The organism is Glutamicibacter sp. MOO4, from assembly GCF_056934395.1.
Genome location: NZ_CM167800.1, coordinates 3,442,695 through 3,500,365 on the forward strand (window position 1 = coordinate 3,442,695; position 57,671 = coordinate 3,500,365).

The window sequence follows — 57,671 nt, forward strand, 5'->3', positions numbered from 1 at the left end:
GTCAGTATGTTCGGTCGAAGTAAAAGTGTTGAGCATATTGAGTAGTTAAGCGCTTAGATAGTCAAGAAATGTCTAAAGTGGTGTGTATCACCTTTGAACGTATTTGTCTCACTATGTGGACATGGCCATAGTTTGTTACTTGCAAGTTGACAATGTTACGAGGAAACTAGAGGTGTGAGTACGGCGCAGAACAGCAAAAAGCATCCCGACGGACAGTCGTGGTTTGCCGATGCAACTTGTAATCGAATGCTCGGCGTCGGCGGCTAAAAGATGAATTTACGGCTCGTTCGTAAATAGAAATCGGAAAGTCGCTGACGGGAAACCCAACTGCTGAACGTGGACGAAGGCCATGAACGGCGCAAGCAAAACCCGAAGCACGAGCGCCAGACCACTTGGCCTTCGCACTAAAAGAGGAAAACATTATGTCGGCTGGATCCGGATACGTCCACGTTTCAATTCGCAACGCGCAGAACCGCGCAGCTGCTGCACAGCGTCAGGCTGCTGGCAACTATGCACCAGCGGGATATCGTCCCCTGCGCGCAGTTTCTAACACCCCAGAAACTCGTGAACCATCCCATCAGCCGACCACCACTGCCGTGCAGTCCACCGGTCAGGCCACCGCCGACACTTCGGCTCGCGGCTTTGTACTGTACGTAGGACTTGATGAAGCGGCAGCTCAGGCGCAGGGTACTTCGCTGGGCAAGCTGGCAACTCAGGTTCGCGCCTTCCTCGCCACCCTTTCTCCTCAGGCTCAGACCCACGCCGCCGTGGCACTGGCTCCAACCAGCGCGCAGGGTGAGCCAATTGACGTTGTACGTCAGGCGCTGGGAGACCCAACCGTCTCACGCCGTCCACGTGCCGAAGCTCGTCCAAGCACCCCACGCCCATCGGGTGTACTGATCGACCTTTCGCGTCGCGAAGTCTACCTAGACGGCGAAACCTTGAATCTGACTTTCAAGGAATTTGAACTGCTCAACTTCCTAGTTGAAAACGGCACCCGCACTGTGGGACGCGAAGAACTGCTGGAAAACCTATGGCGCAATGCCGAAGAGGTACCCAACGAACGCACCATCGACGTACACATCCGTCGCCTGCGCTCCAAGCTAGGTCGCCTAGCTAATACCGTGCGCACCGTGCGCGGTCAGGGGTACCGCTTCTACGAGCACCCAGAAGTTGTTGTTTGGGCAGCGCCTGAATACTCCATCTAATTGCACCACCTGGCAACGGCGGGCAAACCGTATTCGGTTTGCCCGCCGTTGCTGTCTTAAGCTGGGAAGATGAACACCATGCAATCGCGCAAGCTCATCCTCATGCGTCACGCCAAAGCCGACTACCCGCTGGGTCTGAGCGATCATGAGCGACCGCTGGCATCGCGCGGGCATCGTGAAGCTCCAGCGGCCGGTGCCTGGCTAGTAGAGAACAATCTGGTGCCGGACTATATCCTGTGCTCTGATGCGCTGCGAGCTCGATCCACCTGTGCATGGGTGCTCTCAGAGCTTGGTGAAAAGGGGCCCACGCCCTACGTGGACTCGCGGATTTATGGTGCCGGTGTTGCGAAGCTGTGCTCCATTATCAATGAGGTGCCCGATACGGTCAGCACACTCTTGGTGATTGGCCACCAGCCGGTGCTTCAGGACCTTGCCCTTCGACTTGCCTCGGTGGACTCCGACGAGGAGGCCGTGTACGAGCTGGCCATGGACTATCCAACGCTGGGAACAACGGTGCTTGAAACCAGCCATTCGTACTCGCAGTTGGACTCTCGCGATGCAAGTATTACCCATTTCATCGCACCACGACCTGCATGAGAGTACTCTCACCAAGTTTTTCTTATCGCCTAGTCACCGGCTAATTATCCGATGATCTGCGGTTATGAGAGGCAGATGAAAGCCGTCTCATCGGATGTAGGTGAACCCACCAGCGGGAGTTCATCTTGGGTTAACCATTACTCGATTCACTGAGAACTGTTGGCGAAAGCGCCAATGCCGGAACACGTTGAACGTGGACCGGAACTCGGGTGAAAAGGAAATGGGATCATGGCCGCCATCGCACAATCGCTTCCGCTGCAGAGCACCGAAGCTCGCAATGAACTACAGCAGCCCATCGACGCACAGCGCGCGAGCCGTATTCGTGCTGCCTACACCACGCGGTTTGTTGCCGCGCAGCTACAACGCAACCCGCAAGACTTCCAGATCGTGCGCCGTGCAAATATGGTCCCCAGCGCCGGGGACGTGGTGATCGCCAAGGTCACCGAGCTGGGCAAACACCTGCGTTTGCAATCTCCGACCTCGCGCCGACAGCTCATGTTTGTCGGTCAAGAAATCATGGTGGCGTACGGGCACCGCTACGCACCGGATCAGTTCCTGGCTCATGTTCCAAACAACCTTGGACCGTGCCAGTTGGTGGCCGGCGGGGGCGTGGCCAGCGAAGTGATCGAACAGCACGCCTCCATCGATAAGGCCACAGCTCTTGAACCGGTGGGGCTGTTGCTGCGGCACGGCCAGGTAGTGAACCTGCGAGACTTTGCTCCGCTGGATATCCATAATGAATCGGCACAGGCCGCGCAGGTTGGAGCCAAGCGACCTCCGGTCATCGCTGTGCTGGGAACGTCGATGAACTCCGGAAAATCCACCACTTTGGGGTGCCTGGTCAACGGGTTGGTCAACGCTGGGCTGAACATCGCGGCCGGTAAAGCTACCGGAACCGGTGCGGGCAATGACCCGGATTTGTTCACCGACGCAGGGGCCTTTAGCGTCTGCGACTTCACCGACTTTGGATTCCCAACCACCTACAAACTGGATTACGAAACGGTTCGCTCGCTGCTGGTGGCGATGATCCGTGAGCAAAGCGCTACCGGTGCCGATGCGGTCATCATCGAGATCGCTGACGGGCTTTTCCAGGGTGAGACCTCGCGATTGTTGGCCGATCCGATCTTCGCCGAGCATATCGACAGGGTAGTTTTCAGTGCCCAAGATGCCTTGGGAGCCCAAGCGGGAGAGCGCATCTTATTGGAGGTCGGGCTTGATGTTGCTGCCGTCTCCGGAGTGGTGACCGCCTCCCCGCTGGCCGCCCAAGAGGCGCAGAATCAGCTATCCACCGCGGTGATCGGCACCTACGATCTATGCCAAGCCGAGGTAGCCACCAGCTTGCTGCCTACACGTTAGGTGGCGAAGTTGAGCAAAATGCAGGTGGCGCTGCCGCCATTACTCGCAGGGAAACGCCGAATACTGCTGGCCGGGCTGCTGAGTCTGGGGATCATTGCCGGCCTGATATCCATCATCATTTCTTGGCTGATCGGACAGCTCACCACCACAGTGAGCAGCACAATGCTTGGGGCGGTAGTGGGGTTGATCCTCGGATTTTTTGCCGCCACATATGCGCAGCGGGTACTGGCCGAGAAGCTGGGGCAACACTATGTGGCGCAGCTGCGCCGCGGGTTGATCTCTCACGCTTTGCGCAGTGCACGGGGGCCTTCGGCGGGTATCACCATCGCCCGATCCACGAATGATCTCTCATCTATCCGTAACTGGATTGTGCAGGGAATGGTGCCGCTGGTGGCAGGAGTGCCGTTGCTGGTTCTCAGCGGGGTTGGGCTGTGGATGTTGCACCCATTGTTGGCCGGGAGCCTAGGGGTGACACTGGTGTTGGAGGTCGTCTTTTTGCTGGCCTTGGCACCGGGGACTTTTGGCAGTGCTCGGAGGTTGCGGAAAAACCGTGGTTATTTGGCAGCCCGAATTTCCGACACGGTTGCTGCGCGGACTGCCATTAGCGCTGGGGGAGGCATCGACCGCGAGGTCAGTCGGGTGCAGGACTCTTCACAGAAAGTGATCGATTCCTCGGTGCAGCGCGCCCGATTTGCTGGGGCCTTACGTGCAAGTGCGCTGGCGGTACCGCTGCTGGGGACTGCCTTGATGGTCGGTGCTGCGTCGTTGCTTGGGCTGGAAAGCTCTGCCGTGGCCACGGCGCTGACCCTGATTGGGATCTGCGCCGGGGCGCTGGGGGAATGGGGCAAAGCGGTGGAGTACCGGCAGAACTACAAGGCCGGCCGGCGCATCATTGCTCCCTTGCTACAGCAGGAGGAACAGTGGCGAAAAGCTGATGAACAATCGTTGAGCACTCGTGATGCCAAGGAGCTGCTGGGGCAGCGCGCCGTGGTGCGGATTCAGTTGCCTTACCATACTGACGCCCTTGGTCTGCCACCTTACCCAGTTTTGCGTGCCCAGCCCGGTGAACGCATCGCGCTACAGGGCAACAACTGGCAGCGGGCCGCGTTACTTGAATCAATTGCCACCGGCAACCTTGATCAGTGTGGCGACCCGAATGCTGGAGTGTGGATTGCCGAAGGACGCAGCGAAGATTTGCCCCCAAGCCAGCGACGCAAACTGGTGGGCTCAGCCCTCGAAGCGATGGTGCCCGAACGTGGCACCCTGGCGCGGGCCTTGCGTTACCGTCATCCCGGGGCCTCACTAACTAAAGCACTGAAATTGGCGGAGGAGTGTGGGCTTGACCTGACGCAGTTACCAGAGCGGGATCAAACCCGACTTCGTCGTGGCGGAAAGCCACTGGAGCGAAGTCAGCAGGCAGCCCTTTTGGTGGCTCGTGCCTTATTGCGCGAACCGCCGGTGCTGGTGATCGATGAGTTGCTGACCCGTCTACCGCATAGCGCATACCCGGGCGTGGTGCAGCGGGTCAACAACTATCCGGGCGTGGTGATTTATGCCGGAGACTTGCCGGGAATTAATCCGACTAGTTCTTGGCAGGCGGCGCAGTTGCCAGCAAGCCATCAACGATGAGCAGTACTGAGCGCACCATCTGATCGCGCCCCAGTTCATCGCTGCGCGTCGTGCTCATGCGTGCGTTGAAAAGTGTCGCACCAAAAATGGTGGTGGCTACTGGCAGCTTTTCTGCTTTGGGCAGTTTCACCAAGCGCTCGAGGACTTCGATGAGCAAGGTGGTGACCTGAGAGTGCAACGAGGTGGCTGGGAAGTCGCTGGCGGTGTCGGCGCTGAGCTGCTCTTGCATCCACAGTTGAACAAATGCCGGGTAGCTGGCCACGAAGTCCATGGAGAATTCCAGCATTTTCTTGAACGCTTGATAGGGATCAGCGCAGGCGGCTGCCTGACTGAGCCCATCAAGGAGTTTCTGCGCACCAAAGTTCAGGATCTGGCTGACCAGTTCGTCCTTGGAGCCATAGTTGTAATACACGGTTCCTTTAGACACTCCGGCTGCCGAAGCGATTTCATCGACCGACACCGCGTCGGGGGAACGGGTGCCCAGCAGTTTCATGGCAGCTTCAAAAAGCCGTTCCTTGGAACTGGTGGCGCGCACCCGTTGGCGCTGGGCTGGGATGGCTGTCAATCTTTCAACTCCGGTTGCAGGGTCTTCAAGGTCCAAGTTTTGTTCTTGCGCACGGCCAGCATGCTTAGCAGTAATCCTAGGGCGGTGTAGGCGAGCAAGGATCCGATGATGCCCGAGAGCACGCCCAGATCGGCACCGTAGACCAGGTGACGCAAGCCCAGTACCACGTTGCCCATGGGCAAGATTTGGTGCAGGAATTGCAACGGTTCTGGCAAGGTCTGCCATGGGAAGGTACCACCGGCGGTGATCAGCTGCAGCACCATGAGCACCAATACGAGGAACTTACCCGCGGTGCCTAGCAACGCGAAGAATCCTTGGATCAGGGCACTGAAGCATAGGGCCGCGAGGACCAGTAGCAGCCAAGCCATCCATGGGTGCGCCGTGTTCAGGCCCAGACCGAAGTGCACCGCAGCGTAGAGCATGCTGGTCTGCACCACGGCAATGGCTGCAAAGGGAAGCCAGCCGCCGATCGAAATCTTCCAGTTACTACCGTTGGATAGTAGCGCGCGCTTGGTGATCGGGCGCATCACCTGGGTCAGGACCAAAACACCCATGTAGGTTGCCAAGGTCATGAAGAATGGGGCCAAACCGGCACCGTAGGACTGGGCCTCGGCCTGTTTGACGTTATCAAGCGCTACCGGCGAACCGATGACATCGGCGAGCTTATCGCTGGTCTTTTGATCCGGGTTGGGTACCTGCTTTGCACCATCATCAAGACCGCTGGCGAGATCGGAGGAACCGTCTTCAAGCTTGTTAGCGCCCTTGGACAGATCACCAACTCCGTCAGAAAGTTTCACGAGCCCACCGTGCAGTTGATCGGTACCGTCAACGAGGGAAGCGGCTCCGGTATCAAGGGTTTTGGCGCCGTCGGCAGCCTTGGCGGTGCCCTCTAGCGCGGAGGCTTGACCGTCGGCCAGTTTCTGAGCTCCGTCGTTGGCACTGTGCGCGCCGGTGGCCAGCTTGGCCGAACCATCGGCGGCGGTGGAAATACCGTCGACCAGAGATGGTACTGCGGCGTCCAGTTTTTGGGTACCGGCAGCCAAAGTACCCAGTCCGGTGGCAAGCTGCTTGTTGCCGTCGGCTACCTTCTCGGAGCCATCGGAGAGTGTATGCAGCTTCTGTTGCATGCTGGTCAGTCCGGAGTTGACCTCGTTCACCTTGGAATCCAGGGTGCTGGGCACAGTGGAATTCTCAACACTTTGGGTGACCGTGGATTCAACGGTTGTGGCTTGCTCTTCGGTCAAGGTGCCGTCGGCGACGAGCTTGTCCAGCTGTGCCTGAGTGTCGGTTTTGACGTTGTCCAGCTTTTTATCTGCGTCCGTTTGCAGCTGATCAATTACCGAGATGGCATCATCGGCGGTGGTAGCCAGTTGCTTGTTGCCGTCGGCGACCTGACGGGAGCCGGTGGCGAGCTGATCGGCCGCGCTCTTGGCGCTCTGCGCACCGTCGTTAAGCTGGTCCACCGAGCTTGGCAGCGCCTTGGTTTTGGATTCCATGGTGTTTAGCCCGGAGCTGAGCTTGTCCGCACCAGCGGCTAGTTCACTGGTGCCGTCGGCCAAATCGTTGGTGCCGTTGCTCAGCTTTTTCTGTCCGGCCAGTAGTTCCTGTAGACCGCCCGAGAGCTGGGCGGTGCCGCCCTTGAGCTTAACGCTGCCGTCGGACAGTTCGCTGCTGCCGTCAACTAATTTGGTGGTGCCATCGGCCAGGGTGAGAACACCGTCGCCGAGGCTCATCGTACCGTCGTAGAGTTTTTCGGCGCCGTCCGCGGCTTCGCCCATGGAATCGTGGATGTCCACAAAACCGGCAATCATCGCTGAGGCAGTTTCGGTTCCCACCTCTTCAGAGACGGAGGTGCGCACTTCGCCGGCGAGCGTGCGGGCGAAGTTGGAAACCATGAAGTTATTGGCGTCGTTGGTCAGCAGCTCAAGGTCTGCCTGGTCGGCGTCCTTAAAGTCGCCCGGGGAAACGAGGGCAGCGCTGAAGTTATCCGGCAGAACGAGTGCAAAGGCGTATTCGCCGCTGGCCACCGCGTCCTCGGCGTCTTTACGGGAGTCGAGGTGGGCCCAGCTGAAGGTGCCGTCCTCTTCGAGGTTGTCGACGACGCTATCACCAACGCGGGTGAACTCGCCGTCCTTTTTTGCGCCGTCATCGAGGTTGACCACAGCTGCGGTGACCTTGTCCAAGTTTCCCTGAGGATTCCAGTTGGCGTAGAGGTATAGGGCACCGTAAAGCAACGGGACACAGGTCAAAGCGATCAGCGCCAGTTTAGGCAGGGTGCCACGGGTCATGCGCTTAAGTTCAGAGAGCGCAAGTTGCAAAGTCGTCATTAGTTTTCCTTCGCTTCGCTGGTCTCAGTGGCGATTGGTTCGTCTTCACTGACCGGATCCTCATCGAGAGGAGCTTCTCTGGCTGATTCATCAGCAAGCGGTACCTGGTTCGTGGGTTCGGGAAGATCTAGGTCCAGTTCTTCTTGCACAAATTCTTCGCCGGAGAACTCTTCGTGCATTGGTTCGACCGCCGGAAGGGTCAGCTCAATGGGCTGCGCCGAGAGAGATCCGAGGTAACTCACCGGGCCATCCCAGCCGTAGGGAACATTGCTCACGATGGCCACCACAGCAAATTCGCGTGAGCTGGAAGCAAAATCGGCCAGCAGATCCATCCAGAGTTCGTCTTGCATATCGTGACGGTCTGGTGCATCGAGAACTAGCAGTTCCAACTTGGGGTTCTCAGCAGCCAGAAGTAGCTGTAGTTCCATGCGTTGTGCTGGGTCGATTGCGTCGGCCCATTCGCTGGCAACATCGCTGAAACCGTGCTCTTCCATCCACTTTTTGGGCCGAGGCTTGCGCCAAATGGGACCGGGAACCAATGCAAGGTCTTCGCCGACTAGGTCACGGACCTTTAGGTGTGCTTCGGGCTCGTTGACTTCAGGGGAGTCGAGCAATGCGCTGTGCTGTCGCAGGGTTTTCAGTGAGTCTGAATGTCCCCAGGCCACCGTTCCGGTGGTTGGCTGCATCCGTCCGCTGAGCGCGAGGGCCAACGCGGTACGCGAAATCTGCGGGTCGGCAACAACTAAGAGAACTTCACCGCGGTCCACACGTAAAGAGGTGGGCGGCACTAGTTCTTCATGGCGGCCTTTGACGGTGACTGAATCTGCGATAAGCACAAAACCAGACTAATTGAACTGACCGGTCAGTTCAATTAGTGACTATATTCTTTTAATCACCTCTAGACGTAAACCGCTTGATGCCTTTGGATGGTTCTTGGGGTGGTCTCGCTAATGCAGGACAAAGTTCACCGGTGGTTCACCGAACTTTGATTACCTCGAGACCATAGCCATGGTTGCGATTACCTCGCCGCCTACGATCATCATCAGCTAAGGGAAAACATGAGCAAGAGGTCAACAACTCGCATTGCTGCAGTGTTCTTGGGAGGTGCCCTAGCGCTCTCATGCGTTTCGGTTGCCCAAGCGGACACTGTTGAAATTACCCCCATCGAACAGGTGCAAGGTACTGGAGCTAACTCGCCGATGGTAGGCAAGGACGCGACAGTGCGCGGTGTTGTCACTGGCGCCTATGCCGAGGGCGGGATTCGCGGATTTTATGTTCAGACCCCCGGCACCGGAGGCCAGTTGCCCACAGAAGGCAGCCCAGCGATCTTCGTCTATGCGCCTGATGAGGTTTCTTCGGTCCAGGTTGGGGACTACATTCAGGTCGCCGGAAGCGTCGGTGAATATTACGGGCTGACCCAGATCAAGGCCCAAGAAGTCACGCGGTTGAGCGAACCGGCCGAGAGCGTGAAGCCGTTGGCGGTGCCACTGCCTAATGGCGACGCGGCACGTGAACAGATCGAATCAATGCTCGTGGATCCGCAGGGAGATTTTACTGTCTCGGATAACTACTCGCTGAACCAGTACGGTGAGCTGAGCCTTGCGCAAGGAACCAGCTCAATCTTGCCCGGCGAAAAACTACTGCGTCAGCCTACCGATGTTTTTGCTCCCAATAGCGCAGACGCCAAAGCCTTGGCCGATGAAAATGAGCGGCGAGCCATTGTGGTTGATGATGGTGCCACCTTGAATTTCAGCACCGCCAAAAACACCTCCGTGGCTTTGCCATACATCGATGCCAAGCAGCGCGTGACCGTTGGCGCAAAAGCCACGTTCACCTCGGCGATGATCCTGGATTACCGCTACGACCTGTGGCGGCTGCAGCCGCAGGGACAAGTGATTGGTTCCAATGATGCTGATATCGCGCTGAACTTCGAGCAGATCAACAATGAAGCTCCCGAAGAGGTCGGCGGGAACGTGAGCGTCGGTAGCTTTAACGTGTTGAACTACTTCACTACTACCGGTGACCAGCTCGAAGGGTGCACCTACTACCGTGACCGTGAGGGCAACCCGCTCACCGTTCGTCAGGGCTGTGATGCTCGTGGCGCCGCCAACGCGGAAAACTTCAACCGGCAGCAGTCCAAGATTGTTTCGGCGTTGAGCAAGTTCACCGCGGACGTAGTGGTTCTGGAAGAAATTGAGAACTCAGCGCGCTTCGGCGAAGATCGTGACGCGTCTCTGGCTCATCTTGTTGATCAGTTGAACGTGGCTGCTGGTAGCAAGGTATGGAACTTTGTTCCAAGCCCGGCAACTGTGCCAGCTGATGAGGACGTGATCCGCACTGCGATTATTTACCGTGCTCAGGCAGTGAAACCAATCGAGGAATCTGTGATCCTGCAGGATCCTGCGTTTGATAATGCACGTGATCCGCTAGGCCAAGCCTTCCAAAAGGTTGGTGGAAATCAGAACACCCGCTTTGTGGTGGTCGCAAACCACTTCAAGTCCAAGGGCTCCGGACCAAATGATGGTTCGGGCAACGTGGACTCTGGCGATGGCCAGGGTGCCTGGAACGCGGACCGTGTTGAGCAGGCCAAGGCCTTGGTGAAATTCACCGAGGATCTTAAGATCTCCCGCAATACCAAGAAGGTGCTGCTTGCAGGAGACTTCAACTCCTATGCCGCTGAGGATCCAATCCGGGTTCTCAAGGATGCTGGCTTCACCGATTTGGGAGCTGCAGCTGACTCGCAGAGCTATGTTTATGACGGATTGAGTGGTTCGTTGGACCACATTTTGGCTTCTCCGGAATTGGCTTCCAAGGTGACCGGTCAGGACATCTGGAACATCAACGCCATCGAATCTGTGGGCTACGAGTACAGCCGTCACAACTACAACATCACCGACTTGTTCACCGCAAATCAGTACCGCTCATCGGATCATGATCCGGTGTTGGTGGGACTTGAATTGAACAAGTAAGGCTAGTTTCTAGCAAACCGGAACGGCCAGGTGAACCTGCCAGCAAGGGGCACCTGGCCGTACTCGGTTTAAATTTGGGGTTGACAGAAAAATCGCTTCGTGGAGAATTGATGAAGACGTCTTGTGAGAGCGCTCACAAAACGAAAAGCGGAGCTGCTTTCATAACCATGGCAAGCAGGGTTCAGGGATGAACCCTATTCTTTTTGCCGTATTTTGAGAGCGCTCTCAAAATATTGAAGTACCCCACACTCGCACGAACCGAACTTGAATGGAGTCACCGTGAAGTCTTCACGAACATCTCGCCTTGCCAAGGTTGTCGCACTGACCTCAAGCATCGCCTTGCTCGCAGCAGGTTGCTCATCGGGCGAAAGCAAAGATGCCGCCCAGCCAGCTTCGGCGGATAATCCCGTCACCCTGACCGTCACCACCTTCGGCACTCAGGGCCTTGACCCGCTGTACAAGAAATACGAAAAAGAAAATCCTGGCGTCACCATCGAAGCCACCAACATCGACACCGGCGGCAACGCATTGACGGACTGGAAGACCAAGCAGGCTGCCGGCGCAGGTCTGCCAGATGTCCAGGCCGTGGAAGAAGGCTGGCTGGGTCAGGTCATGACCGTCTCCGAGAGCTTCACCGATCTCAACGAGTATGGTGCCAAGGACATCTCAGCTGATTGGGTGGACTGGAAAGTTAAGCAGGCTACCGATGAGCAAGGACGACTCATTGGTTACGGCACCGACATCGGGCCGATGGGCCTGTGCTACAACTCCAAGCTCTTCAAAGCGGCAGGACTTCCGAGCGACCGTGAAAAGGTGGCTGAACTCTTCGGCGGCGAAGATGCCACCTGGGATGACTTCTTCAGCGTCGGCGAAGACTACGTCAAGAAAACCGACAAGGCCTTCTACGACCAGTCCGGCTTTGTCTGGAACGCAATGGCCAACCAACTCGATGAGGGCTACTACAAGGCCGATGGAACCTTGAACATCGAGGGAAATACGCAGCTGCGCGAACAATGGGACAAGCTCTCAGCGGCAGCAAAGAAGGGACTGTCATCCGGGCAGACCCAGTGGGACTGGGGTAAAGGACAGGCATTCATTGACGGTTCCTTTGCGGTTATGCCTTGCCCAGGCTGGATGCTCGGAAACGTCAAAGGCCAGGTTGAAGGAGCTGGCGGGGATTCCTCAGCTGGATGGGACTTTGCTGATGTCTTCCCCGGAGGCGCAGCTAACTGGGGTGGCGCATTCCTGACCGTACCTACCACCTCAAAGCACCCTGCCGAGGCGGCCAAGCTGGCCCAGTACCTGACCAACGCCACTTCGCAGGCTACCTCCTTCGAAACTGCCGGAGCGTTCCCGAGCAACGTTGAAGCACAGAAGTCCAAGGCCGTGACCGGTGAGAACGACCTAACGAAGTTCTTCAATGGAGCACCGATTGGTGAAATGTTGGGCCACCGAGCCGACGGAGTCAAAGCACAGTTCAAGGGCGCCGATGACTCGGTGATCCAGGAACAGGTCTTCGGGCCAGCAACCATCGCCATTGATAAGGGCACCGACGGAGAATCCGCGTGGAACAGTGCGCTGTCAACGCTGAAGGAACTGGAAATCAAGTAACTAAGTACCCTTCACCGCTCTGCGCGAGGGCGAAACCAACCACGGATTTCTTCCCTCGCGCAGAGGCACTGCAGCAGAAAAGACAACACAGATGAGTACCACGACACCAATGTCACGGCCCCACCTCAACACCGAACTACCGCGTGTAAGCACCGGTGAGAAGCTGGATGAAACTAAAGCGGAGCGAAGCATCAGACGGCGCCACTTCCGCGGACGGTTGGACTACAAATACTCCCCATATCTTTACATCTCGCCCTTCTTTATCCTCTTCGGTTTGGTCGGCCTCTTCCCGCTGGTTTACACCTTCGTGGTGTCGATTAATGACTGGGATCTGCTAGGCGGCGCCGGAGAATGGGTGGGACTGGCCAACTACAAGGCGGAACTAACTTCTCCACTGTTCTGGAATTCGCTGTTCAACACCTTCAGCATTTTCCTGCTCTCCTCCATCCCGCAGCTGGTCATTGCCACATTCATTGCGGCCATGCTTGACCAGAACCTTCGTGCCAAGACTTTCTGGCGGATGAGCGTTTTGGTTCCCTACGTGGTCACGCCGGTAGCGGTCACGCTAATCTTCTCCAGTGCTTTTGACGAAAAGTATGGGTTGATCAACAATCTGCTCGGCGCATTAAACATTGATCCCGTTGCGTGGAAAACCTCGGTCTTCCCATCCCATATGGCCATCGCGACCATGGTGAACTGGCGCTGGACGGGATATAACGCGTTGATCTTGCTGGCCGCAATGCAGGCGGTGCCGCGCGAACTGCACGAATCGGCAGCCATCGACGGTGCTGGAATGATCCGCAGGTTCTTCTCGATCACGTTGCCAAGCATCCGTCCAACCATGATCTTCGTAATCATCACCGCCACCATTGGTGGACTGCAGATCTTCACCGAACCCAAACTCTTTAACCCCAGCAGCTCGGTACCGGGAGGGCCGGATCGGCAGTATCAAACCACCGTTCTGTACCTGTGGGATCTAGCGTTCAACCGAGGTGACTTTGGTCGAGCATCGGCCGTGGCCTGGATGCTGTTCTTGATCATTATTGTTATCGGACTGATCAACTTCTTGGTCTCCGGATCAATAGCTTCATCTTCAGAAAAGAAAAAGGGACGAGGCACGAGTAAAGTGACCACAAAACGTGCCGGCCGCATTGCCCCACAAGCCCGGATTCAAAGCCCAGCAGGTTCAATGAAAGGAAGCAGCACCGATGAGTAACGCGACCTTACAACGAACCGTACGCACAAAGCCCACCCGGCTAGGGCTTAGCAAAAACTTCACCGCGGACCGTCGCCCAGGATTCCTGACCTATGGCATCTTGCTGGCCTTCCTTATCGGAAGCACCTACCCGCTGTGGTACTCATTTGTCATCGGTTCTTCCACCGGGGACGTTTTCTCCTCGGCATGGCCACCACTGTTACCGGGCGGGCAATTCTGGTCAAATGTTGCCCAAGTATTCGACTCGGTCGATTTTTGGGCGGCGTTGGGAAATAGCTTGATCGTTTCCTCGGTGATTACCTTCTCCGTGGTTTCTTTCTCAACCTTGGCGGGTTACGCTTTTGCCAAGCTGCGCTTCCGTGGACGAGAAGGGCTACTGATTTTTGTGGTTGCTACCTTGGCGGTCCCGACTCAGCTAGGCATCATTCCGATGTTTATGATGATGAAGCAGTTTGGCTGGACCGGCTCTCTAGGAGCCATTATGATCCCTACACTGGTAACCGCTTTTGGTGTCTTCTTTATGCGACAGTATCTGGTGGACAACATCCCGGATGAGCTGATTGAAGCCGCCCGTGTTGATGGCGCTTCGATGATTGGAACCTTCTGGCATGTGGGCGTGCCTGCTGCTCGACCTGCGATGGCGATCCTTTCGCTGTTCACCTTTATGACAGCCTGGACCGATTACTTGTGGCCTATGCTGGTAGCCCCACAAACACCAACCCTGCAGGTGGCGCTGAGCCAACTGCAATCTGCTCGATACGTTGACTACACCATCGTGATGACCGGCGCCTTGATGGCGACGATTCCTTTGCTGTTGCTCTTCGTTTTGGCAGGAAAACAACTTGTATCCGGAATTATGGCAGGAGCTGTAAAGGGTTAATGACTACTCATCTATCGCAACAGTTCGCGTGGCCCAAGGGATTCGTCTTTGGCTCGGCCACGGCGGCCGCCCAAATTGAGGGCGCCGGCCATGCATATGGCAAAGAAGACTCCATCTGGGATGCGTTTGCACGAAAGTCAGGTGCTATTGCCGGCGGAGAAAACCTTGAAGTCGCAGTGGACCACTATCACCGCTATCGCGAAGACGTGCAGCTCATGCGAGAAATTGGACTGGACTCATACAGGTTCTCCACCAGCTGGGCTCGCGTGGTTCCCGGCGGACGAACCGTGAATCAGCAAGGCTTGGACTTCTACTCTCGCCTCGTAGATGAGCTACTAGACAACGGCATTTTGCCGTGGCTGACTCTCTATCACTGGGATCTTCCGCAGGCTCTGGAAGAGGGCGGGGGATGGACCAACCGCGATACCGCGTACCGGTATTTGGAGTATGCCGAAGCGGTCTACAACAAGCTCGGTGACCGGGTGCGACATTGGACCACCTTTAATGAGCCACTGTGTTCTTCGCTGATTGGTTATGCCGCTGGCGAGCATGCTCCAGGACGGCAAGAACCCGAAGCAGCCTTGGCTGCGATGCATCACCAGCACTTGGCTCACGGCTTGGCAGTACAGCGTCTGCGTGAACTCGGTGCGCAGGAAATCGGCATCACGTTGAACCTGACCAATGCGGTGCCGAACGACCCATCTGATCCAGTTGATCTTGAAGCAGCACGTCGTGTTGATGCCCTGTGGAATCGGATGTATCTGGACCCAGTCTTGCGTGGCTCCTACCCAGCAGATCTCTTGGAAGATGTCAGCCATCTTGGCCTGGCGCAGTTGATTCAGCCAGGAGACTTAGAGCAGATCAATCAGACCATCGACTTCTTGGGCGTAAATCATTATCACGATGACAACGTGTCGGGTCATCCGTTGCCTGAGGGGCAACCGGCTGCTGTGCAGCCTACAGATGCTGCCAAGTCTTCGCCTTTTGTGGGCAGTGAGTACGTGACATTCCCAGCCCGAGACCTGCCACGTACAGCGATGGGTTGGGAAGTGAACCCCGAAGGTTTACGCGTCTTGCTCAACCGATTGACTCAGGACTACGAGAACTTGCCTCCGCTGTACATCACGGAAAACGGGGCCTCGTATACCGACGTGGTGAGTGATGAAGGAACGATCGAGGATACCGAGCGCAGCGAATATATCCTGAACCATTTGGACCAGGTCGCTAAGTCGATTGATGACGGTGTTGATCTGCGCGGATACTTCGTGTGGTCGCTGCTCGATAATTTCGAGTGGGCTTGGGGCTATGACAAGCGGTTTGGAATTATCCACGTCGACTACCAAACTCAGGAACGGATCATTAAGAACAGCGGCAAGGCTTACGCCTCACTGATTGCCGCAAATCGTACAATGGCATAGCACTTGTTGATGATGGCCCGTAGCTCATTACCTGAGGTACGGGCCATCACGCACGCACGATGATCCGCTAACTACTCATACCTAGGCGCAAGATAATGAGCATGAACGAATCGCGCAGACCGCAAGCAACACTGGAAATGGTGGCTGAACGCGCTGGCGTCTCGCGAGCTACGGTTTCACGGGTGGTCAACGGTTCGGATCGGGTTAAGGCTGACGCCAAAAAGGCTGTGGATCAAGCGATCCAAGAGCTGAACTATGTGCCCAATCGGGCTGCCCGCTCACTAGCGCAGGGCAGAACCAACTCCATTGCGTTGGTGGTGCCCGAGAATACAGCGAAGTTTTTTGCGGACCCGTACTTTGCCAAGGTCGTCCAAGGTGTCGCTCAATATGTGGCCGACACCGAATTTATGCTCACCTTGCTGCTCTCTACCGAATCTGATCCAGCCAAAACGACCCGATACTTGCAGGGTGGAAATGTCGACGGCGCCCTGGTTCTTTCGCATCACGCGGATGACCGTTCCTATGCAGACCTAGCTTCCAAATTGCCAATGGTCTATGGCGGGCGCACCATGAGCACAGATCAAAACGAGATCTACGTGGTTGATATCGACAATATTGCCGCCGCTCGTCGGGCAACTGAGGTGATCATCGCTCAGGGGAGAACCAAATTAGCAATGATCGCCGGACCACAGGATATGGGTGCGGGCCTTGACCGGTTGGTCGGGTTCAAGCAGGGAGTTGAGGCTGCAGGCCTTGAACCTGTGGCTATCGAAATTGGTGACTTCACTCCGGCAAGTGGTCACCACATCATGGAACAGCTACTTGCGTCCCAGGTTTCGATTGATGGCTTGTTTACTGCCAGTGCGCAGATGGGTTTTGGCGCTTTGCAGGCGTTGCATGAAGCAGGCATTAATGTGCCGAAGGATATCTCCGTGACGACGGTGGATGATGATTCATTTTCGCGCAGTTCAAACCCGCCGCTCACGACTATTGCTCAATTCCCTGAACGGCAGGGGGAGATTATGGCCGAACTGCTGATCAAAAGGATTCAAGGCGAGAAGGTTCCGGCGTGGAGCATCATGGATACCAAGCTGGTGCTGAGGCAATCGCATTAATTGCGACGCCAAGGCGGTGACAGAAGTTGAAGGAAAGACAAAAAATTCCCACTCGATTGAGTGGGAATTTCAATTTGTGCGCCCAAAGGGATTCGAACCCCTGACCTTCTGTTCCGTAGACAGACGCTCTATCCAGCTGAGCTATGGGCGCATATTTTATTGTTGTCGTCGTGACGACTTGAATAACTTTACACGAGAATTCAGCAGAGCAAAAACCAAATCGGCCAAAAGTGCCGTGATTCACAAGATGTCTGGTCGTGAGGGCATTGAAGCGTATAGAGATGGCTTAGATCAATGCTGCGTGGCCGGGTTTGAAACTAGCTGTGAAGGATCGTTTGATAGAGATTATGGTCTTGCCATCGCCCTGCAATTTTCAGGTAGTTTGGTGCCATCCCGATCTGGGCGAAGCCGTTGTTCAGCAACACTTTCTGCGAAGCAAAGTTGTGCAAAAGAGTGCTGGCTTCCAGGCGATGCAATCCAATGTTCTCCGCGGCTTCAATGCGCAGTGCGGCCACTGCGCGCGAGGCCAGTGCCTGCCCGGTGAAACGATGGTCAACCCAGTAGCCCAGGCTGGCACTTTGGAATGGCCCACGAACAACAGACACGATATTAAAGCGACCAATCAGTTGCTGGTCGCGAAACAGCCCGTATGGATACGCCAGACCGTGTTCATTGGCCGCGAGAGTTTGAGAAATATTTTCTGCATGCCAGGCCTGCGTGAAAAAAGCATCTTCGCGTTCCGGATCCCAGGGGCGCAAGTGTTCGCGGTTGCGCACATAGGCTTCTGCGAGCTGGGCGGCGTCCGAAACTTCGAGCAAACGAAGGATCGTGCGTGAGTCGAGGGTCAATGTGGGCATCAACTTCTCCTTGGGATACAAAAAAATTCCCACTCGTTTGAGTGGGAATTTCAATTTGTGCGCCCAAAGGGATTCGAACCCCTGACCTTCTGTTCCGTAGACAGACGCTCTATCCAGCTGAGCTATGGGCGCATATTCTGTTGTTGGCTCGTTCTCACGAACCTCGAATTACTATACAGGTGGATTTGAGCATGTACAAATCGGCGGGCAAAGCTACCGCGTTCAGGTGAACAGACGGTTATGTGAAGCACGCAAAAGGGTACCGGTCTACGTGACCTTCATCACATCTTTTCGTGTTTTCCACTTTCAAGTTCCCCGGAATCTCGGGATTTTTCAAGTTTTGCGTTTCCTGCCCACGCTTTGTTGAGGTCTCGATCACACCGTGAGCTCTCAGCGTTCACCCTAGCCTTGATTTATTGCTAGTTGAGCCCAATGGAGGGAACACATAATGAGCACGAGCTCGGATCAGACCGTAATCGACGCAGCAACTTCGCACAAGGAGTTGGCAAGCTGGGTCGAAGAAGTGGCCGCCTTGACGAAGCCGGATCGTGTTTATTGGGTAGATGGTTCAGCAGCAGAAGCCGAACGACTGAGTGCTGAACTCGTTGAAGCCGGAACCTTGGTTAAGCTGACCGATCCAAACTTCCCTAATTCTTACGCTGGTTTTTCGGACCCCAAGGACGTAGCGCGTGTAGAAGAGCGCACCTTCATCTGCTCGAAGAAGAAGGAAGACGCCGGCTTCACCAATAACTGGGAAGACCCAGAGAAGATGAAGTCCATGCTCAACGGCCTATTTGACGGTTCGATGCGCGGACGCACCATGTACGTCATTCCTTTTGTCATGGGACCGCTGAACGCTGAAAACCCTGCCTACGGCGTAGAAATCACCGACTCGGCCTACGTTGTTACCTCAATGCGCATCATGGCCAAGATTGGCGATGAAGTACTGCGCAAGATGGAAGCAGAAAACGCATTCTTCGTTCCAGCGCTGCACTCTGTAGGTGCACCGCTGAAGCCAGGCGAAGAAGACGTAGCATGGCCTTGCAACGAGGACAAGTGGATTGTTCACTTCCCTGAAGAGCGCTCCATCATGTCCTACGGTTCGGGCTACGGTGGCAACGCACTACTGGGCAAGAAGTGCTACTCCCTGCGTATCGCCTCCGCCATGGCTCGTGATGAGGGCTGGCTCGCTGAGCACATGCTGATTCTCAAGCTGACCAGCCCACAGAACAAGGCCTACCACGTCGCTGCTGCATTCCCATCGGCTTGCGGTAAGACCAACCTGGCTTTGCTGGATCCAACCATCGAAGGTTGGAAGGCTGAAACCTTGGGCGATGACATCAACTGGATGCGCATCGGCAAACAAGGCGAACTACGCGGAGTGAACCCAGAGTACGGTTTGTTCGGTGTGGCTCCAGGTACCGGTTGGTCCACCAACCCGAATGCTATGCGTGCCATCGCCAAGGGCAACAACATTTTCACCAACGTTGCGCTGACCGACGAAGGTGGCGTGTGGTGGGAAGGCATGACTGACGAGACCCCGGCACACCTGACCGACTGGTTGGGCAATGACTGGACTCCGGAGTCCGGTCGTCCAGCAGCGCACCCTAACTCGCGTTTCTGCACCCCGATCTCGCAGGTCGACATGCTTTCCGAAGACTACTACTCGCCAGACGGCGTGAAGATTGATGCCATCTTGTTCGGCGGTCGTCGTAAGACCACCATTCCATTGGTGACCGAAGCGCGCAGCTGGACCAACGGTATCTTCATGGGTTCCACCCTGTCCTCGGAGACCACTGCAGCTGCTTCCGGTGCTACCGGAGTGATTCGTCGCGATCCAATGGCGATGTTGCCATTCATCGGCTACAACGCAGGTGACTACCTGAACCACTGGGACAGCATCTCGGCCAAGCTCAACCCTGAGCAGATGCCAAAGATCTTCTTGGTGAACTGGTTCCGTCGCAACGCTGAAGGTGGCTTCGCATGGCCAGGTTTCGGTGACAACTCGCGTGTGCTCAAGTGGGCTATCGAGCGCATCGAAGGCACCGCGGATGCCAAGGAAACCATCATTGGTAACGTGCCAACCGGTGAATCCATCGACCTGACCGGCCTGAAAGGCTTCACTCCGGCTGACGTTGAAGCCGCTGTGGCCGTCAACAAGGACGAATGGGCCGCCGAAGTTGAGGGCATCGAAGAATGGTACGCCAACTTCGACGATGCACTGCCAGCTTCACTGCGTGCAGAGCTTGACGGTCTGAAGGAACGCCTGAGCGCATAAGTTCTCGAATAGATCAACATCGACCTTGCTCCTGGTTACTGAAAATCCAGTAACCAGGAGCAAGGTCGTTTAAGCGCCGAAGGTGCGCGCCAAGCAATTGTCACAATCCGGGCACAGTTTTCCCACGCCGTGCAAAAGTGGGTGCAAAATCAACTAACTGTGAAAAGATAACTCTATGGTTTTGGCACGTTTAATCCTTGGGCTCCTATGCTTGTCGCCGATGACTGGTTATGAGCTCAAAAAGCACTTTGACTCCTCTATTAACCACTTCTGGAATGCAGATAAGGCGCAGATTTATCGCACCTTGGCGCAGCTGGTTGATAAGGGCTACGCCACTGTGCGTACGGTGCCTCAAAGCAATTACCCTGACCGCCAAGAGCACCACATCACCGAAGCTGGTCGCGAAGTACTGACCCTGTGGCTTTCGGACGGTCCGGTTGAATCCCCAGAACGCGACCCTTTTATGGGGCAGGTATTTTTCGCTGCGGAGCTCGAGCGCGAAGACATCGAAAAGTTGCTTGTAAAACGTCGTGAAGCAACCCAATTCATTCTCGACGATTACCTCTCCCAGCGCGAGGGGATCGACATGCGAGCTGCTGCTGACCGACGAAGCTTCCTCATGGCCGCAACCCTCGATAATGCAATCCGACAACAAGCCGCGCAGCTGGAATGGCTCGACGCGGTATTGGAGTACTTGCCATGACTTCTGCCAAAGATTCTGCATCAAAGCCTGCGCAGGGCGCTTTGCGTGATGCCACGGATTATCCTGAGGTCCACCCTGGACGTGCCGGGCAAAACCAAAGCCATCCGCAGACCATCGTCTTCCTTCATGGTGGCAACGTGGGTAACTGGAGCTGGGATCCGCAGGTCTTGGCCTTTGGCGACTTTAATGTCCTCACCCTGCACCTTCCAGCCTTCGGTGCGCGGTTTGAAGAGACCTGGGAAGGCCTGGAATCAGCGGCTGATGACGTGGCCGCGCTGATTGCTGACGAGGTTTCAGAAGGTGGAGTGCACCTGGTCGGAATTTCGCTCGGTGGAGTGATCGCCTTGCATGTAGCTGCGCGGCACCCGGAGCTGGTGGACTCGGTACTGATCACCGGTACGCCGGTGACCGGTGCAAGTACCGCGGCACGTACCTTCCACCGGATGCAGCTGAAGCTGATCGGCAGTGAATGGTACTGGCGCTTCCAAGCCGGCGCCTATGGCATGGTGGATGACGAGCGCGAGCTTTTTGCCGAGCATGGTGTGAAACTCAAAGCTGAAAATATGCGTGCCATCATGAATGACTTGGATCCCGGGGGACTGCCTAAAAACCTCGGAGCTTACCGGGGTCCAGTCTTGGCGCTAGTCGGTTCCAAGGAGCCAAAATTGGTGCAGAAATCCTTTATTGCCTTGCGTGAAGAGCTTCCACAAGCCATCACTCGGGTGGTACCGGGAATGCATCACCAGTGGAACATTGAGAATCCCATCCTGTTCAATTCGGTACTGCGCCGTTGGATCACCGATGGGGGACTGCACCAGATTCTGCTGGACCCGCAGGCCACCAAGCCGGCAAGGAACACCAAATCAACACCAGCGGAACAGGCCGCTGAAGTGCCGGTGAATCAGAGCCAAGAAACCGGAGAATCGACGCCGCCACTTCAAGAGGACGGACAGAAGAAACTTGGCAGGTTCACCGGGAAAAGCAATCCTCGAAAGCTGGACTCGAAGAAGTTCGATCTTAAGAAGAAGGGACCGCAACGGGGCGATACGCCGGAAGATGCTGCGGATACCGGAAAATAGAAACAAAAGTGCTGCAGGTGAATTCGCTGGATTCACCTGCAGCACCGCTCTGCAACTCACAGGCTAGGCGGCGAGCCATACATCCGGGCCGAAGACTTCATAGTGGATACGTTCGGCGGGGATGCCAGCTTCAAGCGCCTGGTTGCGCACTGCGTTCATGAATGGCAACGGGCCGCACAGGTAGACCTGGGCATTCTCGGTCAGTGCGCCAGTGAGGTTCATGTAGCCGGACTGGGCGTTTAGGTCCTCTGGCAATTCGCCACGTTCGAACCAGGTGCTGATGGTGGCTTCTGGTAGCTTGCCGATGGATTCGAGCATCTGCTCACGCAATGGCCAGGCGGTGACTTCCTGGTCGGCATGCAACACGGTGATCTTGCGGGTGGAGCCACGTGCAGCCAATATCTGCAATGCGGCTGCGCTCGGGGTACATCCAATCCCAGCGGTGGCGATCACCAATGGCGAGCCTTCGTTATCGATGACCAGGTCGCCATACGGATTTGATAGCTCGACCACGTCGCCGAGCTTCAGGTCATTGTGGATCACAGGGGAGAACTCGCCGTTCATATCCAACTTGACGGTGACGGTGCGACGATTGGTCCGCTCGATGTCGTTGCTCAAAGTGTACTGGCGAACCTGGCGGAGACCGTCGGCCATTGGCATGCGGACCGAAACGAACTGGCCAGGTTTGGCGGTGGTGGCTGGGGTTTCGTCAGCTGGCTCGAAGCTGAAGCAGACCGAATCAACGCCGGTTTTGGTGCGCTCGACAAGCTTCCACGGGGTGTAGATCTCGGCGTTGGCCTGCTGTGCGTACAAGCCATTCTCGATCTTGATCAGCGCGTGGGCCATCAGCCAGTAGACCTCGGTCCAGGCATCGGCGATCTCCTGAGTCAGCGCATCGCCCAGGTCTTCGGCAATGGCGTCAAAGAGATGCTTGTAGACGATGGGGTACTGATCCTCGGTGACACCGAGGGAAGCGTGTTTGTGGGCTACGCGGGCGAGCATGGTTTCCGGGGTGGTGCCCGGGTGCTTGACCAAGTACGTTGCGAAGACTGCGATGGATCCGGCCAGTGCCTGCTGCTGGGTACCGTTCTTCTGGTTCGAGCGGGAGAAGATTCCGTCGAGCAATTCCGGGTGCGCGGCGAACAAGCGGTTGTAGAAGTTCGGGGTAATGCTTGAAATGCGCTCTGCGATGATGGGCAGCGTGGCTTCAATGACCGGGAAGGACTTGGTGGACAGCATCGGGTCTCCTTGGGAGTTGTCGATAACTTGTATTTGAAATACAAGATTTATGATCCATTTCTACGCCTAGTAGAAAAGGATTGCAAATTCACCAGCTGGAATACGTAACATCAGTGGGCGATGCTACACCCGGGTCGAAGGGGAATCAGGAAAGATTGCGCACCGTCGGGAAGGGAAGCGCCTTGATCGGCATCGCGGATGATGTCGGGCAGATGTCCTGAATGGTCACTGGATCCAGCGAAGCGTAGAAAACTTCACGAGCCTGCCGGAAGACGGCCCGCAAACGGCAGTCGCCCGAGAGCGGACAATTGGTTTGGGCGTCATGATCGGAGCAATCCACAATATCGGTGCGCTTGTCCAATTTGCGCAACAGCCCGCCGAGGGAAAAGCTCAGCGCTTGGCTGCTCAATGTCGCGCCACCGTTGCGGCCGCGAGCGACCTGCAGAATTCCCAGCGTGCGCAGTTCCAGGACGGCCTTGGCAACGTGGTTGTAGGGAACCCCTACGGAATCGGCAATCTCACGGCTGGTCAATTGCCCGGTGCCCGGCGTTGCCAAAACCATAATGGTTCGCAAGCACACGTCGGTAAAGGCACTGAGTTTCATAATTCATACTTTACGTGGGAAAAGCATTTCGGGGTCAGCATAGTCACTATGCTGACCCCGAAATCACCAAGTGAGATCTACTGCGCGTTGGCCCAGATGGCCTCGGCCGATTCGGCAGCAGGCTCATCGAAAATCCACTCGCCACCTGGCTCAGCTGGCATCGTGTATGGCTGAACGATAGCGAGGGCAGCGCCCACGCGGTGCTCGGCAACGATGTGGATGGCGTCGCGGTCGTTTTCCTGAAGTAGAACATCAGAAGCGATAGCGATGGCATCAAAGTGGGTGCCCTGCTGGTTCAAAACCTCAACCAGTTCAGCAGCCATGGCTTCGGTATCGATGTCAGCATCCGGATCTTCTGGATCATCCGTTGGTGGTACTGCGATCAGACGTAGCTCTGGCTCGCTTTCATCGTCTTTTGGTTCCAGCGCGATCGCGAAGGGAAGGAAAACGCCCTGCTCTTCGAGCTGCTCGCGAGCCACGCCTAGCGCGGTGCCCAAGACTTTATTCAGTGCGTCCTTGACGCCCTCATCCAATGATTCGAGATTCATGTCTTCCCCTTGCTAGTTAGTGACGTTCTCTCCGCGCACGATCGCCAAGACGGTATCGCGGAGGGGCTCAATGATTTCTGCGGTGCGGCCTTCACCGTTAAAACGTAGGAACGGCTCGGTGTTGGACGGGCGAAGGTTGATCCACCAGCTGCCGTCCTTTGCCGAAATGGTAGTGCCATCCATGGTCATCACATCAACAGGTTCCCCGTCAAAGTGGGCCAGAACTCGAGCGGTAGCGCCTTGTTTGTCTTCTACCTCGGAGTTGATTTCTCCGGTAGCAACGTAGGGTTCGTATTCGGCGCCGAGTTCCGACAGTGGCAGATCCTGCTCACCGAGGGCTGCCAAAACGTGCATGGCTGCCAGCATGCCGGTGTCAGCGTTGTAGAAGTCGCGGAAGTAGTAGTGCGCCGAGTGCTCGCCACCAAATACCGCGCCCTGACTTGCCATCTCAGCTTTGATGAAGGAGTGGCCCACACGGGTCATCACCGGGGTGCCACCGGACTTGGTGACAAATTCAGGCACTGCTTTGGAGGTGATCAGGTTGTGGATGATCACGGGGTTCTCTTCGCCAGCTGCCTGAACGCGAGCGATTTCGCGAACAGCAACCAAGGCGGTGATTGCCGAAGGGGACAGCGGAAGGCCGCGCTCGTCGATAACAAAGCAACGGTCCGCGTCGCCGTCGAAGGCTAGGCCCATGTCGGCGCCGTGCTCGAGCACCGCAGCCTGAAGGTCCTTGAGGTTTTCTGGTTCCAGTGGGTTGGCTGGGTGATTAGGGAAGGTGCCATCCAGCTCAAAGTACAAGGGAACGATATTAAGCGGTAGTGCTGAAAGTACGGTGTCGCCAAGTACTGCAGGGGTGGTCATGCCGCCCATGCCGTTGCCTGCATCCACCACGATCTTCAGCGGGCGGATGGATGAGATATCAACCAGTTCACGTAGGTATGCCGCGTAATCAGCCAAGACGTCGCGTTCGGTGATGCTTCCCTGCGGGGTATCGCCGGAAACCGGCAGTCCCTCGTTCAGGTACTGCTGTGCCACGTCGCGGATATCAAACAGGCCCGTGGCCGAAGAGATCGGACGAGCACCAGAAGTGGACATCTTGATGCCGTTGTACTGGGCCGGGTTGTGGCTGGCGGTAAACACCACGCCAGCAGCATCAAGCTTGCCCGAAGCGAAGTACAGCTCGTCGGTGGAGATCAAGCCGAGCATGATGACATTAGCGCCACGGTAGGTAGCACCACGGGCGAACGCCTGGGCAAATTCTGCAGAGGATGGGCGCATGTCGCCACCCACCAATACGTCCTTGCCCGACAGGGACAAGACATCAACAAAGGCCGCGCCAATAGCTTCGATTGCTTCGGCGTTCAGGCTTTCGCCGACTACGCCGCGGACGTCGTAGGCCTTAAAGCTCTGATTAAGATCAATTTCTTCACTCACATCATTCAGCCTACCGGTTTGACTGATTCAAATCAGCGAGAATGGGGCGATTGTGGATGGGAAATGCCTAACACTTCCGCTAAATCGGGCTCTGGATGCTGTCCAAAACGTTGTTAGTGCACAAATCGCCACGTCTGGATCCTAATTCAGGGGAGGAAACTGAAATACTGAAGTCATGGATGGCTCAATGCAAGTGGATCTGAAAACCCTGGCTCTGCAGAAACTGCGCGCTCTGGTGCAAAACCCCGAGGCACAATTCCACGACGGCCAGTATGAAGCAATCGAAGCTTTGGTGGCCGAACGTCGTCGTGCCCTGGTTGTACAGCGCACCGGTTGGGGAAAGTCAGCGGTCTACTTCATCGCATCACTCCTTTTGCGTGAGCAGGGTTATGGGCCCACCTTGATCGTGTCTCCATTGCTGGCTCTCATGCGTGATCAGGTGGCCGCGGCCGAGCGTGCAGGGGTACGGGCCGCCGCCATCAACTCAGCCAACGTGCTCGAATGGCGCGAGATTCTTGAAAAGCTGCAACGCAACGAACTTGATGTGCTGCTGGTGTCGCCAGAACGCCTGAATAATCCATCATTCCGCGAGCAACAGCTACCAATGCTGATGCAACGACTAGGTCTGCTGGTTATTGACGAAGCCCACTGCATCTCAGACTGGGGCCATGATTTCCGTCCCGACTATCGGCGTATCCGAGACTTGATTGCCAAGTTGCCTAAGGGCCTTCCTGTTCTTGCCACCACCGCAACTGCCAACAGTCGCGTCGTAGAAGATGTGGCTGAACAACTGGCCGGCGGGACCGAGCAAGTTTTCACCTTGCGTGGCACCCTTGCGCGAGATTCACTTCGACTTGGCGTACTGAGATTGCCTTCTCCACGGATGCAATTGGCCTGGTTGCTCAGCCATATCAATGATTTTAACGGCTCAGGCATCATCTACACGCTGACCGTTTCTGCAGCCGAAGATATTGCTCGCTTGTTGCGCGAAGCTGGTCATGAAGTCGCGGCCTATACCGGGCGCACCGACCTAGAGGAACGCGAACGGCTAGAACAAGCACTAAAAAACAATGTGGTTAAGGCGCTGATCGCAACTAGCGCCCTTGGTATGGGCTTTGACAAGCCAGACCTCGGATTTGTGCTGCACATTGGCGCACCCAGCTCTCCGGTGGCCTACTACCAGCAGGTGGGTCGTGCCGGTCGTGGCAGTGTGAATGCGGATGTTCTATTGCTTCCTGGCCCAGATGACTCGGAGATCTGGGAGTACTTTGCGACCAGTTCCATGCCGGACCAAGTCCGTGCCACCCAAGTACTAGAAGCGCTAGCAGGCACCGACGGGGCGATGAGCGTGCCGGCGTTGGAAAGCGCAGTGAATCTGCGCCGTTCTCCTCTGGAGCTGTTGCTCAAGGTACTAGCAGTTGATGGCGCGGTGGAACGTGTTGCAGGCGGATGGATGCGCACCGACATGCCGTGGAGCTACGACGCGGAACGATACAAGCGTGTGGCCCAGAGCCGGGTGCACGAACAAACGCTGATGGTCACCTACGAAAATACTCGTGGGTGCCGCATGCAATTCTTGACCGAAGCCTTGGATGATCCGCGTTCGGTACCATGTGGACGCTGCGATAACTGTGCCGGTGTCTGGTTTGACGATCATATTCCTGAAGACTCTAAGGACAGCGCCCAAGCGGCGCTGGGCCGCGTGGGAATCCCGATTGAACCACGTAAGCTCTACCCATCGGGTTTGGACCGCTTGGGATACACGCTCAAGGGAAAAATTCCGGTTGATGAGCAGATCTCCAATGGACGGGCATTGGCTCGTCTTACCGACCTCGGGTGGGGCAATCGACTGCGTCAACTATTTGCCGACCCCACCGATAATCCCATTGATAAGCCAATGGTGGATGCCTGCATCAAGGTACTAGCCGAATGGAATTGGGAAGAACGGCCCGTTGGTGTGGTTGCCATGCCGTCAAATAAGCGGCCACAACTCATTACCTCGTTGGCTCAGAGCCTGGCCGAGGTTGGCCGGTTGCGCTATCTAGGTCAGCTTGAGTACCGCGGCTCCGGCCCACAAAATGGCTCCGGAGGTAACTCGGCATTCCGCGTTGCTGCGGTGGCAGATGCCTTTGAACTTCCAGCTGCGTTGGAACAATTGGTTTCGGGTGCGCCGGGTCCGGTTTTGCTCGTGGATGATCTTGTTGATTCGCGCTGGTCGATCGCTATGGCTGGGCGGGCTTTACGAATTGCTGGCGCGCCGGGTGTCCTGCCTTTCACTTTGGGCGTAGCCGGGTAATTGCACAGTTAAAAGAAGTAGTCTGGAGGTATGGAAATTATCATCTGGCTCGTTGTCATCATCGCAGTGATTGCCTTGGGTTACTTCGGTCTGCAGGCATTACGGAAGAAAAACTCTGCGCAGGTTGCGCAAGCTATCTCCCGTGAAGTGGCTGAAGCTGCCAACGCGAAACTAGATGATTCTGCCCGCAATTCCGTCTACCGCAATCTTGCTAAAGGCGACGTGATGGGGGCCGTGCAAAACTATCGCGCGGCTACCGGTGAATCGGTGAAAGACTGCGTCATCGCGGTTCGCAGCCTCGATAAATACCCTCAGGTTGCCCCGGCTAAGGAGCTACCATCGGACGACGCTGAAATTCAGGCCTTGAGCGACAAGCTGGAAGCTCAGGTTGAACGGGAAGACCGAGAAGCTGCTAGCGGTAATGAGCAAGAGGCCACACTAGGTTCGGACGCTGATACCTGGATTGTACCTAGCGAGTGGAGTGAACAGTTCGGTTCCGAAAACGAGCCAAGTGCGACTCACTTCAAAATGGCCTTCGAACTTGACGGCGAAAGCCGTGAATTCTCCAGCGAACAGCTTCCGCCCAATGAGTATGATCAGCTCTTCTCCATGCTCCGCGATTCAAACTTTGAAGAAGCGGCAAAGATTTTGCACGGCTACACCGGTTTGCCAGTTGATGACTTGGAGCGGATGATAGCGACCTCGCCAATGTCCGGTGCCAGTGCCAACGGCAATGTTGCTGATTTCAAATTCGAAGGACAGGGCCCAGACGGTCCCGTTCACTTTGACGCGGCGGAACTGCCTGAAGCTGACCGTGAAGCCTTATTTGAAGCCATTGCCGATACGGACCTTGATCGCATGTCAGAAATTATCGTCCGTCATACCTCGCTACCTAAGGATATTGTGCAGAACATGCTGCAGACCTTCGTGAAGCGCAATGACTGATTTAGGCACTGGCGGCCGAAGCCGTTAACCCTCAAAGGACGCCTCTGAGCATGATGCTCGGAGGCGTCCTTTTTGGTATCAAGTAATTGTTGGTGCAGGCGGGTATCGCGATGCCCTGCAGAAACAAAAAACCCCTACCTAAGTAGGGGTTTTATGGCGGACACGGGGGGATTTGAACCCCCGGTCGAGTTTTAGCCCGACCCTTCATTAGCAGTGAAGTCCATTCGGCCGCTCTGGCACGTGTCCATCCGCTGTTTCCAGCAGAATCTAGCCTACCTGAAGATAGGCGAGTGTTCCAAAACGAGAGAGCTAATGCACTTTTCGCCACAGGAATTCGTAACTTGTGGCAAGCATTTTCGCCGTTGATTCATTGTCCGTCGAACCTGCATGGCCACCGCCTTCAGGCTCGTGATACCGCACATTTTTGATGCCTAGGTCCATCATCTTGGCGGCCATGATGCGCGCCTGCGAGGGGCCGACCCGGTCATCAGAAGTTGTGGTCCAAATCAAAGTCGCTGGATAGTCATCAACCGGATGTGGTTGGTCACTGAGTCGATGCACCGGGGAGAAAGTACGTAAGAACTCCCAATCCTCGGGTTTCTCTGGATCGCCATATTCAGCGATCCATGAATGACCCGCTGCCAGCTGTGTGTAACGCTTCATATCCAAAAGCGGTACACCGCAAGAAATAGCACCAAATAGTTGCGGGTAGCCAGCAATCATGTTGCCCATCAGCAATCCGCCATTGGAGCGTCCTGTGGCCGATAGATGCTCGCGGCTGGTTACGCCACGTGTCACTAGGTCCTCTGCGATGGCCGCAAAATCTTCATAGGCACGGTGACGCTTTTCCCGAAGAGCCGCACGGTGCCACGTTGGACCGTATTCGCCGCCTCCTCGAATATTGGTCATTACGTAGATCGCACGGCGGTCGGTTTCATTCGTGCGCGAAAGCCAACCTACGCCCATAGCTGCGGCATAACCCGGAGTCATACTGTGTTGGAATCCACCGTAGCCATCCATGAGCACAGGATTTTTCCCGTCAAGAACCAAATTTTCCGGTGCTACCTGGAAATATGGAACCTTTGTCCCGTCCGCCGACGTTGCGAAGTGCTGTGTGACTTCCAGACCTGTTGCATCAAAACGATCAGGCGATCTTTTCACTACGGTGCCGTGGGAGCCCACAGTCCCACGCAACAAGGTGGTGGGAGTGATGAACCCGGTGATGGTCATCCAGTAGTCATCTGCGGCGGTCTCATCTTCGTCATCAACGGCTCCAACGGAAATATTGAGCATCGGGTCCGCTAGGGGCATCAGCGTTTCATTGAAATTCTCTGTCAGGCTGATGACTCGAACCTGCGACGCAACATCTTGCAACACAGTAAGCAAAAGGTAATTCGCGGTGAAGCTCAGTCCTTCAAGGGCATTGCTCCCGTCAGGGACGAATAGCACCTTGTCGATGGTTCCGTCTTCAAGAAATGTCTCTAGCCGGGCAATGGCCAACGAACCTGCAACCAAGATCTGGCCTTGGTGCTCCCAATCGGTCTGCGGCGCGAACAGAACCCACTGGCGGTGCAAGCTCACCTGAACATCATCGGGAACCTGAATTACGTGGTGTGCGCCCTCTAGGATGAAACCGGTGCGCGAACGGTAGAAGTCGATGGCGTCGGTGGTGATCACACGCTCAAAACCGGGTGTGGAATCGAAGTAGCCGAACGCCGCAACATGGTCCTTTTTGACCTCGAAAATCACCGGGGCGTCTTCAATTCTTACACCTCGGCCCACCCGGCGCAGGGTGCTGGCATAAGTGGAGCGGGTAGTGAATTGCTCACTGCCCGCAGAGCCAACAAGCAAGGTATCCCGGTCAATCCAGGAAGCATGAGTTTTGGCCACGGGAAAATCAAACCCGTCTTCAACAAAAGACTTGCTGCTCAAATCGAATTCTCGAATGCGTACCTGGTCGCCGCCGTCGGGGCTCAGACGCAGTAGCGCGCGCTCATAAGGTTCCGCGCCCTGGGGACGCAGCAATGAGGAACCGGCAAAGTGCCATTCCTGTCCTTCGCTGATCGCCAAGGCGTCAAGATCCAACAAGATTTCCCACTGTGGTTCGTCGCTGAGGTAGGACTGCCAAGTGGTGCGGCGCCACAAGCCCAAGCGGTGTTCTGAAGCGCGCCAAAAGTTGTAATAGTACTCGCCACGCTTGCTCACCATGGGAATGCGGTCCTGAGCGTCGAGCACCGTTTTGATCTGCTGAACCTGCTGATCGAATGAAGTGTCATAGAGTTCAGATTCAGTTCGCGCCGTCTGCTCACGCACCCAACTCAGCGCGGTCTCGTCGTGGATTGCCTCAAGCCAAGAATATGGATCGGTACCGGTTACATCAGAAACTTGGTCAGTCATGGGCATAGTCTATGCGTTAGGGCTCGTGAGCTGGCCTAAAGGTAATAACCTATAGGGGTGAGCACCAAAATGCAGAACCTCAAGAATGAGTACACCCTGGCTGTCGTCGGGGCCGGTCCGCGCGGTACTAGCGTCGTGGAAAGGTTTGCTGACCTGTCCTCGAAGCTAGCGCCCAAAGACGGCAATCTCAAGATCGTGGTTTTGGATCCCTTCCGTCCCGGCTCAGGGCACGTCTGGAATCCGCACCAGTCCGAGAACTTCTGGATGAACACCCCAGCTTCGTTCCCTACGGTGGCTCCAGAACGTACCTCAGTCGAGCCTGGGTTGAGCTTTCAACAGTTTGTGGAACTGCACGGTGATGGACGGAAACTCACCGAAGAGCATGCCAAGAGCATCAAGAACATAGATGCCGGCACTTACCCGTCACGAGCCATCTACGGCGAGTACCTCGAACACGTTTTTGACAGCAGTTGTGCTGCCCTTCAAGCGCACGAGTCGTTCAGCGTAGAACATGTGGCAGCTGAAGTTTTGGCTGTGAGGCCAGAAGGTAGCGGATATCAGCTGGAGTTCCAAAGAACTGCTGGTAGTTCTGAAGTGCAGATGATGGCGGTTGACGCAGTTGTCCTTGCTTTGGGGCACCAAAGTGCTGACCTGAATCCATGGCAGAAGCAGCTGCAAGAAGCAGCAACTACATCCGGGGCTGTATACCTTGGTCCTAATGTTCCTGCCGATATGGACTTTGATCAATTTGCCCCCGGTCAGCCTGCGCTGATCCGCGGATTGGGGTTAAATTTCTTTGACACCATGGCAGAGCTAACGCTGGGGCGCGGTGGGCTTTTCCGTGAGGTTTCCACTGATCCAGGTCACCGGTTGGAATACGTCGCCGCGGGAAGAGAACCAGAACTAATTGTTGCTTCCAGACGTGGCACTCCGTACTGGGGTAAGCCAGTAGTTGATCAGTTCATCCCAGAAGAAATCGAGCTACGGTTCTTTGACGTGCCGGACTTGATCGGTCATCTGGCCGAGCTGAGGTCCACCAATCCGCAGGCCACTTTGGAGTTCTCCCGTCATATCTGGCCCAACCTGCATCGAGATGTGCTCTTTGCCTACTATCAACAGAGCGCCCAAAGTTGTGGAGTCCCTGAGGGTTTCTCGGCCGAAGGATTTATTGAACAAGTAGATAACATCTTGTCTGCCGAACACCGAGAAGGTAGCCAAGTATGGCTGGGAGAATTGCGGAAGTTCATTGCGCAATTCCCCGAAATTCAGTGGTTGGACGTCCCGAAGCTCGCAAAGCCTTTTGAAGAGATCGGGTTTGCCTCCAACGAGGAGTACCAGAAGGCTGTACAAGACTATCTAGTTGACAACGCACAGCACAGCGCCGGAGGACTGGACGATCCATTGTCGTGCGCGATCATGACGATGAATGCGGGACGAATGCTGGTCAAGGAACTGATCGTCAACGGCGTAGTTGATGAGCAGTCCAGAATTGAAGAAATCCAAGCTCACTTTGAACCGTTGGTGGAGGGGCTGGCCTCCGGCCCACCGCTAGAACGTATTGAACAGTTACTGGCACTCTCACGCGCTGGGGTCGTGACCTTTGTTGGCCCGGAACCTGAATTCACCTTTGATGAGGTTTCTGGCCAATTCACCGCGTCATCACCTTGGGTTGATGCTGAAGTGCATACTGCCCGAACTATGTGCGAAGCGATGATGCCAAGCAACAGAGTGTTACAAAACAACACCCCCCTGATCAAACAATTGCTTAGCGATCATGTGGGACGTGTGCACACGTGGCGTAACTCAGAAGGTGAAACCCTTCCGGGGTCCGGCTTTGATGTAGTCGGCGAACCGTACCGTCTGGTCAACTCCGAAGGCCTCGCCCACCGCGGTATTTTTGTGCTGGGCCTGCAATTGTCCTCAGCTCAGTGGGGGACAGCGATTGCTGCTCAAGCAGGAGACCTGAACAATCCCGCAGCTAGAACGCTGAAAGATGCCACCCATGTGGCCAACGAAGTAGCGCGTCTGGCAGGATTCTTAGTAGGCGAAGGCTTGCCGACAGAACGAATTTAAACAGTGAGGCGGGCTGATCCTAAGATCAGCCCGCCTCACTCAATACGCGGATGGTATGGGATTTGAACCCATGAGACGGGGTTACCGCCTACTGGTTTTCAAGACCAGCTCCTTCGGCCGCTCGGACAACCATCCAACCCGAAAAAGTATACGGCATGAACCCCCGATGAAAGGAATTGAGATCCGTGAGTGAATCGATGAAGGCTTATATCTACAACGGTGGTGGCGGACCAGAGGTTATCGAACTCACCGAAAGGTCGATTCCAAAGGTAGGCGCAGGTGAGGTGCTGATCAAGGTTGAAGCATTCGGCCTGAACCGTGCCGACGTGCAACAGCGCAAGGGCGTCTACCCGCCACCTGCCGGGGCTAGTGACATCCCTGGTCTGGAGGTCTCCGGGACGATCGTGGAACTCGGAGAGGGCGTCATCGGCTGGAGCACAGGAACGCGCGTGGCGGCTTTGTTAGCAGGTGGGGGCTACGCCCAGTACGTCAACGTGCCCGCCGAGCTGCTCATCAATATCCCAGAGAATCTTTCGAGCACCGATGCAGCGGCGCTACCCGAGGTTGCCGCAACGGTAGTTTCTAACCTCTTCATCGAGGGCGGTCTAGCTGAAGGCCAAACCTTGCTGATCCACGGCGGGGCCGGCGGCATTGGTTCCATGGCCATCCAGCTGGCCAAAGCGGCCGGCGCCCGAGTCTTTGTTACCGCATCCTCAGCAGAAAAGCTGGAGTACTGCGCACAGCTTGGAGCGGATGAGGGAATCAATTACCGCGAAGAAGATTTTGAACAGCGGGTCAAAGAACTGACCGACGGGGCAGGTGTGGACCTGATTCTTGACGTTATCGGCGCCAAGTACCTAGAGAGTAATATCAAGGCGCTCGCCGTTGGAGGCAGAGTAGTCGTGATCGGACTTCAGGGTGGTACCAAGGCTGAACTGAATCTGGGGATGATGCTGGCTAAGCGCGCACGGGTGATCGCCACGACGCTTCGCGCTCGACCGCTGGATGAAAAGACTCAGATCATTAAGCAGACCGTCGCACGGGTACTGCCGTTGGTCGAAGCGGACAAACTGTCTATCAACGTCTCCAAGACCTTCGAGTTCTCCGATCTGACCAGTGCACATGAGTATTTCGACTCGGGTGAGCACACCGGAAAAATCGTCGTTAAGGTTTAGCCGAAACTTCCTCAGGCGCGTAAAGTGACACAGTAGCCATAACGGTGTGACCGGTCTGATAAAGGGCAGTCACGCACATCACTTGCTAAGTCTTGAGGAGGATGCTCGCATTGAGTGCCCAAAATACCTTGCCCCCAGCAGGCGTTGATCCCGAAGTTGCCCAACACGAAGAAAAACGTTGGACTCCTTTGCGGATCGCCGTCTGGATCGCTATCGCACTGGTCGGTGGCATCGCCTGGTCAATCCTCGCGTTTTCGCGCGGGGAAACCATCAACGCAATCTGGTTTGTTTTTGCAGCCGTTGCTACCTATTTGATCGCTTACCGTTTTTATTCGAAATTCATCGAGCGCAAGATTACAAAGCCTGATGACTTCCGTGCGACCCCCGCGGAGACCGTAAACAACGGTCGTGACTTTGTGCCAACCGACCGCCGAGTGCTCTTTGGTCACCACTTTGCGGCTATCGCTGGTGCTGGACCACTGGTCGGCCCGATCTTGGCAGCCCAAATGGGCTACCTGCCAGGCACCATCTGGATCATTGTTGGTGTGGTGCTCGCCGGTGCGGTGCAGGACTACCTGGTGATGTTCTTCTCGATGCGTCGCGGTGGACGTTCGCTGGGTCAGATGGCCCGCGAAGAGCTTGGACTAGTTGGTGGCACGGCGGCCTTGATTGCCACCTTGACCATCATGATCATCATTACCGCCATCTTGGCGCTGGTTGTGGTTAATGCACTAGGCGAATCGGCATGGGGCGTTTACTCTGTGGGCCTGACCATCCCGATTGCCTTGTTCATGGGTGTTTACCTGCGCTTCATCCGCCCGGGCAAGGTTTTGGAAATCTCCGTCATCGGCTTTGCGCTGTTGATGTTCGCAATCGTCTCCGGTCGCTGGATTGCTGAATCGCCGTGGGGTGCTGAATTCTTCCACTTGGATCGCACCACCATTGCTTGGGCCATCATCATCTACGGTATTATCGCCGCAGTGCTGCCCGTATGGTTGCTGTTGGCTCCACGCGACTACCTCTCCACCTTCATGAAAATCGGTGTGATTGGTCTGCTGGCTCTGGCCATCATCATTGTTCGCCCTGAAATCTCCGTTCCAGCATTTTCCGAGTACGCCGGACGCGCCGACGGACCGGTGGTTAGCGGACACATCTTCCCATTCCTGTTTGTCACCATCGCCTGTGGTGCTTTGTCTGGCTTCCACGCGTTGATCGCCTCGGGAACCACCCCGAAGCTCGTCGAGAAGGAGAAGCAGACCCGCTTCTTGGGCTACGGTGGCATGCTCATGGAATCCATGGTTGCCATCATGGCTCTGGTCGCTGCGATCTCGATTGACCGTGGTGTGTACTTCGCGATGAACTCGTCGGTGGCTGCCACCGGTGGGACCGTGGAAACCGCGGTAGCTTTTGTGAACTCGCTGGGGCTATCCGGCGTCAACCTGCAGCCCAATACGCTGACCGAACTGGCCACCAACGTCGGTGAAACCAACGTGGTTTCGCGTACCGGTGGCGCTCCAACCTTGGCAGTGGGCATTGCGCACATCATGCATCAGTGGTTCGGCGGCACCGCGATGATGGGCTTCTGGTATCACTTCGCAATCATGTTTGAAGCACTGTTCATCCTCACCGCGGTGGATGCTGGTACCCGTGTAGCGCGCTTCATGCTGCAGGACACCATCGGTAACTTCTTCCCTAAGTTCAAGAACACCTCATGGCGTCCCGGGGTGTGGATCTGCACGCTAATCATGGTGGCCGGCTGGGGATACATCCTTATCCTCGGCGTGACCGATCCGCTGGGCGGCATCAATACCTTCTTCCCACTGTTCGGTATCGCTAACCAGCTCCTAGCCGCCATTGCCTTGGCAGTGGTTATGGCGATCATCGCCAAGCAGAACAACTTTAAGTACCTATGGGTGGTTGCTGTTCCGTTGGTCTTCACCGTCGCAGTCACCTTCGTTGCGAGCTGGCAGAAGATCTTCTCGACCAACACCAAGGTGGGCTACTTCGCGAACCACAACGCCTACAAAGAGGCGCTGGCCAACGGCGAAACCTCGCTGGGAACGGCCAAGACTGTTGAAGCCATGGAAGCAGTGGTACGCAACACCGGAGTTCAGGGATGGCTTTCGGTATTGTTCTTGCTGCTCACTGCGATTGTGATCGTTTCTGCGATTCTTACCACCATCAAGGCAAAGCGCAACGGAGGCGGAAACAATACCGAAGATCGCGCTGTGCCATCGAAGATGTACGCACCAGCTGGTCTGATTTCTTCACCTGCTGAGAAGGAACTGGAGAAGGCTTGGAAGCAAGTTCCGGCCGAAGCTCAAATTCAGCGCGGCGGACACTAGTCGTGGCCTCGTTATTGGAGCGATTGGGACAGGCCAAAAGATTTGTTGATGGGGTTCTTGGTGCCGATAAGTATCAGCACTACCTGGAGCACCACCAACGTAATCATCCTGATCAGCAACCAATGAACGAGCGTGAGTTCTGGAAGGACTACACCGACTGGCAAGAAAAAAACCCTGAAGGGCGTTGCTGCTAGGTGCACTGCGTGTCGGCCTCGATCTATCTGCATTGGCGGATGGATCGAGGCCGGTTTCGTTTTATGTCGTTTTCACAAGCTTGCTGGTGCTCCGCTCCCGGTAGGCTAGAAGCGTTGATCTTTGTTCATCTCTGGTAGAGAAGTGTCATGGCGTTCTTTTCACGACTTCGCGCGCAGCGCGCAGCCACTCGCGAACTTGGCGAGGGCGTCTGGCGTCGCGCCCACGACCGGTTCCAGCGTTCATTGGATCGGGTCTTCCAAGTGATCGAGGGAATTGCAGATGACCAGGTGTATAACCAGCTGGTGAAAGAGGCCAATGAGATGGCCGACCTGTTGCCAACGGTTCGTCAGATCTGTTCTACCGCTCAGCGAATCACGCCGAGCGACGACGAGCAGATCCCGCAAGCCACCGCAGGCGTTCACCGCAGTCTCACCAAGTCGGCCAACGATTTGGCCACCACCGCACAGGTCATTGCGATGATGAGAATGCAGGCCGAAGCCGGAGGGCAAATTGATATCAACTCGGTGCAACACCGTGCACGGTTGGTTAAGGAAGATGTCAGCCGAGCGGCCCAAATGTTCGCTAATAATGAATAATTGAGAATTACCGATCAGTTCAGCGGTGATCCTAGAATTTGGGTCGATTCGTGAACTAAGTTGGTTTCATGACCCAATCAATACCATCAAGTAAGTTCCTCGACGGAAACACCATCGATCAGCTGGGCTTCGGCGTTTGGCAGGTTGCAGACGAGGAAGCAGAAGTTGCTGTCGGCAAGGCGCTGAAAGCTGGATACCGTCACATCGACACCGCGAAGATCTACGGAAACGAAGCCGGCGTAGGCCGTGCCGTTGCCGCTAGCTCAATTGCTCGTGAAGAACTTTTCATCACCACCAAGGTCTGGAACGCAGATCAGGGATATGACAAGACCATCGCTGCAGCAGACGCATCGCTGGAACGTCTTGGCTTGGAATATGTAGACCTGTACCTGATTCACTGGTTGCAGCCCAAGCGTGGCACCTACGTGGATACTTGGAAGGCACTGATCCAGCTTCAGAAGGACGGCAAGGCCAAGTCCATTGGTGTTTGCAACTTCACCAAGGAAGCACTTGAAGAGCTGTACACCGAAACCGGTGTTCGCCCAGTGATCAACCAGGTTGAAACCCACCCATACTTCCCGCAGGCAGAACTTCGCGCCTACGAAGCAGAGCATGGCATCCTGCACCAGGCGTGGTCCCCGCTGGGCCAGGGCGGAGACCTGCTCAAGGAACCACTGCTTGCCGAGATCGCTAAAAAGCACGAAGCAACGGTGGCGCAGGTAGTCATCGCTTGGCACTTGGCATTGGGTAACGTGGTGATCCCTAAGTCGGTGACTGACTCACGCATCGTGGAGAACTTCGAATCTTTGAACGTGAAGCTTGACGCTGAAGATATCGAAGCAATTGCTACCTTGGACCGAGGTGCAGAAGGTCGTATTGCAGCCGATCCAGCAACCGCTGACTTCGAGTAAAGCTCAGTCCTAAGTAACTATGTGGTCCTTGGCTTCATCTGAAGCCAAGGACCACATTTACACCATCGCTCAAACCAGCGCTCATGAGGAGAAAACACCATGCATAAGCTCATCGTTCTATATCCCGAGCCGGTAGATCGCGCCGCGTTCATCGAGTACTACGAGTCGACTCACCTGCCACTAGCTACGAAGCTTCCGGAGTTGCGTTCATGGCGTTACACAACGAATGTTTCGCCAGATGCCAAGGGAAACCCTGCCCCGTACTTCGCTGTTTTTGAGGCCGAGTTTAACGATGTAGATGACTTCCGAGCAGCTATGAGTTCTCCTGAAGGTCAGGCTGTTGCCGCAGACGTTCCCAACTACGCAACCGGTGGAGCGATTACGCTCGACTACACTGTTTCTGGCGGTAGCAACGTCTGAGATTGACGTCTTTTAGAAAGCGAAAAACCCGGAATCGTGCACCGCACGATTCCGGGTTTTTCGTCACATGAGCCCCCTGCCGGATTTGAACCGGCGACCTGCTCTTTACGAGGGAGCTGCTCTACCCCTGAGCTAAGGAGGCCTGTACCTGCAAACAGGCACCACGTCACTTTATCCGAGGAATTGTCTGATCGTCAAAACGAGAATGACACGAACATGCCCAATCAGCACTGAGAATTTGCTGCTGGACCCTGCCCATCGATGAGGTAGCCATCAACGGCGTCAGTAATGCAGTCGTTGGACCGACCGTAGGCGGTGTGACCATGACCTTCGTAGGTCAACAACGTAGCATTATCTAGCTGCTTGGCCAACGACTGCGACCACTTATACGGGGTTGCCGGGTCTCCGGTGGTACCAACGACCAGAATCTCATTTGAACCCGGAGCATTCAGCTCTTCAGCATGTCCCGAGGCCTTGTGATCCCACACGTCGCATGCGATTTCACCGTAAGAAAGGTACTTGCCAAGCGTGGGGGCCACGCGCATCAGCTCGGTGGCTTCCTCGCTCATGGCATCGCTATTGGCGTTCATCGGACGGTCCAAGCAATTGATGGCGGTAAAAGCGTCTGAAGAATTTGACGAGTAAGTTCCGTCGATTTGGCGGTCAGCAGCTATATCGGCGAAGCCCAGAATGCTATCAACGTTGCCGTCATTAACAGCCGAAGCCATCGCCTCGGTCAGGTATGGCCAATTTGAATTGTCATAGAGCGGCAAGATGAAACCGTTAACAAAGTCGATGATTGGAACGGTGCGGCCATCGCTGGAGACCATAGGCTGGTTTTCCACCTGAGCGAAGAACTGCTGTAGTTGAACCTTCGCCTCGGCGACGCTTCCACTGAACGGGCAATCCTCCGACTCAACACACTGGGCAAGCCATGCGTCGATCTCGTTTTCAAATCCAACAGCTTGTGCCTTGGTCAGATCAGATGCCTGGCTGGTTGGGTCCATGGCGCCGTCGAGCACAAAGCGTCCAACCTTCTTAGGGAAGAGATCCGCATAGGTTGAGCCCAAGAACGTCCCGTAGGAGAACCCTAGGTAGTCCAGCTGCTTATCACCCAGTGCTGCTCGGATGACGTCCATGTCTTTAGCCGCCGAAACGGTGTCAACATGTCCCAAGAGATCGCCGGTGTTGGCCGTGCAGTCCGCCGCGTAGTCATCGGTTTCTTCGATGATTTGGGTTTGATCCTCGGGCAACCAAGCACGCAAGTTCTCTTGGCGGCCCTGATCAATTTCGGCATCGGTTTGGCAGGTCACCGGGGAGCTCTTACCCACACCACGTGGATCAAATCCGATGATGTTGTAAGCGGCCTGCAGATCCTCACTGAACATGGACTGGACCGAGGATTCGACCATGTCCAGGCCCGAGCCACCAGGGCCACCTGGGTTAATCAGTAAATTCGCCGAGGCGTTTTCTGCGGCGCGACGGTTCAACGAAAGCTCGATGCTCTCACCCGAGGGGTCGGAGTAATCCAGTGGAACTTTGAGCGTTGCACATTCAAGTACATCTCCGCAGTCTTTCCAGTCGAGCTCCTGGGAGTAGTAGGTTTCCAGCCCCTTGGGGGCCGCTGCGCTACTTGCGCTCGGTGCTGCGTTGGTTCCATCGGCTTCTGGAACGGATGATCCGGCTGAGCAGCTGGTTAGACCGATCAGGGCGAGAACGGACCCCACGGCTGCTAACTGCATTTTGAGCGAGCGTACAGGCACTTTAAGTGTCTCCTTGAGTGGGGTTAGCGGCGGCCCGGCTGCGGTAGCAACCGGGTCATCAAGGCTTCAAGTGCCATGAGTTGATTAACGTTGGCAGCCAGACGGCTACGCGTCTGATTGATCGCGTCAAGCTGTGCTAATGATTTCTCGGTGTTTTGTCCGCGAGCGTAGTTTTCAAGTTTTTCGCGAAGATGTTCGTTGATCAACTCAATACCGGTGCCAAGCTGAATGCTCAATACGTCACGGAAAAACGTAGTTAAGTCGGTCAACGTTCGGTCCAGCGCATCAAAACTGGCACGTCGAGCAAAGCGCTTAGCGTCCTCTTCCAAGGACTTAAACTGGCTACGCAACCCTGGGGGAATGGTCTCTTCAGGACCAATTCCGTTGGCGTGACGAAGCTGTTCAGTTTTGCGTTGCAGATCGGTGCCGGTGATATTTTCGGCACGCTCGGTGGCAAGCTTGGAGATTTCCGCGGCAGCGGCCATTGCCTGAGGCAGGGTGGTGGTGCGCAACGGTAGGGTGACTACCTTTTCGCGCTGGATGCGGGCCTGCTCGTCCCGAGCCAACAACCGGGCAACACCAATATGCGACTGCGAAACCCTGGCGGCAAACATGGCTTGTTGCTCATCGAGCCCATCGCGGCGCACCAAAAGATCCGCCACATCTTGGGTTGAAGGAACGGAAAGGTTCACCGCACGGCAACGCGACCTGATGGTCACCAGTACGTCAGCCGGGGACGGAGCGCAGAGGATCCAGATCATCCGTGCTGGAGGCTCTTCGATGGCCTTAAGCAGGACGTTGGTGCTTCGTTCAGACATACGATCGGCATCTTCGATGATGATGATTCGCCAGCGTCCGGTGCTAGTGCTTTCCTGCGCCCGGGTGATCAGGTGACGGACATCGGCGATCTGGTACTCGAACTTGTCCGTAGAAATAAAGGACACGTCCGGGTGTCCCGAAGACTGCACTAGTTTGCAGCTTTCGCACTCACCACAACCAGCAGGGCTGTTCGTGCACTGCAGCGCAGCGGCAAAGGCGCGAGCGGCGGTGGTACGGCCTGACCCGGGAGGGCCAGTGACTAGCCAAGCGTGGGTGGGATTACCTCGGTCAACTTCGGCGGTAAGGGTCTGAATAACCCGCTGCTGCCCGGCGAGATCTGCAAATACCGGCCGACTCACAACAGGCTCGCTAAGTACGTGGTGATAGCAAGGTGCAGCTCTTCGACGGTACCGGTGGCATCTAGTACCAGGTAACGATCTGGTTCGCGAGCAGCCAAGTCCAAGAAGGCGTTGCGGATGCGTTCGTGGAAGTCGTCGGGCTCAGCTTCCAGACGGTCCGCGGCCTCCACACCACCACCGGCAGCGACCCGTCGAGCACGACCGTCAGCGGCAGAAATATCCAAAATGATCGTCACATCGGGCTTAAGCCCGTTGGTAGCAAAGTCATTAATCTGGGCCACGGCCTCAAAGCCAAGAGCTCGGCCCATTCCCTGATAAGCCAAGGAAGAATCAACAAAACGGTCGCAAATAACGTGGCTGCCGGCAGTTAGCGCCGGGGTGATCAGCTGTTGTACGTGGGCGGCACGGGCCGCCGAATAAATCAGTGCCTCGGTGCGAGAATCGATCTCACCGTGGCCATGTTCGAGTACCAAAGAGCGCAGTGACTCGCTAATTTGGGTTCCACCTGGCTCACGGGTGGTGATGACCTTTGACCCTCGGGCTTCAAGCCATTGCTGGGCCATGGCCACCTGCGTGGACTTGCCCGCTCCGTCGCCACCTTCAAATACGATGAACAGCCCAGGGGTCGGCGCGCTCGATTTGTTACTCACCCCTCTAGCCTATCCAAGGTCAAGCCAATCATTGACATGCGCCCACATGCTGTGGACGGTAAATCTCGAAATGTAATGAAACCGATCCGTGGACGTGCCCGTGCTGAGCGTAAAGTTTTTCTCATGAACTTCAGCAGCACGCCATCAGCATCCCGCCCAGCGTGGGACCCAAAGACCCTCATCGTTGCAGGTGGCCGACCGGCTCACGCCGTTGACGCCCCGGTGAATTACCCGGTGACTTTCACCTCCACGTATCACTCCCAGGGTCTGGCTGCTGCTGACGAACGTGTCTACGCACGATTCTCCAACCCGAGCTGGGATCCCTTTGAAGAAGTATTGGGTCAGCTGGAAGCTGCCGCGCGACCGGCTCTGGTTTTCTCTTCGGGTATGGCCGCGATCGCTGCCGCCTTGAACTTGGTTCCAGCCGGGGGAGTGCTGGTTATGCCAAAGCACTCCTATAACGGTTCGCTGGCGTTAACCTCCGAGCTGGAGGCCGCTGGTCGTTTGATCGTCCGCCCGGTAGACATCGCCGATACCGACGAGGTCATCGCCGCGCTGGAAGGCGCGCACGTGCTCTGGGTTGAATCGCCGACCAACCCTATGCTTGAAGTTGCAGACCTCCCGGTACTTCTTGCAGAAACCAAGGCGCGTGGAATCTTGTCCATCGTGGACAATACTTTTGCCACCCCGCTATTGCAGCAGCCGTTGACCCAAGGGGCCGATGTAGTAGTCCACTCGGTGACCAAGTACCTCTCGGGCCACTCCGATGTCATCATGGGTGCGGTAGTCACCAGTGATGAAAAGCTGCACAACACCGTGCACGGTTACCGAACCCTGCACGGGTCTATCGCTTCACCGATGGATACCTTCTTAGCCTTGCGTGGTGTGCGCACCATGGCGGTGCGTCTGGATCGTTCACAGAGTAACAGCCAGATCCTTGCCGAACGTTTGAGCGAACACCCCAACGTTCAAGCCGTGCGTTACCCCGGACTTAAACAAGACCCGGGGCACCAACGCGCAGCAAAACTTATGAGTGGCTTTGGTGCGGTCATCGCCTTCCAAGTCGGTGGCAGCGCTGACGGCGCCGACAAGGTCATCGGTGCATTTAAGCTGATCACCGGCGCAACATCGCTGGGCGGGGTGGAGACCCTGGCTGAACGTCGGGCCCGGCACGCCTCAGAACCGGTGAGTGTTCCAGAAAACCTGATCCGACTTTCGGTGGGTATCGAAGATGTTGAGGACCTCTGGGCTGATCTTTCGCAGGCGCTGGAACAGCTCTGAGGTGTGGCAGTGCCCAAAATCGACAAAGGCCAAAGGTAGAGTGAAGGTATGTCAATGATGTTTGTCGCTCAAAGCATTGAGCAGTACCTGATGTTGGCCCTGAGCGTAGTTATTTTAGTCCTTGCGCTGTGGGCGCTCATCGATTGCCTAGGCCAAGGTACACAGCGCTTTGCCCAAGAAGGCAAACGAACCAAGGGCTTCTGGACCGGGCTGACCATCGCCAGCGTCGTAGTTTCCTTGCTTGGCGTTTTCAGCGCTGGCGGAATCGGTTTCCTTCAGCTCATCGGTGCCTGCATTGCGTGTGTTTACCTTGCCGATGTAAAGCCTGCCGTGAGTGGCAAAGGCGGCGGCTGGTACAACTACTAGAGCCAGCTGAGTAACCAAAGATTTTTGAAGACCCGTACCCCGTCAAAACGGTGGTGCGGGTCTTCTCAATTATTGAGTAGTCCTTAACCTTGGCGCATCCGGGTACCAGTATTGGCTAGGATAGATTGTATGAGTCACACTTTGATCTTGCTTCGCCACGGGCAGAGCGAATGGAACGAAAAGAATCTATTCACCGGTTGGTACGACGTATCACTGACCGAACAGGGCCGCGCTGAAGCTTCGCGCGGTGGCGAACTACTTGCAGAAGCAGGGTACAAGCCAGAGGTACTGCATACCTCGTTGCTCACCCGCGCAATTGTCACCGCTAACCTCGCGTTGGAAGCTGCTGGCCGTTCCTGGATCCCAGTGAACCGCGACTGGCGCCTGAACGAGCGTCACTACGGTGCGCTGCAGGGTAAGGACAAGGCTCAGACCTTGGCAGAATACGGTGAAGAGCAGTTCATGGAATGGCGTCGTAGCTACGACACCCCACCACCAGTACTTGATGATTCCTCGGAATTCAGCCAGATCAACGATGAGCGTTATGCCGATCTGGGCGATAACGCTCCGCGGACCGAATGCCTCAAGGATGTTCTTGACCGCATGCTTCCTTACTGGGAAGAAAACATCAAGGCTGATCTGAGCGCTGGCAAGACCGTCATGGTCACCGCACACGGCAACTCGCTGCGCGCGCTGGTTAAGCACTTGGACGGCATTAGCGATGCGGATATCGCTGGGCTGAACATCCCAACCGGTATCCCATTGGTTTATGAGTTGGACGACAACTTCAAGCCGGTCACCGCTGGAGGAACCTACCTCGATCCTGCAGCAGCAGCTGACGCCATCAAGGCAGTCGCGAACCAGGGTCGCAAGTAAAACGCACTTTTCGGCGGCACCGAAACTCAAGGGCTTAGGCTTTTGAACTTCGGTGCCGCCGTTCTGACTTTAAGATCGGCAAGAGGTGCGGAACAACGGCTGTGAGCGAAACAACTGCACACGATTGTATTTTTGGCATTAGTATGCTGTAATCTCCTATTTCGAATAGGCTCAATGGCTCACGTTAGGAATGCAATTCGTGGCAACTGATTACGATGAAGTCCGCCCAGACGTTGCTGAGGCACGTAAGGCTTCTCTGGATGCGGTTAAGTCCGCAAACGCACCGGACGCAAAGTCCGTGGTGCGCGAGCTCGACGAAGCCGATCACACTGATGGAATGGATCTGCCAGGTGCAGATTTGTCCAACGAGGAATTGACGGTCACCGTCATTCCACAGAAAGAGGACGAGTTCATTTGTGGCTCGTGCTTCTTAATTCGCCACCGCTCCCAGCTGGTACGCGAAGAAGGCAACGTAGGTTTCTGCGTAGAGTGCGAAGGCTAAAAGCCGCTCTACGCTGGCGCTAATAATGCGCCGGAATGCTAAAGGCAGCCCACCAATTGGTGGGCTGCCTTCGCTTTTAGGCAAATACGCTGTTTAGGCGTCGGACGGATCCCATTCGCCGGTCACCAGGTAGGTGACCTTGCGGGCCACGGAGACACCATGATCGCCGAAGCGCTCTAGATAGCGGCTGGTCAACGAAACATCCACGGTGGTTGGTGCGGTGGCGTCCCAATCATCGGCAGCAATCTGCGTGAAGACGCTGGAGTGCAAACGGTCCACCTCATGGTTCAGCTCAATAATCTTGGCCGCAATGGCCAAATCACGAGTATCAAGAAGCGTGGCAACTTCCTTGGCGATCTGAATATCAATCGCAGCCATCTGAGCAAAGGTTGCAGAAATCTTCTCTGGGATCGCTGGCTGTGGGAAGCGCAAGCGGGCTAGCTGAGCCAAGTGGCGTGCGAGGTCACCCATGCGCTCAAGCGAAGCGCTCATTCGCAGCGAGCCGACGATCATGCGTAGATCGCTGGCTACCGGTCCCTGAAGTGCGAGGGTATCGATGGCACGTTCATCTAGTTGGTTCTGGAGGAAATCAATTTTCGCGTCAGCCGCGATGACTTCCTGGGCTAGATCCACATCGGCATTGGCCAACGAATCCCATGCGTGATCCATAGCGGTAGCGACCTGATTGGCCATCTCAATGAGTTCTTCGCCGATTTGTTGTAGATCTGCCTGAAAAACCTTGCGCATAGCAGTTCCTTTCGAGTGTCGGTCCCATGCCAATCGGTGGCCTGCATGCACGGGCCAACCGCCCCAAAACAGATTTATGGCATGGTGGAGGGTCTTACTCCACCCTGTCAGCGGGTGATTAACGAATATGCCACTAAACGTGAACGTTTGGTGAACAGCGCGCCGATTTGGCCAAAATTGCGTCATTTAGGCGGGAAGGAACCCATAGGTGAAGTTAGGCTAAAAGGGTGAACGATGTGATCTCGACTCTGATAGCCGGTGTCCTCGGTCTTGCCCTAGGAATCGTTGGCGTGATCGCTTTTCGAATTTCCCAACGCAGGACCGCTAGGCTGCCGCAGGTTGACGAGCCTGCACTCCCAGAAGGTGCAGCTGCCGTCTTGTCCGTCATTGGTCGCGCCTTCGTGATCTTGGACGACGTAGATGGCGTTGTGCGGGCCAATCCTGCCTCCTACGCCTATGGGCTGGTGCGCGGGCACACCCTCGTGCACAATGAGCTTCTGGCCTTGGTACGCCAGGTGCGTGCAGACGGCGTGATTGCCGAAAGCCAATATGAATTACAACGCTCCACGCTCGGCGCCGGTCAGCTGATCGTCCATGTGCGAGTGGCCCCACTGGGCGATGAATATATTTTGCTGCTGGCCGATGACCGCACCGAAATCACCCGCACTGAAGCCATGCGAAATGACTTTGTGGCTAACGTATCCCACGAACTGAAAACTCCGGTCGGAGCTATTTCCCTGCTTTCCGAAGCAATCTCCGAAGCAGCAGATGATCCGACCGCGGTGCTTCGATTCTCCACTCGGATGCACAAGGAATCACGCAGGCTTGCCGCGCTGGTCCAGGACATCATTGAGCTCTCCCGGCTTCAGGCCAGCGATGCAATTGTGCAGGGCAAGGAAGTGAACATCGACAGTGTGGTGGCCGAGGCCGTGGACCGCAGCCACCTATTGGCCGAAGAGAAGGGCATCGACATTACCGTCGGCGGCCATCTGAGCGAACCAATTCTTGGCGACCCGGACCTGCTGATGACCGCGGTGCGCAACTTGATCGACAACGCGATTCGCTACTCGCCAGAAAACACCAAAGTGGGCGTTGGTATCCGCCAGCGTGATGGCTACGCGCAGATCTCGGTCACCGACCAAGGCCCAGGCATTTCGGCCGAGGAACAAGAGCGAGTCTTCGAGCGCTTCTACCGCGTCGACTCGGCCCGCTCACGACAAACCGGCGGTACCGGCCTGGGGCTGAGCATCGTCAAGCACGTGCTGGCCAACCATGGCGGCGAAGTATCGCTGTGGTCGCAGCCCGGCCATGGCTCCACATTTACCCTTAGACTTCCCCTAGCGGATGAAGAACCGGCCAGATCTAATGCTCTTGCCGATGAGATGATGAAGGAACAAGCAGTCGAGGCTCGAACCTCAGACCGCAAAGGAGGACGACGATGACCCGCATATTGATCGTAGAGGATGAGGAATCGCTCTCTGACCCGCTGTCTTTCCTCTTGGAACGCGAAGGATTCGAAGTACGAATCGCTGATGACGGACTGGTCGCCGTCACTGAATTTGAACGCCACGGCGCCGATCTGGTGCTGCTGGATTTGATGTTGCCGGGCCAACCGGGCACCGAGGTGATTCGCCAGATTCGCCTGAACTCTCAGGTTCCGGTCATCATGCTCACCGCCAAGGATTCGGAAATCGACAAGGTGGTTGGCCTGGAGCTCGGCGCCGATGACTATGTCACCAAGCCATACTCATCGCGAGAATTACTCGCACGCATCCGTGCGGTACTTCGCCGTCAGGGCGAGGCCGAAGAACTGATCAGCAATGTGGTGACCGCTGGACCGGTGCGCATGGATGTGGAACGGCACATGGTCTCGGTGGATAACACCGAGGTATCGATGCCGCTCAAGGAATTTGAATTGCTAGAAATGCTCCTGCGCAATGCCGGGCGCGTGCTTACCCGTGGCCAGCTGATCGACCGCGTGTGGGGTAGCGACTACGTGGGGGATACCAAGACGTTGGATGTCCACGTGAAGCGTCTTCGTTCAAAGATCGAGCCAGATCCTGCCACGCCAGAGCATCTGGTGACGGTGCGAGGTTTGGGCTACAAGTTCGTGGTCTAGCACTGCTCACCCCGCGCGTAACCGCTTAAAGCGAAAGGGCCTCGGGAAAGAATCCATAGATTCTTTCCCGAGGCCCTTTATCGTTGGTGCTTAGTGCTCCGAGGTCGCGTGGCTCTCGGTTGCCTTCAGGTGTTCGGTTACCTTTGCATCGGAACCGCCTGGTACGAAGTCACGGTATTCGGCAAGGGTGCCGTCTACGACTGGGACGCTGAAGTCCACGGTGTCTCCGTTGGAAGTGAAGGTAGTCTCGGCATGCTCGCCGGCTTTGACACCAAGGCCAGAAATGACCTTCTGGTTAGCGTCATCTTCTAGCTTCAGGGACTTGTCGGTTGGAACCGAGATGGTCACTGGCGTAGCGCTAGCGGCTTTGACGGACAGGGTCAGAGCAGAATCGCTGTCGTTGACCACGGTGCCGATCAGGCGGGCTTTGCTGCCATCGCTGTTGGTAACGAACATCAGGTTACGAACCTGTGCTTTGGCGACGTCGACGTTGATGCCATCGCTGGCAGCGTAGTCGGTGTTGGTGGCCTGCTCGTTGATGGCGCCACAGCTGGTGACACCGAATGCCAGGGCAGCCACAGCGAGGGACGCGGCAATGCGACGTCCAGCGGTCATGCGTGCGGTGATCACGACACTAACTCCTCGGTGAGAATAATGAGTTGCTTCGGTTCATGGTCTACCGAATCGACTCCACCTAGGGTGAGGAGCAACTCGCGAAAAAGACCACGATTACCTCTAAGCCTAGCTGTTTTTCACACAAAGACGCGATTTAGCGACGTGCAACACACGCTTTTCGACAAGAAGTAGAGAACCAAGTTTGGGATAAGAGGTATGGAACTTCGATCGCCGTACTCTCTTCCTACCATGTTTCTCTTGCGAATGGAAGAGGTGATTCCCCGTGAATTCGCGGTTATATCGGGCACAAACGCAAGTTCGTCGAGAGCAAACATGTTAGACTAGTCAATGGGAAAGGGGTTTATCCACATGGTTTTTGAGGTTGGCGAGACTGTTGTCTACCCGCATCACGGCGCGGCAATGATCGAAGAGATCAAAATGCGCAAGATCAAGGGCGAAGAGAAAATGTATCTCAAGCTCAAGGTGGCTCAGGGTGACTTGACCATCGAAGTTCCAGCAGAGAACGTTGATCTTGTTGGCGTACGTGACGTGGTAGGTCAGGAAGGCTTGGACCATGTGTTCGATGTCCTTCGTGCTGAATTTACCGAAGAGCCGACCAACTGGTCGCGCCGCTACAAGGCAAATGTCGAGAAGCTAGCTTCCGGTGATGTCATCAAGGTTGCCGAGGTCGTTCGTGACCTATGGCGTCGAGAAAATGATCGTGGTCTGTCCGCTGGCGAAAAGCGCATGCTGGCTAAGGCTCGTCAGGTATTGATCAGCGAATTGGCTCTGGCCAAGGACCTGGATGAGACCAAGGCCGAAGGCCTGTTGGATGAGGTTTTGGCTTCGGCTTAAACAAAACTCCTACGCGCATCTTGCCGTGAAACATTTAAACGTTTCACGGCTGTTGCCGTTAAAGCCCCAATGAAGCGCCGATCCACGCGATAAGCTGAGCGGTGTGAAGCAAACACCATCGCATCCTTCGAGCTTGATCTTGGTCGCAGCCGGCATGGGCACACGGCTAGGCGCCGGCATGCCAAAAGCACTGGTTCAAGTAGCCGGCAAATCTTTGGCGGAACATGCCATCGACCGGATCCTGCAAGTGGCGCAGATTAACGAAATCATCGTGGTTACCCCACCAGATGATCAGCGCATGCAATCAGCACTCGCGGGTTATGGAAGCAAACTTCGCACCGTGCCCGGGGGAGCAAGCCGAGCAGACTCGGTGCGCCGCGGCCTTCAACTGGTCAGCGATGAGGCAGCCACCATTCTTGTTCACGATGCCGCCCGAGCCTTCGCGCCGGTGGAACTGTATCAACGTGTGCTTCAAGCGCTGGAAGCGCCCGAGACAAAGGCCGTGATCCCTGCCTTGGCAGTGACCGACACAATCTCTGTTGTTGCCCAACAAGACGGTCATGGCCCCGAATTTATCGAGCAGACTCCCGCACGCTCCACCTTGCGCGCGGTGCAAACGCCCCAGGGATTTGACGCAGAGGTACTGCGCGCAGCTCATGCTCAACTTGATCACTACACCGAAGCCGAGCTGGAGAAAGTCACCGACGACGCTTCGATCGTGCGCGCTTACGGAACAACTGTTCAGGTGGTGGCCGGTGAACAACAGGCCCTGAAAGTCACGCACCCAGAAGATCTAGAAGTGGTCAGCAAACTGGTTACGCCAACAACGCCCGCACTTCACATTGCAAGGGAAGCCATGGATCTGCCACGTATCGGAAATGGTATCGATGTCCACGCGGTCAGCGATGACCCGTCCCGACCCATGTGGTTGGCGGGCCTGCACTTCCCAGATGACATTGGGCTCTCCGGTCACTCAGATGGGGACGCGGTAGCCCACGCAGCCTGCGATGCACTGTTCTCGGCAGCGGGAATCGGAGACTTAGGAACCCACTTTGGGGTGGATCGACCGGAATTTGCTGGGGCCAGTGGTGTGAGCCTGATTGCAGAAGCAGCCCGCTTGGTGCGCGAAGCAGGGTTTGAAATTGGCAACATTGCCGTGCAGTTTGTGGGGCGCCGACCACGCTTTGCAGCACGTCGTGAGGAAGCAAGCCAAGTGCTCAGCGCTGCGGTAGGAGCCCCGGTCAGCGTCATTGCAACCACCAGCGACGGCCTGGGTTACGAGGGTGAAGGCACCGGGTTGACCGCCTACGCCACCGCGCTGGTCTACCCCAGATAGGACGGCGCTGGGTCGGCTTGGTTGACGGGCCATATCACCGAGCGCATCACAAGTGAAATACAAAGGCTGCATCCATCGGATAACCTTAACGACGTGAGCCTGCGATTCTATGACACCAAAACAGCATCTGTACGTGACTTCCAGCCGTTAAACGACGGCGAAGTCAAGCTGTACTACTGTGGCGCCACCGTGCAAGGAATGCCGCACGTGGGCCATGTTCGTAGCGCTATCGTTTTTGATGTTTTGGTCCGCTGGCTTGAATACCGTGGCTTCGCAGTAACCACGGTGCGCAACGTGACCGACATCGACGACAAGATCTTGGAAAAATCGGCGAAGTCTTTTGCCGAGGATTTCCAGGCCGATGAGTACTACCAGCCGCGCGAAGAATGGTTCGCTCTGGCCTACCGCTTTGAACAAGAATTTGCCCGCGCGTACCAAGCGTTGGGTGTACGTCGTCCGACCTATGAGCCACGCGCCACCGGGCACATCACCGAAATGCACGAGCTGATCGCCACGTTGATCGAGCGCGGACATGCTTACCCGGCAACCGATGACTCCGGGGACGTCTATTTTAATGTGCGCTCCTTTGCCCCCTACGGTGCGCTGACCCGCCAGAACATCAACGACATGCAGGGGGCTACCGACGCTGACCCACGAGGCAAAAAAGATGCTCGCGACTTTGCCCTGTGGAAGGGCCATAAGGAGTCCGACCCAGCTACCGCATCCTGGCCAAGCCCATGGGGACGCGGTCGTCCCGGCTGGCACCTAGAGTGCTCGGCGATGGCCGGCAAGTACCTCGGCACCGAATTCGACATCCACGGCGGGGGATTGGACCTACGATTCCCGCACCATGAGAACGAGATGGCGCAGTCCAACGCGGCCGGTCACGGTTTTGCGAACTTCTGGATGCACAACGGCATGGTCACCTACGAGGGTGAAAAGATGTCCAAGTCGATCGGCAACACCATCTCGCCCGAAGAAATGCTGGCCCTGGCCGACGCCCGCGTGGTGCGCTACTTCCTTGGGCAAGCACAGTACCGTTCCATGCTGGACTACCGTCCGGATTCGCTGGCTGAAGCACGGGCCGCGGTGGAACGGATCGATACTTTCATCTCCAATGCACAGTATCGTTTGGGCGCTGGCGCCGATTCGATTCAGGCTACGCAAGTGCCAACGGCCTTTGGCGCCGCAATGGATGATGACCTCAACGTTCCCATGGCATTAGCCGCACTGCACGAAGCGGTTCGTCAGGGCAACGCATCCCTAGAAGCCCACGACAATGCAGCGACCGAGCAAGCGCTCGGACAGGTGTTGGCCATGACCCAGGTTCTGGGCTTAGACGATGCAGGGAACACCAAAAACTCGCAGGCAAGCGCGGAGCACGAAGCATTGGATCAGTTGATCCAGTCGCAGCTGGCAGAACGTGCGCAGGCTCGCGCGGCCAAGGACTGGTCACGCTCGGATGCTATCCGTGACGCATTGGCCTCCGCTGGCATCATCGTTGCTGACTCAGCAGACGGTGCCCGCTGGACATTAGACAACTAGCCGTTTCAACGGCTGAACCAAAACTCAACTTTAAGGACAAACACCATGAGCAAAAAGGGCCCAACCAAGGGTAGTGGCGGCAAGGGACGCAGTTCCCTAGAGGGTCGCGGCCCAACTCCCAAGGCCGAAGACCGTCCGTACCACAAGGCGTACCGAAGCAAGCAGCTTGCTGAGCGTTCGGCCGCTAAGCGCTCCACGGCCAAGCGCACCGACCGCATCAAGGTCAACGCAGAATTTGTCACCGGTCGAAACTCTGTTGTTGAAGCACTGCGCGCTGGCATCCCGGTCAAGGCACTGCACGTGGCGATCCGCATCGAGGTTGATGACCGCGTGCGCGAATCGCTCAAGCTTGCTGCAGCTCAGGGCATTCCCTTGATGGAAGCTTCAAAGCCAGAGCTTGATCGCATGACCGACGGCGCGATCCACCAGGGCATGGCCCTGCAGATCCCTGCCTACGAGTACAAGGACGCCGTTCAGTTGGCAACCAAAACCATCAAGGATTACGACCGTGGCTACACCACGTCGCAGCCACTGTTGCTGGCCTTGGATGGCATCACCGACCCACGTAACCTCGGTGCGATCGTTCGTTCGGCTTCGGCCTTCGGCGCCGACGGTGTCATCATTCCGGAACGCCGAAGTGTTGGCATGACTGCCTCCGCTTGGAAGACCAGTGCGGGTGCTGCAGTTCGCGTACCAGTAGCTAAGTGCACTAATTTGACCAGCGCACTGAAGGAAATCAAGGCCGCTGGTATCTTCGTGATCGGCCTTGACGCCGGCGGAGATATGGATCTGCCTAACTTCGAGTTAGCCACCGGCCCACTGTGCATCGTTGTTGGTTCTGAGGGGAAGGGTCTTTCACGACTGGTCCGCGAGAACTGCGACGCAATCGTTTCCATCCCGATCGATTCGGCCATGGAGTCGTTGAACGCTTCGATGGCCGTAGGCATCTCGCTTTACGAGGTCTCTCGCTTGCGCAAGGCACAAGCGAAGTAGCCTGCCACGATCCTCAATGGGTTGTCACTTGTCCAGGACAAGTGACAACCCATTTTGTGTAGGGTGACCCGCTTCATAACAACAAATTTCAGTTGTTTTTGAGCAGAGTTCACCTCGGAGAGCTCTAAAAGCGCGAAATGTCGGCGTTTTTGGGTCCTAAATGGGTTGTACTGGCCGATTTTGCGCCGGGCGGGAATCCGTGTAGAGTCTTATCTCGCGCCGCTGATCCGGACGGGCCGAAAAGGTCTGAAAGAAACAGTGGGGTAAACAAGCTGGAAACATCGAGTTGACTTTGGTTGACGCGGTGGTAAGCTTGAAAAGTTGCTCCGGAGCGAAGCAGTCACTGAGAAGTGGTGGTTGTGGTGTCGAGAGTGTTTGTTGTTTGAGAACTCAATAGTGTGCCAAGTTTGTTGATACCGAATATTTATTTTATTTGGTGAATACATAACATTTGCTTGAGGCATTGCACCCCCGTGTGATGTTCTTGAGTGTTTTTTATTCGCCAGGACTTCATTGGTTTCGCCCTTATTTTCCGAGGGGTTGCTGATGGCTTTTTATTTTTTTATGGAGAGTTTGATCCTGGCTCAGGATGAACGCTGGCGGCGTGCTTAACACATGCAAGTCGAACGATGACCCCGTGCTTGCACGGGTGATTAGTGGCGAACGGGTGAGTAACACGTGAGTAACCTGCCCCCGACTTTGGGATAAGCCCGGGAAACTGGGTCTAATACCGGATATGACTTCTTACCGCATGGTGGGTTGTTGAAAGATTTATCGGTGGGGGATGGACTCGCGGCCTATCAGCTTGTTGGTGAGGTAATGGCTCACCAAGGCGACGACGGGTAGCCGGCCTGAGAGGGTGACCGGCCACACTGGGACTGAGACACGGCCCAGACTCCTACGGGAGGCAGCAGTGGGGAATATTGCACAATGGGCGAAAGCCTGATGCAGCGACGCCGCGTGAGGGATGACGGCCTTCGGGTTGTAAACCTCTTTCAGTAGGGAAGAAGCGAAAGTGACGGTACCTGCAGAAGAAGCGCCGGCTAACTACGTGCCAGCAGCCGCGGTAATACGTAGGGCGCAAGCGTTATCCGGATTTATTGGGCGTAAAGAGCTCGTAGGCGGTTTGTCGCGTCTGCCGTGAAAGTCCGAGGCTCAACCTCGGATCTGCGGTGGGTACGGGCAGACTAGAGTGATGTAGGGGAGACTGGAATTCCTGGTGTAGCGGTGAAATGCGCAGATATCAGGAGGAACACCGATGGCGAAGGCAGGTCTCTGGGCATTTACTGACGCTGAGGAGCGAAAGCATGGGGAGCGAACAGGATTAGATACCCTGGTAGTCCATGCCGTAAACGTTGGGCACTAGGTGTGGGGGACATTCCACGTTTTCCGCGCCGTAGCTAACGCATTAAGTGCCCCGCCTGGGGAGTACGGCCGCAAGGCTAAAACTCAAAGGAATTGACGGGGGCCCGCACAAGCGGCGGAGCATGCGGATTAATTCGATGCAACGCGAAGAACCTTACCAAGGCTTGACATGTGCCAGACCGCCTCAGAGATGGGGTTTCCCTTCGGGGCTGGTTCACAGGTGGTGCATGGTTGTCGTCAGCTCGTGTCGTGAGATGTTGGGTTAAGTCCCGCAACGAGCGCAACCCTCGTTCCATGTTGCCAGCACGTAGTGGTGGGGACTCATGGGAGACTGCCGGGGTCAACTCGGAGGAAGGTGGGGATGACGTCAAATCATCATGCCCCTTATGTCTTGGGCTTCACGCATGCTACAATGGCCGGTACAATGGGTTGCGATACTGTGAGGTGGAGCTAATCCCTAAAAGCCGGTCTCAGTTCGGATTGGGGTCTGCAACTCGACCCCATGAAGTCGGAGTCGCTAGTAATCGCAGATCAGCAACGCTGCGGTGAATACGTTCCCGGGCCTTGTACACACCGCCCGTCAAGTCACGAAAGTTGGTAACACCCGAAGCCGATGGCCTAACCACCTTGTGTGGGGGGAGTCGTCGAAGGTGGGACTGGCGATTGGGACTAAGTCGTAACAAGGTAGCCGTACCGGAAGGTGCGGCTGGATCACCTCCTTTCTAAGGAGCTAACCATTATTATGGTTGCCCATGTCTGTGCACGAGTGTTGTACGGGTGGGTTGCTCATGGGTGGAATATCAATGAACTCAATACTGGAAAACGTGTGCACGCTGGTCCTCATTATGAGTGGTTGGGGTGTGTGTCGGGGTATTGGCTGTGGCTGTATGGTGTTGGTGCTTGCGAGTACGCATTGTTACTTCACATGAATGAATCCGTCCTTTTGGGTGGGTTTGTTGGTGTGTGGTGGTGGTGTTGGAATGTGGGTGTTGATGGTGTGTGGTTTGTATGGTTTGGCATGCTGTTGGGTTTTGAGGCAACAAGCCTCCGTCCCTGGTGGATGATTTGATCAAGTGTTGCGGTGCTGGCCTTTTGGGGTTGGTGTTGTGATGGTTGGTTGATTGTCTTCTTGGGTGGCGGGGTTCTTGGTGTTTCGGTGTTTGTCCTGTGTTTGCTGCAGGCATGCTCGGTACGAGCAATGGTCCTTTTGGGTTGTTGTTGGTGGGTGTGTTTGTGGGGGTGTGGGGTTGTTGTTTGGGAACTGTATAGTGAACGCGAGCATCTTGCAGATGAGATGAGTCTTATGACCCTTTTTCCTTGGGTTGTGGGGTGTTTGAGTCTTGTCTGTGTGATTTTGTTAGATTGTTTTATTGCTCAATTCTGAGAACTTTGTTTTGTGTTGAAGTTTTTAAGGGCGCACGGTGGATGCCTTGGCATCAAGAGCCGATGAAGGACGTGGGAATCTGCGATAAGCCTGGTGGAGTCGATAACCGGACGTTGAGACCAGGATTTCCGAATGGGGGAACCCCGCACCATGTTATGTGGTGTGACCTGCAGCTGAATGTATAGGCTGTGTGGAGGGAACGCGGGGAAGTGAAACATCTCAGTACCCGCAGGAAGAGAAAACAATAGTGATTCCGTTAGTAGTGGCGAGCGAACGCGGATGGGGCTAAACCGGTTGGTGTGTGATAGCGGATAGGCGTTGCATCATCGGGGTTGTGGGGTTGACATGTACCAGCGCTATCTTGCTGGTGGGATGAGGTGCAGGCGTATAGGTGAATCGGTTGGAATGCCGGACCATAGAGGGTGATAGTCCCGTAGGTGTAATGCGTGTCTGCCGTTCTAGTGTTGATACCCGAGTAGCACGGGGCCCGTGAAACCTTGTGTGAATCTGCCAGGACCACCTGGTAAGCCTGAATACTACTTGATGACCGATAGTGAATCAGTACCGTGAGGGAATGGTGAAAAGTACCCCGGGAGGGGAGTGAAATAGTACCTGAAACCGTGCGCTTACAATCCGTTAGAGCCTGGGACTTGTTCCTGGGTGATGGCGTGCCTTTTGAAGAATGAGCCTGCGAGTTAGTGTTACGTCGCGAGGTTAACCCGTGTGGGGAAGCCGTAGCGAAAGCGAGTCTGAATAGGGCGTTTGAGTGGCGTGATCTAGACCCGAAGCGAAGTGATCTACCCATGGCCAGGTTGAAGCGCGTGTAAGAGCGTGTGGAGGACCGAACCCACTTCAGTTGAAAATGGAGGGGATGAGCTGTGGGTAGGGGTGAAAGGCCAATCAAACTTCGTGATAGCTGGTTCTCCCCGAAATGCATTTAGGTGCAGCGTTACGTGTTTCTTACCGGAGGTAGAGCTACTGGATAGCTAATGGGCCCTACAAGGTTACTGACGTTAGCCAAACTCCGAATGCCGGTAAGTGAGAGCGTAGCAGTGAGACTGTGGGGGATAAGCTTCATAGTCGAGAGGGAAACAGCCCAGAACGCCA

At 55.9% G+C, this 57,671-nt stretch carries 47 protein-coding genes, 5 tRNA genes and 2 rRNA genes (1 of these 54 only partly in view); 35 read left to right on the top strand and 19 right to left on the bottom strand.

The window, feature by feature from the left end:
* Positions 1 to 422: 422 nt before the first annotated feature.
* The 4 genes from AC1Z3F_RS16145 to AC1Z3F_RS16160 all read left to right on the top strand — a co-directional run bounded on the left by AC1Z3F_RS16145 (position 423) and on the right by AC1Z3F_RS16160 (position 4,790).
* Positions 423 to 1,208 (top strand): winged helix-turn-helix domain-containing protein, encoded by a 786-nt coding sequence (locus AC1Z3F_RS16145; protein WP_131090430.1) that lies wholly within the window; start codon positions 423 to 425, stop codon positions 1,206 to 1,208.
* 69 nt (positions 1,209 to 1,277) lie between these two features.
* Positions 1,278 to 1,805: a SixA phosphatase family protein gene (locus AC1Z3F_RS16150; RefSeq protein ID WP_483566222.1), complete on the top strand. Its 528-nt coding sequence runs from the start codon at positions 1,278 to 1,280 to the stop codon at positions 1,803 to 1,805.
* Positions 1,806 to 2,033: 228 nt separating this feature from the next.
* Entirely contained in the window at positions 2,034 to 3,161 is a 1,128-nt protein-coding gene (locus AC1Z3F_RS16155; RefSeq protein ID WP_483566223.1) for a DUF1611 domain-containing protein, read from the top strand.
* Between the two features lie 18 nt (positions 3,162 to 3,179).
* Positions 3,180 to 4,790, top strand: a complete 1,611-nt coding sequence (locus AC1Z3F_RS16160; protein WP_483566972.1) for an ABC transporter transmembrane domain-containing protein — start codon at positions 3,180 to 3,182, stop codon at positions 4,788 to 4,790.
* On the opposite strand, the gene AC1Z3F_RS16165 is transcribed toward AC1Z3F_RS16160, so the two are convergent.
* The 3 genes from AC1Z3F_RS16165 to AC1Z3F_RS16175 are packed head-to-tail and all read right to left on the bottom strand — an operon-like array spanning position 4,744 to position 8,470.
* Positions 4,744 to 5,355 carry a TetR/AcrR family transcriptional regulator gene (locus AC1Z3F_RS16165; RefSeq protein ID WP_131090426.1) on the bottom strand — a complete coding sequence of 204 codons (612 nt, stop codon included), beginning with the start codon at positions 5,353 to 5,355 and terminating at the stop codon, positions 4,744 to 4,746. The genes AC1Z3F_RS16160 and AC1Z3F_RS16165 overlap by 47 nt on opposite strands.
* Entirely contained in the window at positions 5,352 to 7,682 is a 2,331-nt protein-coding gene (locus AC1Z3F_RS16170; protein WP_483566224.1) for a YhgE/Pip family protein, read from the bottom strand. The genes AC1Z3F_RS16165 and AC1Z3F_RS16170 overlap by 4 nt, the downstream gene beginning before the upstream one ends.
* The gene (locus tag AC1Z3F_RS16175; RefSeq protein ID WP_483566225.1) at positions 7,682 to 8,470 is read right to left on the bottom strand and encodes a P-loop NTPase family protein; all 789 of its coding nucleotides are present in this window, start codon (positions 8,468 to 8,470) and stop codon (positions 7,682 to 7,684) included. Before AC1Z3F_RS16175 ends, AC1Z3F_RS16170 begins: the two co-directional genes overlap by 1 nt.
* 270 nt (positions 8,471 to 8,740) lie before the next feature.
* On the opposite strand from AC1Z3F_RS16175, the gene AC1Z3F_RS16180 reads away from it, so the two are divergent.
* The 6 genes from AC1Z3F_RS16180 (at position 8,741) to AC1Z3F_RS16205 (ending at position 16,891) form a co-directional block, all read left to right on the top strand.
* Entirely contained in the window at positions 8,741 to 10,651 is a 1,911-nt protein-coding gene (locus AC1Z3F_RS16180) for an ExeM/NucH family extracellular endonuclease (protein ID WP_483566226.1), read from the top strand.
* 279 nt (positions 10,652 to 10,930) lie between these two features.
* Positions 10,931 to 12,262 (top strand): ABC transporter substrate-binding protein, encoded by a 1,332-nt coding sequence (locus AC1Z3F_RS16185; protein ID WP_131090422.1) that lies wholly within the window; start codon positions 10,931 to 10,933, stop codon positions 12,260 to 12,262.
* Between the two features lie 91 nt (positions 12,263 to 12,353).
* Complete coding sequence (locus tag AC1Z3F_RS16190; protein WP_131090421.1) at positions 12,354 to 13,478, top strand: carbohydrate ABC transporter permease; 1,125 nt, start codon at positions 12,354 to 12,356, stop codon at positions 13,476 to 13,478.
* Positions 13,471 to 14,358 carry a carbohydrate ABC transporter permease gene (locus AC1Z3F_RS16195; protein ID WP_444612709.1) on the top strand — a complete coding sequence of 296 codons (888 nt, stop codon included), beginning with the start codon at positions 13,471 to 13,473 and terminating at the stop codon, positions 14,356 to 14,358. Before AC1Z3F_RS16190 ends, AC1Z3F_RS16195 begins: the two co-directional genes overlap by 8 nt.
* Positions 14,358 to 15,776, top strand: a complete 1,419-nt coding sequence (locus tag AC1Z3F_RS16200) for a GH1 family beta-glucosidase (protein WP_131090419.1) — start codon at positions 14,358 to 14,360, stop codon at positions 15,774 to 15,776. The genes AC1Z3F_RS16195 and AC1Z3F_RS16200 overlap by 1 nt, the downstream gene beginning before the upstream one ends.
* Before the next feature lie 101 nt (positions 15,777 to 15,877).
* Entirely contained in the window at positions 15,878 to 16,891 is a 1,014-nt protein-coding gene (locus tag AC1Z3F_RS16205; RefSeq protein ID WP_483566227.1) for a LacI family DNA-binding transcriptional regulator, read from the top strand.
* 77 nt (positions 16,892 to 16,968) lie between these two features.
* Here the strand turns inward: AC1Z3F_RS16205 and AC1Z3F_RS16210 are convergent.
* The 3 genes from AC1Z3F_RS16210 to AC1Z3F_RS16220 form a co-directional block, all read right to left on the bottom strand.
* Positions 16,969 to 17,042: transfer RNA gene (locus AC1Z3F_RS16210), tRNA-Arg, on the bottom strand.
* Positions 17,043 to 17,208: 166 nt separating this feature from the next.
* Positions 17,209 to 17,748 carry a GNAT family N-acetyltransferase gene (locus AC1Z3F_RS16215; protein WP_131090417.1) on the bottom strand — a complete coding sequence of 180 codons (540 nt, stop codon included), beginning with the start codon at positions 17,746 to 17,748 and terminating at the stop codon, positions 17,209 to 17,211.
* A 58-nt stretch (positions 17,749 to 17,806) separates the two neighbouring features.
* Positions 17,807 to 17,880 (bottom strand) — tRNA-Arg (locus tag AC1Z3F_RS16220).
* Positions 17,881 to 18,196: 316 nt separating this feature from the next.
* On the opposite strand from AC1Z3F_RS16220, the gene AC1Z3F_RS16225 reads away from it, so the two are divergent.
* The 3 genes from AC1Z3F_RS16225 to AC1Z3F_RS16235 all read left to right on the top strand — a co-directional run bounded on the left by AC1Z3F_RS16225 (position 18,197) and on the right by AC1Z3F_RS16235 (position 21,808).
* Positions 18,197 to 20,026, top strand: a complete 1,830-nt coding sequence (locus AC1Z3F_RS16225; protein ID WP_483566228.1) for a phosphoenolpyruvate carboxykinase (GTP) — start codon at positions 18,197 to 18,199, stop codon at positions 20,024 to 20,026.
* A 175-nt stretch (positions 20,027 to 20,201) separates the two neighbouring features.
* Complete coding sequence (locus AC1Z3F_RS16230; RefSeq protein WP_131090415.1) at positions 20,202 to 20,729, top strand: PadR family transcriptional regulator; 528 nt, start codon at positions 20,202 to 20,204, stop codon at positions 20,727 to 20,729.
* Positions 20,726 to 21,808, top strand: coding sequence for an alpha/beta fold hydrolase (locus AC1Z3F_RS16235; protein ID WP_165477388.1), 1,083 nt, complete (start codon positions 20,726 to 20,728; stop codon positions 21,806 to 21,808). The genes AC1Z3F_RS16230 and AC1Z3F_RS16235 overlap by 4 nt, the downstream gene beginning before the upstream one ends.
* Positions 21,809 to 21,871: 63 nt before the next feature.
* Here the strand turns inward: AC1Z3F_RS16235 and AC1Z3F_RS16240 are convergent, their stop codons facing one another.
* From AC1Z3F_RS16240 to AC1Z3F_RS16255, 4 genes are all read right to left on the bottom strand, one after another.
* Positions 21,872 to 23,047 (bottom strand): globin domain-containing protein, encoded by a 1,176-nt coding sequence (locus AC1Z3F_RS16240; RefSeq protein WP_131090413.1) that lies wholly within the window; start codon positions 23,045 to 23,047, stop codon positions 21,872 to 21,874.
* 145 nt (positions 23,048 to 23,192) lie between these two features.
* Positions 23,193 to 23,651 (bottom strand): RrF2 family transcriptional regulator, encoded by a 459-nt coding sequence (locus tag AC1Z3F_RS16245; protein ID WP_262198459.1) that lies wholly within the window; start codon positions 23,649 to 23,651, stop codon positions 23,193 to 23,195.
* A 77-nt stretch (positions 23,652 to 23,728) separates the two neighbouring features.
* Positions 23,729 to 24,199, bottom strand: coding sequence for a hypothetical protein (locus AC1Z3F_RS16250; protein WP_131090411.1), 471 nt, complete (start codon positions 24,197 to 24,199; stop codon positions 23,729 to 23,731).
* A gap of 12 nt (positions 24,200 to 24,211) precedes the next feature.
* Positions 24,212 to 25,636 (bottom strand): phosphomannomutase/phosphoglucomutase, encoded by a 1,425-nt coding sequence (locus AC1Z3F_RS16255; protein ID WP_207306530.1) that lies wholly within the window; start codon positions 25,634 to 25,636, stop codon positions 24,212 to 24,214.
* A gap of 175 nt (positions 25,637 to 25,811) precedes the next feature.
* On the opposite strand from AC1Z3F_RS16255, the gene AC1Z3F_RS16260 reads away from it, so the two are divergent.
* Positions 25,812 to 27,932 (top strand): RecQ family ATP-dependent DNA helicase, encoded by a 2,121-nt coding sequence (locus AC1Z3F_RS16260; RefSeq protein ID WP_131090409.1) that lies wholly within the window; start codon positions 25,812 to 25,814, stop codon positions 27,930 to 27,932.
* 30 nt (positions 27,933 to 27,962) lie between these two features.
* Positions 27,963 to 28,877, top strand: coding sequence for a hypothetical protein (locus AC1Z3F_RS16265; protein WP_131090408.1), 915 nt, complete (start codon positions 27,963 to 27,965; stop codon positions 28,875 to 28,877).
* 154 nt (positions 28,878 to 29,031) lie between these two features.
* Here AC1Z3F_RS16265 and AC1Z3F_RS16270 read toward each other — a convergent pair.
* Together AC1Z3F_RS16270 and AC1Z3F_RS16275 are read right to left on the bottom strand one after the other, a co-directional pair.
* Positions 29,032 to 29,123 (bottom strand) — tRNA-Ser (locus AC1Z3F_RS16270).
* Positions 29,124 to 29,186: 63 nt separating this feature from the next.
* Positions 29,187 to 31,274: a prolyl oligopeptidase family serine peptidase gene (locus AC1Z3F_RS16275; RefSeq protein WP_131090407.1), complete on the bottom strand. Its 2,088-nt coding sequence runs from the start codon at positions 31,272 to 31,274 to the stop codon at positions 29,187 to 29,189.
* A gap of 57 nt (positions 31,275 to 31,331) precedes the next feature.
* Here AC1Z3F_RS16275 and AC1Z3F_RS16280 point away from each other — a divergent pair, with 57 nt between their 5' ends.
* Complete coding sequence (locus tag AC1Z3F_RS16280; RefSeq protein WP_131090406.1) at positions 31,332 to 33,347, top strand: FAD/NAD(P)-binding protein; 2,016 nt, start codon at positions 31,332 to 31,334, stop codon at positions 33,345 to 33,347.
* 47 nt (positions 33,348 to 33,394) lie between these two features.
* Here the strand turns inward: AC1Z3F_RS16280 and AC1Z3F_RS16285 are convergent.
* Positions 33,395 to 33,482: transfer RNA gene (locus AC1Z3F_RS16285), tRNA-Ser, on the bottom strand.
* A gap of 62 nt (positions 33,483 to 33,544) precedes the next feature.
* On the opposite strand from AC1Z3F_RS16285, the gene AC1Z3F_RS16290 reads away from it, so the two are divergent.
* The 6 genes from AC1Z3F_RS16290 to AC1Z3F_RS16315 all read left to right on the top strand — a co-directional run bounded on the left by AC1Z3F_RS16290 (position 33,545) and on the right by AC1Z3F_RS16315 (position 38,989).
* A complete protein-coding gene (locus AC1Z3F_RS16290) occupies positions 33,545 to 34,522 on the top strand; it encodes an NAD(P)H-quinone oxidoreductase (RefSeq protein ID WP_131090676.1) in 978 nt (325 codons plus the stop codon).
* A gap of 101 nt (positions 34,523 to 34,623) precedes the next feature.
* Positions 34,624 to 36,867, top strand: coding sequence for a carbon starvation CstA family protein (locus AC1Z3F_RS16295; protein WP_483566229.1), 2,244 nt, complete (start codon positions 34,624 to 34,626; stop codon positions 36,865 to 36,867).
* A gap of 2 nt (positions 36,868 to 36,869) precedes the next feature.
* Positions 36,870 to 37,061 (top strand): YbdD/YjiX family protein, encoded by a 192-nt coding sequence (locus tag AC1Z3F_RS16300; protein ID WP_131090404.1) that lies wholly within the window; start codon positions 36,870 to 36,872, stop codon positions 37,059 to 37,061.
* Positions 37,062 to 37,208: 147 nt separating this feature from the next.
* Positions 37,209 to 37,658, top strand: a complete 450-nt coding sequence (locus tag AC1Z3F_RS16305) for a hypothetical protein (protein ID WP_131090403.1) — start codon at positions 37,209 to 37,211, stop codon at positions 37,656 to 37,658.
* 68 nt (positions 37,659 to 37,726) lie between these two features.
* Positions 37,727 to 38,569, top strand: a complete 843-nt coding sequence (locus AC1Z3F_RS16310) for an aldo/keto reductase (RefSeq protein ID WP_131090402.1) — start codon at positions 37,727 to 37,729, stop codon at positions 38,567 to 38,569.
* 99 nt (positions 38,570 to 38,668) lie between these two features.
* Entirely contained in the window at positions 38,669 to 38,989 is a 321-nt protein-coding gene (locus AC1Z3F_RS16315; protein WP_131090401.1) for an EthD family reductase, read from the top strand.
* Positions 38,990 to 39,059: 70 nt separating this feature from the next.
* On the opposite strand, the gene AC1Z3F_RS16320 is transcribed toward AC1Z3F_RS16315, so the two are convergent.
* The 4 genes from AC1Z3F_RS16320 to tmk all read right to left on the bottom strand — a co-directional run bounded on the left by AC1Z3F_RS16320 (position 39,060) and on the right by tmk (position 42,580).
* Positions 39,060 to 39,131 (bottom strand) — tRNA-Thr (locus AC1Z3F_RS16320).
* Positions 39,132 to 39,213: 82 nt separating this feature from the next.
* The gene (locus AC1Z3F_RS16325) at positions 39,214 to 40,752 is read right to left on the bottom strand and encodes an alpha/beta hydrolase (protein WP_483566230.1); all 1,539 of its coding nucleotides are present in this window, start codon (positions 40,750 to 40,752) and stop codon (positions 39,214 to 39,216) included.
* Positions 40,753 to 40,775: 23 nt separating this feature from the next.
* A complete protein-coding gene (locus AC1Z3F_RS16330) occupies positions 40,776 to 41,930 on the bottom strand; it encodes a DNA polymerase III subunit delta' (RefSeq protein WP_262198445.1) in 1,155 nt (384 codons plus the stop codon).
* Positions 41,927 to 42,580, bottom strand: a complete 654-nt coding sequence (gene tmk, locus AC1Z3F_RS16335; protein WP_131090399.1) for a dTMP kinase — start codon at positions 42,578 to 42,580, stop codon at positions 41,927 to 41,929. The genes AC1Z3F_RS16330 and tmk overlap by 4 nt, the downstream gene beginning before the upstream one ends.
* 123 nt (positions 42,581 to 42,703) lie before the next feature.
* On the opposite strand from tmk, the gene AC1Z3F_RS16340 reads away from it, so the two are divergent.
* The 4 genes from AC1Z3F_RS16340 to AC1Z3F_RS16355 all read left to right on the top strand — a co-directional run bounded on the left by AC1Z3F_RS16340 (position 42,704) and on the right by AC1Z3F_RS16355 (position 45,605).
* Positions 42,704 to 43,861: a trans-sulfuration enzyme family protein gene (locus AC1Z3F_RS16340; RefSeq protein WP_444612725.1), complete on the top strand. Its 1,158-nt coding sequence runs from the start codon at positions 42,704 to 42,706 to the stop codon at positions 43,859 to 43,861.
* Positions 43,862 to 43,915: 54 nt separating this feature from the next.
* Positions 43,916 to 44,227 (top strand): DUF2516 family protein, encoded by a 312-nt coding sequence (locus tag AC1Z3F_RS16345; protein ID WP_262198443.1) that lies wholly within the window; start codon positions 43,916 to 43,918, stop codon positions 44,225 to 44,227.
* A 129-nt stretch (positions 44,228 to 44,356) separates the two neighbouring features.
* Positions 44,357 to 45,103, top strand: coding sequence for a phosphoglyceromutase (locus AC1Z3F_RS16350; RefSeq protein WP_131090396.1), 747 nt, complete (start codon positions 44,357 to 44,359; stop codon positions 45,101 to 45,103).
* Positions 45,104 to 45,302: 199 nt separating this feature from the next.
* Positions 45,303 to 45,605, top strand: a complete 303-nt coding sequence (locus AC1Z3F_RS16355) for a DUF4193 domain-containing protein (RefSeq protein ID WP_131090395.1) — start codon at positions 45,303 to 45,305, stop codon at positions 45,603 to 45,605.
* A 93-nt stretch (positions 45,606 to 45,698) separates the two neighbouring features.
* Here the strand turns inward: AC1Z3F_RS16355 and phoU are convergent, their stop codons facing one another.
* Positions 45,699 to 46,352 (bottom strand): phosphate signaling complex protein PhoU, encoded by a 654-nt coding sequence (gene phoU / locus AC1Z3F_RS16360; protein ID WP_131090394.1) that lies wholly within the window; start codon positions 46,350 to 46,352, stop codon positions 45,699 to 45,701.
* A gap of 227 nt (positions 46,353 to 46,579) precedes the next feature.
* On the opposite strand from phoU, the gene AC1Z3F_RS16365 reads away from it, so the two are divergent.
* Positions 46,580 to 47,794, top strand: a complete 1,215-nt coding sequence (locus tag AC1Z3F_RS16365; protein WP_396268099.1) for a sensor histidine kinase — start codon at positions 46,580 to 46,582, stop codon at positions 47,792 to 47,794.
* Positions 47,791 to 48,471, top strand: coding sequence for a response regulator transcription factor (locus AC1Z3F_RS16370; RefSeq protein WP_131090393.1), 681 nt, complete (start codon positions 47,791 to 47,793; stop codon positions 48,469 to 48,471). The genes AC1Z3F_RS16365 and AC1Z3F_RS16370 overlap by 4 nt, the downstream gene beginning before the upstream one ends.
* 90 nt (positions 48,472 to 48,561) lie before the next feature.
* Here the strand turns inward: AC1Z3F_RS16370 and AC1Z3F_RS16375 are convergent, their stop codons facing one another.
* Positions 48,562 to 49,101: a DNA modification methylase gene (locus tag AC1Z3F_RS16375; protein ID WP_131090392.1), complete on the bottom strand. Its 540-nt coding sequence runs from the start codon at positions 49,099 to 49,101 to the stop codon at positions 48,562 to 48,564.
* A 354-nt stretch (positions 49,102 to 49,455) separates the two neighbouring features.
* On the opposite strand from AC1Z3F_RS16375, the gene AC1Z3F_RS16380 reads away from it, so the two are divergent.
* The 7 genes from AC1Z3F_RS16380 to AC1Z3F_RS16410 all read left to right on the top strand — a co-directional run.
* Entirely contained in the window at positions 49,456 to 49,941 is a 486-nt protein-coding gene (locus tag AC1Z3F_RS16380; protein WP_022877089.1) for a CarD family transcriptional regulator, read from the top strand.
* Between the two features lie 103 nt (positions 49,942 to 50,044).
* On the top strand, positions 50,045 to 51,277 hold the full coding sequence (ispD, locus tag AC1Z3F_RS16385) for a 2-C-methyl-D-erythritol 4-phosphate cytidylyltransferase (protein WP_444612727.1): 1,233 nt from the start codon (positions 50,045 to 50,047) through the stop codon (positions 51,275 to 51,277).
* Between the two features lie 93 nt (positions 51,278 to 51,370).
* Positions 51,371 to 52,822 carry a cysteine--tRNA ligase gene (cysS, locus tag AC1Z3F_RS16390; RefSeq protein WP_262198437.1) on the top strand — a complete coding sequence of 484 codons (1,452 nt, stop codon included), beginning with the start codon at positions 51,371 to 51,373 and terminating at the stop codon, positions 52,820 to 52,822.
* Between the two features lie 45 nt (positions 52,823 to 52,867).
* Positions 52,868 to 53,815 (top strand): 23S rRNA (guanosine(2251)-2'-O)-methyltransferase RlmB, encoded by a 948-nt coding sequence (gene rlmB, locus AC1Z3F_RS16395; RefSeq protein WP_131090389.1) that lies wholly within the window; start codon positions 52,868 to 52,870, stop codon positions 53,813 to 53,815.
* A 561-nt stretch (positions 53,816 to 54,376) separates the two neighbouring features.
* Positions 54,377 to 55,902: ribosomal RNA gene (locus AC1Z3F_RS16400) — 16S ribosomal RNA — on the top strand.
* Positions 55,903 to 55,922: 20 nt separating this feature from the next.
* The gene (locus AC1Z3F_RS16405; protein WP_262198064.1) at positions 55,923 to 56,249 is read left to right on the top strand and encodes a hypothetical protein; all 327 of its coding nucleotides are present in this window, start codon (positions 55,923 to 55,925) and stop codon (positions 56,247 to 56,249) included.
* A 329-nt stretch (positions 56,250 to 56,578) separates the two neighbouring features.
* Positions 56,579 to 57,671: ribosomal RNA gene (locus tag AC1Z3F_RS16410) — 23S ribosomal RNA — on the top strand; it runs 2,043 nt beyond the window's last position.
* The 16S and 23S rRNA genes sit together here, the layout of an rRNA operon.

What these genes read in the sequence shown, in the direction of transcription:
- AC1Z3F_RS16305 (WP_131090403.1), top strand. Translation starts at nt 37,209, where the DNA reads ATGGCGTTCTTTTCACGACTTCGCGCGCAGCGCGCAGCCACTCGCGAA.
- AC1Z3F_RS16235 (WP_165477388.1), top strand. Translation starts at nt 20,726, where the DNA reads ATGACTTCTGCCAAAGATTCTGCATCAAAGCCTGCGCAGGGCGCTTTG.
- AC1Z3F_RS16290 (WP_131090676.1), top strand. Translation starts at nt 33,545, where the DNA reads ATGAAGGCTTATATCTACAACGGTGGTGGCGGACCAGAGGTTATCGAA.
- rlmB (WP_131090389.1), top strand. Translation starts at nt 52,868, where the DNA reads ATGAGCAAAAAGGGCCCAACCAAGGGTAGTGGCGGCAAGGGACGCAGT.
- AC1Z3F_RS16380 (WP_022877089.1), top strand. Translation starts at nt 49,456, where the DNA reads ATGGTTTTTGAGGTTGGCGAGACTGTTGTCTACCCGCATCACGGCGCG.
- AC1Z3F_RS16180 (WP_483566226.1), top strand. Translation starts at nt 8,741, where the DNA reads ATGAGCAAGAGGTCAACAACTCGCATTGCTGCAGTGTTCTTGGGAGGT.
- AC1Z3F_RS16310 (WP_131090402.1), top strand. Translation starts at nt 37,727, where the DNA reads ATGACCCAATCAATACCATCAAGTAAGTTCCTCGACGGAAACACCATC.
- AC1Z3F_RS16345 (WP_262198443.1), top strand. Translation starts at nt 43,916, where the DNA reads ATGATGTTTGTCGCTCAAAGCATTGAGCAGTACCTGATGTTGGCCCTG.
- AC1Z3F_RS16240 (WP_131090413.1), bottom strand. Translation starts at nt 23,047, where the DNA reads ATGCTGTCCACCAAGTCCTTCCCGGTCATTGAAGCCACGCTGCCCATC.
- AC1Z3F_RS16155 (WP_483566223.1), top strand. Translation starts at nt 2,034, where the DNA reads ATGGCCGCCATCGCACAATCGCTTCCGCTGCAGAGCACCGAAGCTCGC.
- AC1Z3F_RS16245 (WP_262198459.1), bottom strand. Translation starts at nt 23,651, where the DNA reads ATGAAACTCAGTGCCTTTACCGACGTGTGCTTGCGAACCATTATGGTT.
- AC1Z3F_RS16350 (WP_131090396.1), top strand. Translation starts at nt 44,357, where the DNA reads ATGAGTCACACTTTGATCTTGCTTCGCCACGGGCAGAGCGAATGGAAC.
- AC1Z3F_RS16225 (WP_483566228.1), top strand. Translation starts at nt 18,197, where the DNA reads ATGAGCACGAGCTCGGATCAGACCGTAATCGACGCAGCAACTTCGCAC.
- AC1Z3F_RS16295 (WP_483566229.1), top strand. Translation starts at nt 34,624, where the DNA reads ATGCTCGCATTGAGTGCCCAAAATACCTTGCCCCCAGCAGGCGTTGAT.
- AC1Z3F_RS16205 (WP_483566227.1), top strand. Translation starts at nt 15,878, where the DNA reads ATGAACGAATCGCGCAGACCGCAAGCAACACTGGAAATGGTGGCTGAA.
- AC1Z3F_RS16170 (WP_483566224.1), bottom strand. Translation starts at nt 7,682, where the DNA reads ATGACGACTTTGCAACTTGCGCTCTCTGAACTTAAGCGCATGACCCGT.
- AC1Z3F_RS16340 (WP_444612725.1), top strand. Translation starts at nt 42,704, where the DNA reads ATGAACTTCAGCAGCACGCCATCAGCATCCCGCCCAGCGTGGGACCCA.
- AC1Z3F_RS16160 (WP_483566972.1), top strand. Translation starts at nt 3,180, where the DNA reads ATGCAGGTGGCGCTGCCGCCATTACTCGCAGGGAAACGCCGAATACTG.
- AC1Z3F_RS16405 (WP_262198064.1), top strand. Translation starts at nt 55,923, where the DNA reads ATGGTTGCCCATGTCTGTGCACGAGTGTTGTACGGGTGGGTTGCTCAT.
- AC1Z3F_RS16230 (WP_131090415.1), top strand. Translation starts at nt 20,202, where the DNA reads ATGGTTTTGGCACGTTTAATCCTTGGGCTCCTATGCTTGTCGCCGATG.
- AC1Z3F_RS16265 (WP_131090408.1), top strand. Translation starts at nt 27,963, where the DNA reads ATGGAAATTATCATCTGGCTCGTTGTCATCATCGCAGTGATTGCCTTG.
- AC1Z3F_RS16200 (WP_131090419.1), top strand. Translation starts at nt 14,358, where the DNA reads ATGACTACTCATCTATCGCAACAGTTCGCGTGGCCCAAGGGATTCGTC.
- AC1Z3F_RS16315 (WP_131090401.1), top strand. Translation starts at nt 38,669, where the DNA reads ATGCATAAGCTCATCGTTCTATATCCCGAGCCGGTAGATCGCGCCGCG.
- AC1Z3F_RS16250 (WP_131090411.1), bottom strand. Translation starts at nt 24,199, where the DNA reads ATGAATCTCGAATCATTGGATGAGGGCGTCAAGGACGCACTGAATAAA.
- AC1Z3F_RS16260 (WP_131090409.1), top strand. Translation starts at nt 25,812, where the DNA reads ATGGATGGCTCAATGCAAGTGGATCTGAAAACCCTGGCTCTGCAGAAA.
- AC1Z3F_RS16145 (WP_131090430.1), top strand. Translation starts at nt 423, where the DNA reads ATGTCGGCTGGATCCGGATACGTCCACGTTTCAATTCGCAACGCGCAG.
- AC1Z3F_RS16370 (WP_131090393.1), top strand. Translation starts at nt 47,791, where the DNA reads ATGACCCGCATATTGATCGTAGAGGATGAGGAATCGCTCTCTGACCCG.
- AC1Z3F_RS16275 (WP_131090407.1), bottom strand. Translation starts at nt 31,274, where the DNA reads ATGACTGACCAAGTTTCTGATGTAACCGGTACCGATCCATATTCTTGG.
- AC1Z3F_RS16190 (WP_131090421.1), top strand. Translation starts at nt 12,354, where the DNA reads ATGAGTACCACGACACCAATGTCACGGCCCCACCTCAACACCGAACTA.
- AC1Z3F_RS16195 (WP_444612709.1), top strand. Translation starts at nt 13,471, where the DNA reads ATGAGTAACGCGACCTTACAACGAACCGTACGCACAAAGCCCACCCGG.
- AC1Z3F_RS16150 (WP_483566222.1), top strand. Translation starts at nt 1,278, where the DNA reads ATGAACACCATGCAATCGCGCAAGCTCATCCTCATGCGTCACGCCAAA.
- AC1Z3F_RS16215 (WP_131090417.1), bottom strand. Translation starts at nt 17,748, where the DNA reads ATGCCCACATTGACCCTCGACTCACGCACGATCCTTCGTTTGCTCGAA.
- phoU (WP_131090394.1), bottom strand. Translation starts at nt 46,352, where the DNA reads ATGCGCAAGGTTTTTCAGGCAGATCTACAACAAATCGGCGAAGAACTC.